The organism is Pseudomonas sp. R11-23-07, from assembly GCF_003852295.1.
Taxonomy (GTDB): Bacteria; Pseudomonadota; Gammaproteobacteria; order Pseudomonadales; family Pseudomonadaceae; genus Aquipseudomonas.
Map to the genome: position 1 here is coordinate 1,768,768 of NZ_CP027761.1, position 57,671 is coordinate 1,826,438.

The 57,671-nt window shown below is 56.2% G+C and carries 51 protein-coding genes and 1 pseudogene (2 of these 52 only partly in view); 41 read left to right on the top strand and 11 right to left on the bottom strand.

Going from position 1 to position 57,671, the window contains the following annotated elements:
- Positions 1-628: the 3' portion of an ABC transporter ATP-binding protein gene (locus C4J84_RS08070; protein WP_124370074.1), read on the top strand. The gene continues 392 nt to the left of window position 1, outside the view; the window shows 628 of its 1,020 coding nt (coding positions 393-1,020); its start codon lies beyond the left edge, outside the window; it ends in the stop codon at positions 626-628.
- On the top strand, positions 610-2,124 hold the full coding sequence (locus C4J84_RS08075) for an ABC transporter substrate-binding protein (RefSeq protein WP_124435160.1): 1,515 nt from the start codon (positions 610-612) through the stop codon (positions 2,122-2,124). The genes C4J84_RS08070 and C4J84_RS08075 overlap by 19 nt, the downstream gene beginning before the upstream one ends.
- Positions 2,125-2,262: 138 nt before the next feature.
- Here C4J84_RS08075 and C4J84_RS08080 read toward each other — a convergent pair whose 3' ends face one another.
- From C4J84_RS08080 to C4J84_RS08095, 4 genes are all read right to left on the bottom strand, one after another.
- Complete coding sequence (locus C4J84_RS08080; protein ID WP_124366321.1) at positions 2,263-3,003, bottom strand: YciK family oxidoreductase; 741 nt, start codon at positions 3,001-3,003, stop codon at positions 2,263-2,265.
- Between the two features lie 183 nt (positions 3,004-3,186).
- Positions 3,187-3,858 carry an N-acetylmuramic acid 6-phosphate phosphatase MupP gene (gene mupP / locus C4J84_RS08085; protein WP_124406634.1) on the bottom strand — a complete coding sequence of 224 codons (672 nt, stop codon included), beginning with the start codon at positions 3,856-3,858 and terminating at the stop codon, positions 3,187-3,189.
- A 4-nt stretch (positions 3,859-3,862) separates the two neighbouring features.
- Entirely contained in the window at positions 3,863-4,561 is a 699-nt protein-coding gene (gene ubiG / locus C4J84_RS08090; RefSeq protein WP_124361853.1) for a bifunctional 2-polyprenyl-6-hydroxyphenol methylase/3-demethylubiquinol 3-O-methyltransferase UbiG, read from the bottom strand.
- 29 nt (positions 4,562-4,590) lie between these two features.
- The gene (locus C4J84_RS08095; RefSeq protein WP_124409343.1) at positions 4,591-5,922 is read right to left on the bottom strand and encodes a TRZ/ATZ family hydrolase; all 1,332 of its coding nucleotides are present in this window, start codon (positions 5,920-5,922) and stop codon (positions 4,591-4,593) included.
- Between the two features lie 109 nt (positions 5,923-6,031).
- Here C4J84_RS08095 and mtnA point away from each other — a divergent pair, with 109 nt between their 5' ends.
- The 28 genes and pseudogenes from mtnA to C4J84_RS08230 all read left to right on the top strand — a co-directional run bounded on the left by mtnA (position 6,032) and on the right by C4J84_RS08230 (position 37,598).
- Positions 6,032-7,102 carry an S-methyl-5-thioribose-1-phosphate isomerase gene (mtnA, locus tag C4J84_RS08100; protein WP_124435161.1) on the top strand — a complete coding sequence of 357 codons (1,071 nt, stop codon included), beginning with the start codon at positions 6,032-6,034 and terminating at the stop codon, positions 7,100-7,102.
- 424 nt (positions 7,103-7,526) lie between these two features.
- A complete protein-coding gene (gene gyrA / locus C4J84_RS08105) occupies positions 7,527-10,181 on the top strand; it encodes a DNA gyrase subunit A (protein WP_124370078.1) in 2,655 nt (884 codons plus the stop codon).
- A gap of 231 nt (positions 10,182-10,412) precedes the next feature.
- Positions 10,413-11,498 (top strand): 3-phosphoserine/phosphohydroxythreonine transaminase, encoded by a 1,086-nt coding sequence (serC, locus tag C4J84_RS08110; protein ID WP_124429059.1) that lies wholly within the window; start codon positions 10,413-10,415, stop codon positions 11,496-11,498.
- Positions 11,498-12,592 carry a prephenate dehydratase gene (gene pheA / locus C4J84_RS08115; RefSeq protein ID WP_094952927.1) on the top strand — a complete coding sequence of 365 codons (1,095 nt, stop codon included), beginning with the start codon at positions 11,498-11,500 and terminating at the stop codon, positions 12,590-12,592. The genes serC and pheA overlap by 1 nt, the downstream gene beginning before the upstream one ends.
- A 9-nt stretch (positions 12,593-12,601) precedes the next feature.
- Positions 12,602-13,714 (top strand): histidinol-phosphate transaminase, encoded by a 1,113-nt coding sequence (hisC, locus tag C4J84_RS08120; RefSeq protein WP_124435162.1) that lies wholly within the window; start codon positions 12,602-12,604, stop codon positions 13,712-13,714.
- Between the two features lie 28 nt (positions 13,715-13,742).
- Positions 13,743-15,953: a bifunctional prephenate dehydrogenase/3-phosphoshikimate 1-carboxyvinyltransferase gene (locus C4J84_RS08125; RefSeq protein WP_256681414.1), complete on the top strand. Its 2,211-nt coding sequence runs from the start codon at positions 13,743-13,745 to the stop codon at positions 15,951-15,953.
- Positions 15,950-16,639: a (d)CMP kinase gene (gene cmk, locus C4J84_RS08130; RefSeq protein ID WP_124403470.1), complete on the top strand. Its 690-nt coding sequence runs from the start codon at positions 15,950-15,952 to the stop codon at positions 16,637-16,639. The genes C4J84_RS08125 and cmk overlap by 4 nt, the downstream gene beginning before the upstream one ends.
- Before the next feature lie 119 nt (positions 16,640-16,758).
- Complete coding sequence (gene rpsA / locus C4J84_RS08135) at positions 16,759-18,444, top strand: 30S ribosomal protein S1 (protein WP_124361860.1); 1,686 nt, start codon at positions 16,759-16,761, stop codon at positions 18,442-18,444.
- Positions 18,445-18,602: 158 nt separating this feature from the next.
- A complete protein-coding gene (locus C4J84_RS08140) occupies positions 18,603-18,887 on the top strand; it encodes a hypothetical protein (protein ID WP_124370082.1) in 285 nt (94 codons plus the stop codon).
- Positions 18,888-19,019: 132 nt separating this feature from the next.
- Complete coding sequence (ihfB, locus tag C4J84_RS08145) at positions 19,020-19,316, top strand: integration host factor subunit beta (protein WP_003189779.1); 297 nt, start codon at positions 19,020-19,022, stop codon at positions 19,314-19,316.
- A 24-nt stretch (positions 19,317-19,340) separates the two neighbouring features.
- Complete coding sequence (locus C4J84_RS08150) at positions 19,341-19,577, top strand: lipopolysaccharide assembly protein LapA domain-containing protein (protein ID WP_124429062.1); 237 nt, start codon at positions 19,341-19,343, stop codon at positions 19,575-19,577.
- A 421-nt stretch (positions 19,578-19,998) separates the two neighbouring features.
- Positions 19,999-21,351 carry a Wzz/FepE/Etk N-terminal domain-containing protein gene (locus tag C4J84_RS08155; RefSeq protein ID WP_124370084.1) on the top strand — a complete coding sequence of 451 codons (1,353 nt, stop codon included), beginning with the start codon at positions 19,999-20,001 and terminating at the stop codon, positions 21,349-21,351.
- A 594-nt stretch (positions 21,352-21,945) separates the two neighbouring features.
- Complete coding sequence (gene rfbA, locus C4J84_RS08160; RefSeq protein WP_124370085.1) at positions 21,946-22,836, top strand: glucose-1-phosphate thymidylyltransferase RfbA; 891 nt, start codon at positions 21,946-21,948, stop codon at positions 22,834-22,836.
- Positions 22,836-23,393: pseudogene (gene rfbC / locus C4J84_RS26395) on the top strand (dTDP-4-dehydrorhamnose 3,5-epimerase); the annotation flags it as partial. The gene rfbA and the pseudogene rfbC, both read left to right, overlap by 1 nt.
- Positions 23,394-23,414: 21 nt before the next feature.
- A complete protein-coding gene (locus C4J84_RS26400; protein WP_256657494.1) occupies positions 23,415-23,813 on the top strand; it encodes an FdtA/QdtA family cupin domain-containing protein in 399 nt (132 codons plus the stop codon).
- Positions 23,814-23,956: 143 nt separating this feature from the next.
- On the top strand, positions 23,957-25,087 hold the full coding sequence (locus tag C4J84_RS08170; protein WP_124370087.1) for a DegT/DnrJ/EryC1/StrS aminotransferase family protein: 1,131 nt from the start codon (positions 23,957-23,959) through the stop codon (positions 25,085-25,087).
- 1 nt (position 25,088) lies between these two features.
- Complete coding sequence (locus C4J84_RS08175) at positions 25,089-26,348, top strand: O-antigen translocase (protein ID WP_124370088.1); 1,260 nt, start codon at positions 25,089-25,091, stop codon at positions 26,346-26,348.
- Between the two features lie 12 nt (positions 26,349-26,360).
- Positions 26,361-27,809 (top strand): hypothetical protein, encoded by a 1,449-nt coding sequence (locus C4J84_RS08180; protein WP_124370089.1) that lies wholly within the window; start codon positions 26,361-26,363, stop codon positions 27,807-27,809.
- Positions 27,806-29,041, top strand: a complete 1,236-nt coding sequence (locus C4J84_RS08185; RefSeq protein WP_124435164.1) for a hypothetical protein — start codon at positions 27,806-27,808, stop codon at positions 29,039-29,041. Before C4J84_RS08180 ends, C4J84_RS08185 begins: the two co-directional genes overlap by 4 nt.
- The gene (locus C4J84_RS08190) at positions 29,016-29,891 is read left to right on the top strand and encodes a hypothetical protein (protein ID WP_124370091.1); all 876 of its coding nucleotides are present in this window, start codon (positions 29,016-29,018) and stop codon (positions 29,889-29,891) included. The genes C4J84_RS08185 and C4J84_RS08190 overlap by 26 nt, the downstream gene beginning before the upstream one ends.
- On the top strand, positions 29,891-30,580 hold the full coding sequence (locus tag C4J84_RS08195; RefSeq protein WP_124370092.1) for a DapH/DapD/GlmU-related protein: 690 nt from the start codon (positions 29,891-29,893) through the stop codon (positions 30,578-30,580). Before C4J84_RS08190 ends, C4J84_RS08195 begins: the two co-directional genes overlap by 1 nt.
- Before the next feature lie 11 nt (positions 30,581-30,591).
- Positions 30,592-31,326, top strand: a complete 735-nt coding sequence (locus C4J84_RS08200) for a hypothetical protein (protein ID WP_124435165.1) — start codon at positions 30,592-30,594, stop codon at positions 31,324-31,326.
- A gap of 26 nt (positions 31,327-31,352) precedes the next feature.
- Positions 31,353-31,685 (top strand): glycosyltransferase, encoded by a 333-nt coding sequence (locus C4J84_RS26685; RefSeq protein ID WP_372238201.1) that lies wholly within the window; start codon positions 31,353-31,355, stop codon positions 31,683-31,685.
- Complete coding sequence (locus tag C4J84_RS08210) at positions 31,675-32,781, top strand: DUF1972 domain-containing protein (RefSeq protein WP_124370094.1); 1,107 nt, start codon at positions 31,675-31,677, stop codon at positions 32,779-32,781. The genes C4J84_RS26685 and C4J84_RS08210 overlap by 11 nt, the downstream gene beginning before the upstream one ends.
- 2 nt (positions 32,782-32,783) lie before the next feature.
- Complete coding sequence (locus tag C4J84_RS08215; protein WP_124370095.1) at positions 32,784-33,794, top strand: NAD-dependent epimerase/dehydratase family protein; 1,011 nt, start codon at positions 32,784-32,786, stop codon at positions 33,792-33,794.
- On the top strand, positions 33,730-34,893 hold the full coding sequence (locus tag C4J84_RS08220) for an acyltransferase (protein WP_124370096.1): 1,164 nt from the start codon (positions 33,730-33,732) through the stop codon (positions 34,891-34,893). The genes C4J84_RS08215 and C4J84_RS08220 overlap by 65 nt, the downstream gene beginning before the upstream one ends.
- Positions 34,894-34,921: 28 nt before the next feature.
- The gene (locus C4J84_RS08225) at positions 34,922-35,482 is read left to right on the top strand and encodes a sugar transferase (RefSeq protein WP_124370097.1); all 561 of its coding nucleotides are present in this window, start codon (positions 34,922-34,924) and stop codon (positions 35,480-35,482) included.
- A gap of 118 nt (positions 35,483-35,600) precedes the next feature.
- Entirely contained in the window at positions 35,601-37,598 is a 1,998-nt protein-coding gene (locus C4J84_RS08230) for a nucleoside-diphosphate sugar epimerase/dehydratase (RefSeq protein WP_164487520.1), read from the top strand.
- Positions 37,599-37,708: 110 nt separating this feature from the next.
- Here the strand turns inward: C4J84_RS08230 and C4J84_RS08235 are convergent, their stop codons facing one another.
- The gene (locus C4J84_RS08235; RefSeq protein WP_124372405.1) at positions 37,709-38,197 is read right to left on the bottom strand and encodes an acyltransferase; all 489 of its coding nucleotides are present in this window, start codon (positions 38,195-38,197) and stop codon (positions 37,709-37,711) included.
- 363 nt (positions 38,198-38,560) lie between these two features.
- Here C4J84_RS08235 and C4J84_RS08240 point away from each other — a divergent pair, with 363 nt between their 5' ends.
- The gene (locus C4J84_RS08240; RefSeq protein WP_124370098.1) at positions 38,561-38,893 is read left to right on the top strand and encodes a ComEA family DNA-binding protein; all 333 of its coding nucleotides are present in this window, start codon (positions 38,561-38,563) and stop codon (positions 38,891-38,893) included.
- A 129-nt stretch (positions 38,894-39,022) separates the two neighbouring features.
- Entirely contained in the window at positions 39,023-39,871 is an 849-nt protein-coding gene (locus tag C4J84_RS08245; protein WP_124435167.1) for a DUF1989 domain-containing protein, read from the top strand.
- Between the two features lie 7 nt (positions 39,872-39,878).
- Here C4J84_RS08245 and C4J84_RS08250 read toward each other — a convergent pair whose 3' ends face one another.
- Entirely contained in the window at positions 39,879-40,046 is a 168-nt protein-coding gene (locus tag C4J84_RS08250; RefSeq protein WP_124361874.1) for a DUF2897 family protein, read from the bottom strand.
- A gap of 111 nt (positions 40,047-40,157) precedes the next feature.
- The gene (gene eat, locus C4J84_RS08255; protein ID WP_124366347.1) at positions 40,158-41,522 is read right to left on the bottom strand and encodes an ethanolamine permease; all 1,365 of its coding nucleotides are present in this window, start codon (positions 41,520-41,522) and stop codon (positions 40,158-40,160) included.
- A gap of 383 nt (positions 41,523-41,905) precedes the next feature.
- On the opposite strand from eat, the gene kdpF reads away from it, so the two are divergent.
- The 6 genes from kdpF (at position 41,906) to C4J84_RS08285 (ending at position 50,142) form a co-directional block, all read left to right on the top strand.
- The gene (kdpF, locus tag C4J84_RS08260; RefSeq protein ID WP_003218754.1) at positions 41,906-41,995 is read left to right on the top strand and encodes a K(+)-transporting ATPase subunit F; all 90 of its coding nucleotides are present in this window, start codon (positions 41,906-41,908) and stop codon (positions 41,993-41,995) included.
- A gap of 9 nt (positions 41,996-42,004) precedes the next feature.
- Complete coding sequence (kdpA, locus tag C4J84_RS08265; protein WP_124366348.1) at positions 42,005-43,699, top strand: potassium-transporting ATPase subunit KdpA; 1,695 nt, start codon at positions 42,005-42,007, stop codon at positions 43,697-43,699.
- A gap of 9 nt (positions 43,700-43,708) precedes the next feature.
- The gene (kdpB, locus tag C4J84_RS08270; protein WP_124370100.1) at positions 43,709-45,772 is read left to right on the top strand and encodes a potassium-transporting ATPase subunit KdpB; all 2,064 of its coding nucleotides are present in this window, start codon (positions 43,709-43,711) and stop codon (positions 45,770-45,772) included.
- Between the two features lie 40 nt (positions 45,773-45,812).
- A complete protein-coding gene (gene kdpC, locus C4J84_RS08275) occupies positions 45,813-46,358 on the top strand; it encodes a potassium-transporting ATPase subunit KdpC (protein WP_124370101.1) in 546 nt (181 codons plus the stop codon).
- 250 nt (positions 46,359-46,608) lie between these two features.
- Positions 46,609-49,260: a sensor histidine kinase KdpD gene (locus C4J84_RS08280; protein ID WP_124370102.1), complete on the top strand. Its 2,652-nt coding sequence runs from the start codon at positions 46,609-46,611 to the stop codon at positions 49,258-49,260.
- Between the two features lie 192 nt (positions 49,261-49,452).
- On the top strand, positions 49,453-50,142 hold the full coding sequence (locus C4J84_RS08285; RefSeq protein ID WP_124370103.1) for a response regulator: 690 nt from the start codon (positions 49,453-49,455) through the stop codon (positions 50,140-50,142).
- Positions 50,143-50,785: 643 nt separating this feature from the next.
- Here C4J84_RS08285 and C4J84_RS08290 read toward each other — a convergent pair.
- Positions 50,786-51,823 (bottom strand): patatin-like phospholipase family protein, encoded by a 1,038-nt coding sequence (locus C4J84_RS08290; protein ID WP_124361881.1) that lies wholly within the window; start codon positions 51,821-51,823, stop codon positions 50,786-50,788.
- Between the two features lie 217 nt (positions 51,824-52,040).
- Between C4J84_RS08290 and C4J84_RS08295 the strand changes: the two genes are divergently transcribed.
- The 3 genes from C4J84_RS08295 to C4J84_RS08305 all read left to right on the top strand — a co-directional run bounded on the left by C4J84_RS08295 (position 52,041) and on the right by C4J84_RS08305 (position 54,014).
- Positions 52,041-52,319 (top strand): hypothetical protein, encoded by a 279-nt coding sequence (locus C4J84_RS08295; RefSeq protein WP_003238638.1) that lies wholly within the window; start codon positions 52,041-52,043, stop codon positions 52,317-52,319.
- Positions 52,320-52,364: 45 nt separating this feature from the next.
- Complete coding sequence (locus C4J84_RS08300; RefSeq protein ID WP_124370104.1) at positions 52,365-53,126, top strand: CHAD domain-containing protein; 762 nt, start codon at positions 52,365-52,367, stop codon at positions 53,124-53,126.
- 90 nt (positions 53,127-53,216) lie between these two features.
- The gene (locus tag C4J84_RS08305; protein ID WP_124370105.1) at positions 53,217-54,014 is read left to right on the top strand and encodes an acyl-CoA thioesterase II; all 798 of its coding nucleotides are present in this window, start codon (positions 53,217-53,219) and stop codon (positions 54,012-54,014) included.
- 3 nt (positions 54,015-54,017) lie between these two features.
- Here C4J84_RS08305 and C4J84_RS08310 read toward each other — a convergent pair whose 3' ends face one another.
- From C4J84_RS08310 to C4J84_RS08320, 3 genes are all read right to left on the bottom strand, one after another.
- A complete protein-coding gene (locus tag C4J84_RS08310; protein ID WP_124361884.1) occupies positions 54,018-54,380 on the bottom strand; it encodes an Mpo1-like protein in 363 nt (120 codons plus the stop codon).
- Between the two features lie 181 nt (positions 54,381-54,561).
- Positions 54,562-54,969 carry an Imm50 family immunity protein gene (locus C4J84_RS08315; RefSeq protein ID WP_124370106.1) on the bottom strand — a complete coding sequence of 136 codons (408 nt, stop codon included), beginning with the start codon at positions 54,967-54,969 and terminating at the stop codon, positions 54,562-54,564.
- A gap of 2 nt (positions 54,970-54,971) precedes the next feature.
- Positions 54,972-57,671 carry the 3' portion of an RHS repeat-associated core domain-containing protein gene (locus tag C4J84_RS08320; protein WP_124370107.1) on the bottom strand. Its footprint extends 2,010 nt past the window's final position, so 2,700 of the gene's 4,710 nt are visible here — the last part of the coding sequence; its start codon lies off the right edge, out of view; its stop codon occupies positions 54,972-54,974.

The following is a 57,671-nucleotide window of genomic DNA, read 5'->3' on the forward strand; positions in this document are numbered from 1 at the left end:
CGCCCGGGTCGATGAGCTGCTCGAACTGGTCGGCCTGCGGCCTGAATTGGCGTCGCGCAAGCCGGGCTCCCTCAGCGGCGGCCAGTGCCAGCGCGTGGGAATCGCACGGGCGCTGGCGGTGGAGCCGCGCTTGATCATCGCCGACGAATGCGTGGCGGCGCTGGACGTGTCGATCCAGGGCCAGATCATTAACTTGCTGCTGCAATTGCAACAGCGCATGAACCTGGCGATCCTGTTTATCGCCCATGACCTGGCCATCGTGCGGCGCCTGTGCGACCGCGTGGCGGTGATGTACCTGGGCAAGATCGTCGAGGAAGGGCCGGTGGAAGCTGTATTCACTGCACCGCGTCACCCCTATACGGCGGCGTTGATCGAGGCGATTCCACAGATTGACCCGCATCGTCCATTACCGGCGCAGCCGCTGCCCGGCGAACCACCCAGCCCACTGAACCTGCCCACCGGTTGCGCGTTTCACCCGCGTTGCCGGTATGCCCGCGCCATGTGTTCCGTGGTGTTGCCGCCCACCCATTCGCTGCACGAGCATCGATACAGTTGCGTGCTTGAACACCCTTTGACCCTTCCTGCCCATCATGAACAAGGAGTTATGACATGCAATCGCGCCATCTGAAATTGCTCGCTGCCGCCACGCTGACCGCCTGGTCCCTGACTGCCGGCCTGGCCCAGGCCGCCGGCGTGTTGACCATCGGCTGCCGTGAAGACAGCACCACCTTTGACCCGATCAAAAGCGCGCAGAACCGCGATACCTGGGTGTTCGCCAACGTCTACGACACCCTGGTGCGCGTGGATAACCTGGGCACCAAAATGGAGCCGGGCCTGGCGCAAAGCTGGGAGATTTCCAAGGACGGCCTGACCTACACTTTTAAACTGCGCGAGGCGAAGTTTTCGGACGGATCGCCGATCACCGCCAGCGATGCGGCGTTCAGCCTGTTGCGCATCCGCGATAACAAGGCGTCGCTGTGGAGTGACCCGTTCAGCCTGATCGACACCGCCAAGGCCAGCGATCCGAAGACGCTGGTGGTCACCCTGAAAACCCCGGCGGTGGCGTTTCTCTCGCAATTGGCCTCGCCAACGGTGTCGATCCTGTCGGAAAAAGCCATGACGGCGATGGGCGAAGACGCCTACTCGGAAAACCCGGTGACCTCCGGCGCGTTCACTGTGGACGAATGGCGTAAAGGCGACCGCGTGATCCTGAAGAAGAACCCGAACTTTTGGCAGGCCAGTAAGGTCAGCCTGGACGGCGTGGAATGGGTGTCGGTCACCGACGACAACACACGCATGCGCATGGTGCAGAACAACGAGCTGGACACGGCGATCTTCGTACCCTTCTCCCGCGTCGAGGAGCTGAAGAAAGACCCGAACGTGGTGATCCACGCCGACCCGTCCACCCGCGAAGATCACCTGCTGATCAACCACGCGCACGGCCTGCTGGCCAAGCCGCAGGTGCGTGAAGCGCTGGACATGGCCATCGACAAACAATCGTTGGTAAAGACCGCCACTTACGGTCAAGGCACCGTGGCGTATTCCTACATCCCCAAAGGCTCGCTGTATCACTACGCCAATAACCTGCAGCGCCCATATGACCCGACTGCGGCCAAAAAGCTGCTGGCAGAGGCAGGCGCCAAGGACTTGAAGCTCAACTACGTGGTCAACGCCGGCAATGAAGCTGACGAGCAGATCGCGGTGATCATCAAGGACCAACTGGCCAAGGTCGGCGTCACCGCCAACCTGCAGAAAGTCGACCCGACCCAGAGCTGGCAGATGCTGGTGGACGGTGAGTACGATATTTCGGTGATGTACTGGACCAACGACATCCTCGACCCGGACCAGAAGACCACCTTCGTGCTGGGCCACGACACCAACCAGAACTACATGACCCGCTACCAGAACGACAAGGTCAAGGCGCTGGTGGCACAAGCGCGCATCGAGGCCGACCCGGCCAAGCGTGAGCAGATGTATGTGCAATTGCAGAAACTGGCGAAGCAGGATGTGAACTGGATCGATCTGTATTACAGCCCGTATATCAACATCTCACGCAAGAATGTGAGCAACTTCCTGCAGAACCCGTTGGGGCGCTTTACCCTTGAGGAAGTGGTGAAAAACTGACAAGCGCTGCAATACCAATGTGGGAGGGGGCTTGCTCCCGATAGCGGCGGATCAGCCAATTAATCTGTTGGCTGACACTCCGCTATCGGGAGCAAGCCCCCTCCCACATTTTGTTCCACTTATGTCTTGTGTTAGTGGCTACTGCGCATCAAACGCCTGCCCATTGATGCCCGCACTGTCCGGCCCCATCAAATACAGGTACACCGGCATGATCTCTTCCGGCGCTGGCCTTTCCATCGGGTTTTCCCCTGGGTACGCCTGGGCCCGCATGCTGGTGCGCGTACCGCCCGGGTTGATGCTGTTGGCGCGCACGGCGGCCACATCCTCCAGCTCATCGGCCAGGGTTTGCATCAAGCCTTCAGTGGCAAACTTCGACACACCGTAGGCGCCCCAATACGCCCGGCCCTTGCGCCCGACGCTGCTGGAGGTGAACACCACCGACGCATCCTGGGACAGTTTGAGCAGCGGCAGCAAGGTGCTGGTCAGCATGAACATCGCGTTGACGTTCACGTGCATCACCCGCATGAAATTCTCGCCGGACAACTGTTCGATCGGTGTGCGTGGGCCGATGATCGAGGCGTTGTGCAGCAGGCCGTCGAGGCGGCCGAATTCCCTTTCGATCATCGCCGCCAGCTCATCGTATTGATGGGGCAGGGCGGTCTCCAGGTTGAACGGGATCACCACCGGCTGCGGCTGGCCCGCCGCTTCGATCTCGTCATACACCTGGGCCAGGTTGGCTTCGGTCTTGCCCAGCAGCAGCACGGTGGCGCCGTGGGCCGCGTAGGTTTTCGCCGCGGCGGCGCCGATCCCACGGCCGGCACCGGTGACCAGGATGATGCGGCCTTTGAGCAGTTCCGGAGGTGCAGCGTAATCAAACATAAATAGCCTCGACAAAATTCAGTATGTGGCCAAAATCCAAACAGTAAACAAATCCAAATGTGGGAGGGGGCTTGCTCCCGATTGCGGTGGGTCAGTCACAAATACAGTGACTGACACCCTGCTATCGGGAGCAAGCCCCCTCCCACATTTTGGATCTTCATCGGTCAGCAGCATCGCGAACAATCAGCAACTGCACAGCGCGTTATCCAGCACCTTGCGCAGTTCCAGCGGGTGGTCCACCACCACATCCGCGCCCCAGTGACGCGGGTTGTCGTCCGGGTGGATATAGCCGTAGGTCACCGCCGCCGTACGCGTACCAGCGTCGCGGCCGGATTCGATATCACGCAAATCATCGCCCACGAACAACACGCTGGCCGGGTCCAGGTTCAGCAGCTTGCACGCCAGGAGCATCGGTTCCGGGTCCGGCTTGCTGTTTTTCACGTGGTCCGGGCAGATCAGCACGGCCGAGCGTTCGGCCAGGCCCAGTCGCTGCATGATCGGCTCGGCAAAGCGCACCGGCTTGTTAGTGACCACGCCCCAGATCAGCTTGGCCTTCTCGATGTCTTCCAGCAGTTCGGCCATACCGTCGAACAGTTTGCTGTGCACCGCGCAGTCCTTGAGGTAGCGCTCGAGGAATTCCTGGCGCAGGTCTTCAAAGCCTGGCGACTCCGGGTCCATCGAGAAGGTCACGGCGACCATGGCCCGCGCGCCACCGGAGATTTCATCGCGGATGTGCTGCGGATTGACCGGTGCCAGGCCGCGCTCGGCACGCATGGCCTGGCAGATGGCGATAAAGTCCGGCGCGGTGTCCAGCAGGGTACCGTCCATGTCGAAGAGAACCGCTCGCAACTTCACAGGCTTACTCCTCGCGCAGGGTCTGGATCATGTAGTTGACGTCAACGTCGCTGGCCAGCTTGTAGTGCTTGGTCAGTGGGTTGTAGGTCAGGCCGATGATGTCTTTTACGCTGAGGCCGGCCTGACGGCTCCAGGCCCCCAGCTCGGACGGGCGGATGAATTTCTTGAAGTCATGGGTGCCGCGCGGCAGCAGCTTCATGATGTATTCGGCGCCGATGATCGCGAACAGATAAGCCTTGGGATTGCGGTTGATGGTGGAAAAAAACACCTGGCCGCCAGGCTTGACCATGCGGAAACAGGCGCGGATCACCGAAGACGGGTCCGGCACGTGCTCGAGCATTTCCAGGCAGGTGACCACGTCGAACTGCTCAGGCATTTCCTCGGCCAGGGCTTCGGCGGTGATCTGGCGGTACTCCACGCTCACGCCGGATTCCAGCTGGTGCAGCTGGGCCACGGCCAGCGGCGCTTCGCCCATGTCGATGCCCATCACGGTAGCGCCACGCTGGGCCATGGCTTCACTGAGGATGCCACCGCCACAACCCACATCCAGCACCTTCTTGCCGGCCAGGTTGACGCGTTCGTCAATCCAGTTGACCCGCAGTGGGTTGATGTCATGCAGGGGCTTGAACTCGCTCTCACGGTCCCACCAGCGGTGGGCCAGGGCTTCGAATTTGGCGATTTCGGCGTGGTCGACGTTGCTCATGGTGAATCCTCTGAATCTGATAAATCGGTTTATTCGCTGTGCCCGCTGATGCGCTGGCCCCAGGCAATGGCCGTGGCGGTCAACTGTGCTTCATCCATGCGGGTCAATCGTCGGTCGTCGAGCAACTGCTTGCCGGCGACCCAAAGGTGTTTCACGCAATCGCGACCGGTAGCGTAGATAAGCTGTGAGACCGGATCGTAGATCGGTTGTTGCGCCAGCCCCGAAAGGTCGAAGGCGACGATATCTGCGGCCTTGCCGACTTCCAGCGAGCCGATCTGGCCGTCCAGGCCCATCGCCCGCGCGCCATTGAGGGTCGCCATGCGCAGTGCGCGGTGGGCGTCCAGCGCGGTCGCCGAACCAGCGACAGCCTTGGCCAGCATGGCGGCGGTGCGGGTTTCGCCCAACAGATCGAGGTCGTTGTTGCTGGCGGCGCCGTCAGTGCCTATAGCCACATTGACGCCAGCCTGCCACAGGCGTTCAACCGGACAGAAGCCGCTGGCCAGTTTCAGGTTCGATTCCGGGCAATGAATGACGCTGGTGTTGCTTTCTACCAGCAAAGCCAGGTCATCCTCGCTGATTTGGGTCATGTGAACGGCCTGGAAGCGCGGGCCCAGCAAGCCGAGGCGACCCAGGCGCGCCAATGGCCGCTCGCCGGTCTGTTCCACGGCCTGCTGCACTTCGAAGGCGGTTTCGTGCACATGCATATGAATTGCGGCGTCCAGTTCTTCGGCGATCACCCGGATTTTCTCCAGGTTGTCATCGTTGACGGTGTAAGGCGCGTGGGGGCCGAACGTGATCTTGATGCGGGGGTGGTGCTTGAGGTCGCCGAACAGCTCGATACCCTGGCGCATTGCCTCATCGGCGCTGCTGGCGCCGGGGATCGGGAAATCCAGGATCGGAATGGCGATCTGTGCGCGCATGCCGCTGTTGTGCACGCAGTCGCTGGCGACCTTGGGGTAGAAGTACATATCCGAGAAACAGGTGATGCCGCCCTTGAGCTGCTCGGCGATGGCCAGGTTGGTGCCATCGCGGACGAAGGCTTCATCGACCCACTTGGCCTCGGCGGGCCAGATGTGTTTTTCCAGCCAGGTCATCAACGGCAGGTCATCGGCCAGGCCGCGAAACAGGCTCATCGCCGCATGCCCGTGGGCGTTGATCAGGCCCGGGCTGAGCAGCATGCCGGGCAGCTCGCGCACCTCGCTGGCCTCAAGCTTGAGCGCCGCCGCCCGCGGCCCGATAAACACGATGCAGCCGTCACGGATACCCAGGCCATGCTCCTTGAGCACCACGCCAGCGGGTTCGACGGGGACCAGCCAGGTCGGCAGGAGCAATAAGTCGAGCGGGGCGGCAGTGGGCGTCATCGCAGGCTTCTTCCTGGGCAGCTATAAAAGAAGGGCGAAGTATACCCGAGCGTCCTGGCTGGCGGATCGCTATAATCGGCGGCTTTTGTTCATGAGTACGGGGTAAGGGATGCGCGACCGACTGTTGGCTGCAGAGAAGGTGAAGGCCATCGATTGGCGTGATGGCGTGCTGCACCTGCTCGATCAGCGTGCGCTGCCGGCTCGGGAATGCTGGGTGGCCTGCTCGACCGCCAGCGAAGTGGCCGCCGCCATTCGCTCGATGGTGGTGCGCGGCGCGTCTGCCATCGGCATCAGCGCAGCCTACGGGCTGGTCATGGCTGCTCGCGAGCGCATGGCCGAAGGCGGCGACTGGCAGGCGGCATGGGAAGAAGACTACGCACTGCTGGCCGATACCCGACCCACCGCATCGAACCTGTTCTGGGCGCTGAAGTGCATGCGCGACCGCCTCGACCGCCTCAAGCAGCACGCCGACCCATTGGCCGTGCTGGAAGCCGAAGCCATCGCCATCCATGAAAGTGACCGAGAGGCCAATGTCGTCATGGCCCAATTGGGTATGGAGCGGATTCGCAAGCACCAGGGCAATGCCCAGGCGATCCTCACCCATGGCAATGCCGGCGCATTGGCTTCGGGCGGTGTCGGCACGGCCCTCGGGGTGATTCGCGCGGCGTTCCTGGAGGGGCTGGTCGAGCAGGTCTATGCCAACGAAACCCGTCCATGGCTGCAAGGCTCGCGCCTGACGGCGTGGGAGTTGGCGGGCGCGGGTATCCCGGTGACGGTCAATGCCGACTCCGCCGGGGCGCATATCCTCAAAACCAAAGGCGTGACCTGGGTGGTGGTTGGCGCTGACTGCATCGCGGCCAATGGCGATGTGATCAGTAAGATCGGCACCTATCAGTTGGCCGTGTGCGCCATGCACCACGGCGTGCGCTTTATGGTGGTGGCGTCGAGCTCGACCCTCGACCTGATGATGGCCACTGGCGATGATGTGGCCCTGGAAGAGCGTGATGTGGCTGAGTTGCTGGAGGTGAATGGCCAGCGGCTGGAGGTCCAGGCCTTCAACCCGGTTTTCGATGTCACCCCGGCCGACCTGATTGATGTGATCGTCACCGAGAAAGGGGTGGTGGAGCGGCCGGATGCGGCGAAGCTGGCCAGGTTGATGTGCCGTAAGCGGCTGCATTGAGGGTTGTGTTGTTGGTGAAATTGCTATCGGGGGCAAGCCCCCTCCCACACTTGAGTTGTGAATACATTCAAAATGTGGGAGGGGGCTTGCCCCCGATTGGCTCTCAAAGTCAATAAAACCCTCGGATCCGCCCCCAAAAAACAGCGCCACCCCACCTCTGAGCCTCTCTCGTCCTCCTCAAGCCTGTCATTCAACAAATTACTAGCCTCCATGCGCATCAGGGGGATAGGTGCGTGGCGGCGATTGTGATAACATCCGGCGGTTTCCAGGGCCGCCCCGAGGGGTTGCCCATAACGTGCAGATCCGTGTCATAACTCGTTGATTTGTCGTAAGTCGTTGTCAGGCACCGTGCCGGCAGCGGCGAGCTTCGTTCGGCCCATCTGGACGTGACGAAGTTTCACCCGAAAAAGGAATCAGGCTTCTCATGGGCGAACTGGCCAAAGAAATCCTCCCGGTCAATATCGAAGACGAGCTGAAACAGTCCTACCTCGACTACGCGATGAGCGTAATTGTCGGTCGGGCACTGCCTGATGCGCGCGACGGCTTGAAGCCCGTGCACCGGCGTGTGCTGTTCGCGATGAGCGAGCTGGGTAACGACTGGAACAAGCCGTACAAGAAATCTGCCCGTGTTGTCGGTGACGTGATCGGTAAGTATCACCCTCACGGCGACACTGCGGTGTACGACACCATCGTTCGGATGGCCCAGCCGTTTTCCCTGCGCTACCTGCTGGTAGACGGCCAGGGCAACTTCGGTTCGGTCGACGGCGACAACGCCGCAGCCATGCGATACACCGAAGTGCGCATGACCAAGCTGGCGCACGAGCTGCTGGCCGACCTGCATAAAGAAACCGTGGACTGGGTGCCGAACTACGACGGCACCGAAATGATCCCGGCCGTGATGCCCACCCGTATTCCCAACCTGCTGGTCAACGGTTCCAGCGGTATCGCCGTGGGCATGGCGACCAACATCCCGCCGCACAACCTCGGTGAAGTGATCGACGGTTGCCTGGCCCTCATCGACAACCCCGAGCTGACCATCGATGAGCTGATGCAATACATCCCCGGCCCGGACTTCCCGACCGCCGCGATCATCAATGGTCGCGCCGGCATCATCGAAGCCTACCGCACCGGTCGCGGCCGCATTTACATGCGTGCCCGCTCGATGATCGAAGACATCGACAAGGTCGGTGGCCGCCAGCAGATCGTCATCACCGAACTTCCGTACCAGCTGAACAAGGCGCGCCTGATCGAAAAGATCGCCGAGCTGGTTAAAGAGAAGAAGCTCGAAGGCATCACCGAGCTGCGCGACGAGTCCGACAAAGACGGTATGCGCGTGGTAATCGAGCTGCGTCGTGGCGAAGTGCCTGAGGTGATCCTCAACAACCTCTACGCCCAGACCCAGCTGCAAAGCGTGTTTGGTATCAACGTGGTTGCGCTGATCGATGGCCGCCCGCGCATCCTGAACCTCAAGGACCTGCTGGAAGCCTTCGTGCGTCACCGTCGCGAAGTGGTCACCCGCCGTACCGTGTTCGAACTGCGCAAGGCCCGCGAGCGCGGCCACATCCTGGAAGGCCAGGCGGTTGCGCTGTCGAACATCGACCCGGTGATCGCCCTGATCAAGGCCTCGCCAACCCCGTCGGAAGCCAAGGAAGCGCTGATCAGCACGCCGTGGGAATCCAGCGCCGTGGTCGCGATGGTTGAACGTGCCGGCGCCGACTCGTGCCGTCCGGAAACCCTGGACCCGCAATACGGCCTGCGCGAAGGCAAGTACTTCCTGTCGCCGGAACAGGCCCAGGCCATCCTGGAACTGCGCTTGCACCGCCTGACCGGCCTGGAGCACGAGAAGCTGCTGGCCGAGTACCAGGAGATCCTCAACCAGATCGGCGAGTTGATCCGCATCCTCAACAGCGCCGTGCGCCTGATGGAAGTGATCCGCGAAGAACTCGAAGTGATCCGCGCCGAATACGGCGACGTGCGCCGTACCGAAATCCTTGATGCGCGCCTCGACCTGACCCTGGGTGACATGATCCCGGAAGAAGAGCGCGTGGTGACCATCTCCCACGGCGGCTATGCCAAGACTCAGCCATTGGCGGCCTACCAGGCCCAGCGTCGTGGCGGTAAAGGTAAATCGGCTACCGGCGTGAAGGATGAGGACTACATCGCTCACCTGCTGGTTGCCAACAGCCACACCACGCTGCTGCTGTTCTCCAGCAAGGGCAAGGTGTACTGGCTGAAAACCTACGAAATCCCTGAAGCCTCCCGCGCTGCCCGTGGTCGCCCACTGGTCAACCTGCTGCCGCTGGACAGTGATGAGTACATCACCACCATGCTGCCGGTCGATGAATACACCGAGGGTCACTTCATCTTCATGGCCACCGCCAAAGGCACCGTGAAGAAGACCCCGCTGGAATCCTTCAGCCGTCAACGCAGCGTGGGCCTGATCGCCCTGGAGCTGGATGAAGGCGACGTGCTGATTTCGGCGGCCATCACCGACGGCGAGCGCGAAGTCATGCTGTTCTCCGACGGCGGCAAGGTCACGCGCTTCAAGGAATCCGACGTTCGCGCCATGGGCCGTACTGCCCGTGGTGTGCGCGGCATGCGCCTGCCGGAAGGGCAGAAGCTGATTTCCATGCTGATCCCGGAAGAAGGCAGCCAGATCCTTACCGCGTCCGAGCGTGGCTACGGCAAGCGCACCGCCATCAGCGAGTTCCCGGAGTACAAGCGTGGCGGCCAGGGCGTGATCGCCATGGTCAGCAACGACCGCAACGGTCGTCTGGTCGGCGCGGTGCAGGTGCTCGACGGCGAGGAAATCATGCTGATTTCCGACCAGGGCACCCTGGTACGTACCCGCGTGGCAGAAGTCTCGAGCCTGGGCCGTAACACCCAGGGCGTGACCTTGATCAAGCTGGCCAAGGACGAAAAACTGGTCGGCCTGGAACGTGTGCAGGAGCCTTCGGAAGTTGAAGATGACGAGCTCGAAGGGGAAGGTTTTGAGGGCGAGGTGATCGCAACCGGCGATGACAACGTCGACGAGCCAACCCTCGATGCAGCCGCAGACGAAGAAGAACCGCAGGAATAAGCGGACACACAGGGGGCGGATGAAGATTCGCCCCCTTGTTGTTTGTCCGGATGGAAATATCGACAGCGATGAAAATCCAACTGTGGGAGGGGGCTTGCTCCCGATTGCGGAGTGTCACCGGCACATAAGCTGACTGACCCACCGCTTTCGCGAGCAAGCCCGCTCCCACACGGGATCCGGTGTCGGCTGATATGTTTGCGTGACTACCACCAGACCAGAGTGAGATTGGATGTGAGCAAGAGAGCCTATAACTTCTGTGCCGGTCCCGCGGCGCTTCCTGAAGCAGTCCTGCAGCGCGCGCAGGCTGAACTCCTCGACTGGCATGGAAAAGGCCTCTCCGTGATGGAAATGAGCCATCGCAGCGATGAGTTCGTGTCCATCGCCACCAAGGCCGAGCAGGATCTGCGCGACTTGCTGAACATCCCCTCCCACTACAAAGTGCTGTTCCTGCAAGGCGGCGCGAGCCAGCAGTTCGCCCAGATCCCGCTGAACCTGCTGCCGGAAGACGGCACGGCGGACTATATCGACACCGGTATCTGGGGGCAGAAGGCCATTGAAGAGGCCTCCCGCTACGGTCATGTCAACGTGGCAGGCACCGCCAAGCCATATGACTACTTCGCCATTCCGGGTCAGAACGAATGGAAACTGTCGAAGGACGCGGCCTACGTGCACTACGTCGCCAACGAAACCATCGGTGGCCTGGAATTCGACTGGGTGCCGCAGGTGGGCGACGTTCCACTGGTGTGCGACATGTCTTCGGACATCCTCTCGCGCCCGATCGATGTGTCCAAGTACGGCATGATCTACGCCGGCGCGCAGAAAAACATCGGCCCGAGCGGCATCCTGGTCAACATCATCCGTGAAGACCTGCTGGGTCGCGCCCGCTCGCTGTGCCCGACCATGCTCAACTACAAGGTCGCGGCCGATAACGGCTCGATGTACAACACTCCGCCGGCGTTCGCCTGGTACCTGTCCGGCCTGGTGTTTGAATGGCTCAAGGAGCAGGGCGGCGTGGCGGCCATGGGTAAGCTCAACGAAGTGAAGAAGCGCACCCTGTACGACTTCATCGACGCCAGCGGCCTGTACAGCAACCCGATCAACCTCAGCGACCGCTCGTGGATGAACGTGCCGTTCCGCCTGGCTGACGACCGCCTGGACAAGCCATTCCTGGCCGGCGCCGAAGCGCGTGGCCTGTTGAACCTCAAGGGCCACCGTTCGGTCGGCGGCATGCGCGCCTCCATCTATAACGCTGTCGACATCCACGCGATCAACGCGCTGGTTGCCTACATGGCAGAGTTTGAAAAGGAACACGGCTAATGTCTGAGCAAGAACTCAAGGCCCTGCGTGTACGCATCGACAGCCTGGACGAGAAAGTCCTCGAGCTGATCAGTGAGCGCGCACGCTGCGCCCAGGAAGTGGCGCGGGTGAAAATGGCGTCCCTGGCAGAAGGCGAAGTGCCGGTGTTCTACCGGCCCGAGCGAGAAGCCCAGGTGCTCAAACGCGTGATGGAACGCAACCAAGGCCCGCTGGGCAACGAAGAAATGGCGCGGTTGTTCCGTGAAATCATGTCTTCATGCCTGGCCCTGGAGCAGCCGCTGAAAGTGGCGTACCTCGGTCCGGAAGGCACCTTCACCCAGGCGGCAGCCATGAAGCATTTCGGCCATGCCGTGATCAGCAAGCCGATGGCGGCGATCGACGAAGTGTTCCGCGAAGTGGCAGCCGGTGCGGTGAATTTTGGCGTGGTGCCGGTGGAAAACTCCACCGAAGGCGCGGTCAACCACACGCTGGACAGCTTCCTGGAACACGACATGGTGATCTGCGGTGAGGTCGAGCTGCGCATCCACCATCACCTGTTGGTGGGCGAGAACACCAAGACCGACAGCATCAGCCGGATCTATTCCCACGCCCAGTCCCTGGCGCAGTGCCGCAAGTGGCTGGATGCGCATTACCCGAATGTCGAGCGCGTGGCGGTCTCCAGCAATGCCGAGGCGGCCAAGCGGGTCAAGGGCGAGTGGAACTCGGCGGCGATTGCCGGCGATATGGCGGCGGGCCTGTATGGCTTGACGCGCCTGGCCGAGAAAATCGAGGACCGCCCGGACAACTCCACGCGTTTCCTGATGATCGGCAGCCAGGAAGTGCCGCCCACGGGCGATGACAAGACGTCGATCATCGTTTCCATGAGCAACAAGCCCGGCGCGCTGCATGAGCTGCTGGTGCCGTTCCATGACAACGGCATCGACCTGACGCGCATCGAGACGCGTCCTTCGCGCAGCGGTAAATGGACCTACGTGTTCTTCATCGACTTCATCGGGCATCACCGCGACCCACTGGTCAAAGGCGTGCTGGAGAAAATCAGCCAGGAGGCCGTGGCACTCAAGGTGCTGGGCTCTTACCCGAAAGCGGTTTTGTGAGGCTTTAACATGAGTGGCAACTTCCTCGCCCTGGCGCAGCCGGGCGTGCAACAACTGTCGCCTTACGTTCCGGGCAAGCCTGTGGACGAGCTGGCGCGTGAGTTGAATCTGGACCCGTCCAGGATCGTCAAGCTGGCGAGTAACGAAAACCCGCTGGGCCCGAGCCCCAAGGTGCTGGCGGCGATTCGTGAAGAGCTGGCTGAGCTGACCCGTTACCCCGACGGCAATGGCTTTGCCCTCAAGTCGCTGCTGGCGCAAAAATGCCGGGTCGAGCTGAATCAGGTGACCCTGGGCAACGGTTCCAACGACATCCTCGAGCTGGTCGGTCGCGCCTATCTGGCGCCGGGCCTGAATGCGGTGTTCAGTGAGCATGCCTTTGCGGTCTACCCGATCGTGACCCAGGCCGTAGGCGCGGATGCCCGCGTTATCCCGGCAAAAGAGTGGGGCCATGACCTGCCGGCGATGCTGGAGGCCATCGACGCCCAGACCCGCGTGGTGTTCATTGCCAACCCGAACAACCCCACCGGTACCTGGTTCGACGTACAGGCGCTGGACGACTTCCTGCAAGGCGTGCCCGAGCACGTGCTGGTGGTGCTGGACGAGGCTTACATCGAGTACGCCGAAGGCAGCGACCTGCCGGATGGCCTGGACTTCCTGGCGTCCTACCCGAACCTGCTGGTGTCACGCACGTTCTCCAAGGCCTATGGCCTGGCCTCGCTGCGGGTCGGCTACGGCTTGTCCACGGCGGTGGTTGCCGATGTACTGAACCGCGTGCGCCAGCCGTTCAACGTCAACAGTCTCGCCCTGGCGGCGGCCTGTGCGGCGATCAAGGATGCCGACTATCTGGCAGAAAGCCGTCGCCTCAACGAAAGCGGCATGCAGCAATTGCAGGCAGGTTTCCGCGAGCTGGGCCTGGGTTGGATTGCGTCCAAGGGCAACTTCATCTGTGTCGACCTCGGCCAGGTAGCCGCCCCGGTCTTCCAGGGGTTGCTGCGCGAAGGCGTGATCGTGCGCCCGGTGGCCAATTACGGCATGCCGAATCACCTGCGTGTCACCATCGGTTTGCCGGCTGAGAACAGCCGCTTCCTGGAGGCGTTGGCCAAGGTTCTGGCCCGTGGTTGATGTCACTGCATTGCAACCTGCTGTGCCTATGATCGGTCGCTTGGTGGTGGTTGGTCTTGGGTTGATCGGGGGTTCCTTCGCCAAAGGCCTGCGTGAGAGCGGCCTGTGCGGCGAAGTGGTCGGCGTGGACCTGGACCCGCAATCGCGCCAGTTGGCGGTAGAACTGGGGGTGGTAGACCGTTGTGAGGCGGACCTGGCCGTCGCGTGCCATGGCGCCGACGTGATCCAGCTGGCGGTGCCGATCCTGGCCATGGAAAAGCTCTTGGAGATTTTGGCCAGCCTGGACCTGGGCAGCGCGATTCTCACGGATGTCGGCAGTGCCAAGGGCAATGTGGTGCGCGCGGCGCAACTGGCGTTTGGTGAAATGCCGCCGCGCTTCGTGCCGGGCCATCCGATTGCCGGTTCCGAGCAGAGCGGGGTGGAAGCGTCTAATGCACAGCTGTTTCGTCGGCACAAAGTGATCCTGACCCCGCTTGCGCAGACCGATCCTGCGGCCTTGGCCGTGGTGGATCGTCTGTGGCGCGAGCTGGGGGCGGACGTGGAGCATATGCAGGTTGAACGCCACGACGAAGTGCTCGCTGCTACCAGTCATCTGCCCCATCTGCTGGCGTTTGGCCTGGTGGATTCGTTGGCCAAGCGCAACGAAAATCTGGAGATTTTCCGCTACGCCGCCGGAGGTTTTCGCGACTTCACGCGGATTGCCGGCAGCGATCCGGTGATGTGGCACGACATCTTCCTCGCCAATCGCGAAGCGGTGTTGCGCACCCTGGACACCTTCCGCAGCGACCTGGATGCTTTGCGCGATGCGGTGGATGCGGGCGATGGTCACCAATTACTGGGCGTGTTCACCCGTGCGCGAGTGGCGCGTGAGCACTTCAGCAAGATCCTGGCGCGCCGGGCTTACATGGAAACCGCCGTGGACGCCGACGAGCTGACGTTTATCGCCAGCCCCGGTGGCCGCTTGAGCGGGCGCATCCGAGTGCCGGGTGACAAGTCGATTTCCCATCGGTCGATCATGCTGGGCTCATTGGCCGACGGCGTGACCGAAGTTGAAGGTTTCCTGGAGGGCGAGGATGCCCTGGCGACGTTGCAGGCGTTTCGCGACATGGGTGTGGTGATTGAAGGGCCGCACCATGGGCGGGTGACGATTCATGGCGTGGGTTTGCACGGCTTGAAACCGGCGCCAGGGCCGATTTACCTGGGTAACTCCGGAACATCCATGCGCCTGTTGTCCGGGTTGCTGGCGGCGCAGAGCTTCGACAGCGTGCTGACGGGCGATGCGTCGCTGTCCAAGCGCCCGATGAGTCGGGTGGCTGAGCCATTGCGGGAAATGGGCGCAGTGATCGAGACCGGGCCGCAAGGGCGTCCGCCGCTGACCATCCGCGGCGGTCAGGCGTTGAAAGGCTTGAATTATGTACTGCCGATGGCCAGCGCCCAGGTGAAATCCTGCCTGTTGTTGGCCGGGCTGTATGCCGAAGGTAAAACCTGCGTGACCGAGCCTGCGCCGACCCGCGACCACACCGAGCGCATGTTGCGCGGTTTTGGCTATCCGGTGGGCGTGGAGGGCGCGACGGCGTCGGTTGAATCCGGGCATGCGTTGACCGCGACCCATATAGAAGTGCCGGGAGACATTTCCTCGTCGGCATTTTTCCTGGTCGCGGCCACGATTGCCCAGGGTTCCGAGTTGTTGCTGGAGCATGTCGGTATCAACCCGACCCGCACCGGGGTGATCGATATCCTGCGCCTGATGGGTGCGGACATCACCTTGGAAAACCCGCGTGAGGTGGGCGGTGAGCCGGTTGCCGACCTGCGTGTGCGCGCGGCTGTGCTCAAAGGTATCGAGATTCCCGAAGCGCTGGTGCCGCTGGCGATCGACGAGTTTCCCGTGCTGTTCGTTGCCGCCGCCTGCGCGCAGGGGCGAACCGTACTGCGCGGCGCCGAGGAGTTGCGGGTGAAGGAGTCCGACCGTATCCAGGTCATGGCCGACGGTCTGTTGGCGCTGGGTGTGAAGTGTGAACCGACGCCTGATGGGATTATCATCGACGGCGGCCCGATAGGCGGTGGCGACGTGCATGCCCATGGCGATCATCGGATTGCCATGGCGTTCAGCGTGGCGTCCTTGCGAGCGGCGGCGCCGATTCGTATCCGTGACTGCGCCAACGTAGCTACATCTTTTCCGAATTTTCTTACACTGTGTGCCCACGTCGGCATGCGTGTTGCCCAAGAGGCTCAATTGTGAATATCAAAGCACCGGTGATTACCATCGACGGGCCAAGCGGCTCGGGCAAAGGCACGATCGCCGGCATCCTGGCCAAGCGCCTGGGCTGGTGCCTGCTGGATTCCGGCGCGCTGTATCGCCTGCTGGCGTTCGCTGCGCGCAACCATGGTGTCGACCTGACCAACGAAGAGTTGCTGACGAAAATCGCCGCTCATCTGGACGTGCAGTTCATCGCGGCGACCGACGGTCAATTGCAGCGCATCATTCTGGAAGGTGATGAAGTCAGTGACGTGATTCGCACCGAGAGTATCGGCGCTGGCGCGTCCCAGGTGGCGGCTCTGCCGGCGGTTCGCGAGGCTTTGCTGCAGCGCCAGCGCGCGTTTCAGGAACCGCCGGGCCTGGTGGCCGACGGCCGCGACATGGGCACGGTGGTGTTTCCCGAGGCGCCGTTGAAGATTTTCCTGACCGCCAGCGCCGAGGAGCGTGCCCGCCGCCGCTACTTGCAGTTGAAGGGCAAAGTCGATGGTGTTAGTCTGTCGAGTCTGCTAGATGAGATCCGTGCACGCGATGAGCGTGATACCCAGCGTGCGGTAGCCCCGCTCAAGCCGGCGGCTGACGCCATACAGCTGGATTCCACGGAGTTGTCCATCGAGCAGGTGCTGGAACGCATCATGAGCGAGATCGCCATTCGCGATATCGTCGGGTGACCAAGAAGGTTGCAGGGGACCAGTCATAGTCCTGCGGCGCTTCTTTTAATTGAAACTGACCCACACCGTCTGGGGTGTGGAGATGGGCGTATTCTTCGCCCTTATCAACAGGAATTAAAATGAGCGAAAGCTTTGCGGAACTCTTTGAAGAAAGCCTAAAAACCCTGAACCTTCAGGCAGGCTCCATCATCACCGGTGTTATCGTTGATATCGATTACCAAGCTCGCTGGGTAACCGTTCACGCTGGTCTGAAGTCTGAAGCTCTGATCCCGCTGGAACAGTTCTACAACGATGCTGGTGATCTGACAATCAATGTCGGTGACGAAGTTCACGTTGCTCTGGACTCGGTTGAAGACGGTTTCGGTGAAACCAAGCTGTCCCGTGAAAAAGCCAAGCGCGCTGAATGCTGGATTGTTCTCGAAGCAGCCTTCGCAGCTGAAGAAGTGGTCAAGGGCGTTATCAACGGTAAGGTTAAAGGCGGCTTCACTGTCGACGTTAACGGCATCCGTGCGTTCCTGCCAGGTTCTTTGGTCGACGTTCGTCCAGTGCGCGACACCACGCACCTGGAAGGCAAAGAACTCGAATTCAAGGTCATCAAACTCGACCAGAAGCGCAACAACGTTGTCGTTTCCCGTCGCAGCGTGCTGGAAGCAGAGAACTCCGCCGAGCGTGAAGCTCTGCTGGAATCCCTGCAGGAAGGCCAACAAGTCAAAGGTATCGTCAAGAACCTCACCGATTACGGCGCATTCGTCGATCTGGGTGGCGTCGATGGCCTGCTACACATTACCGACATGGCTTGGAAGCGTATCAAGCATCCTTCCGAAATCGTCAACGTTGGCGACGAGATCGATGTCAAGGTTCTGAAATACGATCGCGAACGCAACCGTGTTTCCCTGGGCCTGAAGCAACTGGGTGAAGATCCATGGGTCGCTATCAAAGCCCGTTACCCAGAAGGCACTCGCGTTACTGCACGCGTTACCAACCTGACTGACTACGGCTGCTTCGCTGAGCTGGAAGAAGGCGTTGAAGGCCTGGTACACGTTTCCGAAATGGACTGGACCAACAAGAACATCCACCCTTCGAAAGTCGTACAAGTCGGCGACGAAGTGGAAGTTATGGTTCTGGACATCGACGAAGAGCGTCGTCGTATCTCCCTGGGCATCAAGCAGTGCAAATCTAACCCATGGGAAGATTTCTCTGGCCAGTTCAACAAGGGCGATAAAATCTCCGGCACCATCAAGTCGATCACCGATTTCGGTATCTTCATTGGTCTGGACGGCGGCATCGACGGCCTGGTTCACCTGTCCGACATCTCCTGGAACGAAGTTGGCGAAGAAGCTGTTCGTCGTTTCAAGAAGGGCGACGAGCTGGACACCGTTATCCTGTCGGTTGACCCAGAGCGCGAGCGCATCTCCCTGGGTATCAAGCAACTGGAAAGCGATCCGTTCTCCGAGTACGTTCAAGAGAACGACAAAGGCGCCATCGTTAAAGGTACAGTGAAAGAAGTTGACGCCAAAGGCGCCATCATCACTCTGGCCGACGATATCGAAGCGACTCTGAAAGCCTCCGAAATCAGCCGTGACCGCGTTGAAGACGCGCGCAACGTTCTGAAAGAAGGCCAGGAAGTAGAAGCCAAGATCATCAGCGTTGACCGCAAGAGCCGCGTAATCCAACTTTCCATCAAGTCCAAAGACGAAGTGGAAGAGAAAGAAGCTATCCAGAGCCTGAAAGAAGCTCCGGCAGCTGCAACTGGCGAGACCACCATGGCCTCCCTGCTGCGCGAAGCAATGGCTAAGCAGAACTAAGTTCTGTAAAGCTGTAGGAAAAGGGCGACTTCGGTCGCCCTTTTTTGTGCCTGAAATTTGATGAATCAACACCGCCGAACCAAGGCATTCAGCCTGCGGTCAGAACTGGCTATAGTCTTTTAAAGATATTCCGTGTTACTGATTCGATAAGGGTTTGAATGAACAGGATTCTCGTAGTGCTTGCATTAGTCATACTGGCCGGCTGCTCCAGCACCAGCGCCAGGACCCATGCCAAGCGCGGCGTCAGCGGTATTGAGATCGACTGCTCTGGTCTGGGCAATAAATGGGAGAAGTGCGAAAAACGCGCTGCTCGTGAATGCAAAATGCAGGGCTACAAAGTCCTCACCCGTTCCAGTGATGCGGCGGATGAAGAGGGCGACTATCCGTTTGGTTGGAATCCCGCCGGCGCAGTAACGCGCACCATGTTGGTAATCTGCAATTGAGGTTTCCATGTGCTCATCGCGAGCGTTTATTTAAGCGGCAGATAAGTTGATATACGGGCTGTTCAAATTCATCAAGTCATGCTAAAACCTTCGAAGCGCTTTTCCTAGCTGCTTGAAAAAGAAGGGAAAAATATGACGAAGTCGGAGTTGATCGAACGAATTGTCACCCATCAAGGGCTGCTCTCATCCAAGGATGTGGAGCTGGCTATCAAGACCATGCTTGAACAAATGTCCCAATGCCTTGCCACCGGAGATCGCATCGAAATCCGCGGCTTCGGCAGCTTCTCCCTCCACTACCGCGCCCCGCGCGTAGGCCGCAACCCAAAGACCGGCCAATCCGTCAGCCTCGACGGCAAATTCGTACCCCACTTCAAACCGGGCAAGGAATTGCGCGATCGGGTGAACGAAGAAGAGGAAGAGGGCGTCTGAGTGTTTTTGGAGTAGGAGATGGTTATGCGTGGGGTTAAGCGCGTTGTTTCAGTGTTAGCGGTGCTGGTTGCTGCGCTGGTGGTGTTGGCGTTTGTGCTCGAGAATCAGCAGGGTGTTGTGCTGTTGTTCCTGGGGTGGAGTACTGCGCAGATGCCGGTGGCGGTGTTTGTAGTGGTGGGGTTGATTGTGGGGATGTTGATTGGGCCGTTGCTCGGTGTTTTTGTGCGTGGCCGGCGTGTTAGGACTGCGACGAGAGAGTAGGAGATCGGGTGCATTTCCACAGCTTCAGAGAGTATTTTATGCGACCGTCTGTCAGATAAAATTTACTCTGTAGCGCCTTTTTTACATTGCTGGATCACATCGATTAGCCACCCTGTTAAGGCTAGGCCCAGCATTTCCGACTGAGTGCTGTCTTACCTATTCAAATCTGCTGACGTCTGACTCCTGTGGCGCCAAAAAATGAGCTATTTTATTGGCTGATTAGGACTTTTCTTACAGACGTGTCAAGTCTTGTAATATGCCAAAGAGATGGCAAAATGGAATCTGTTCTCGATAACGGTCATTTTGTGCGCTCAAAATCTGGCAGAGACGCTGGGTTTTGGCGGTCATCCAATTAGAATAAAAACACGCAAATTGTCTGCATAACGAGCCCGCAGTTTCTCTTTGAAGGCAGGTTTTTGTTGTGAGTAGTAGCTTCCGCGCCCCCTCTACGCCCCCGTACGGTGAAATTGGCATTACCGCAGTTTTTCAGGCCGTGTGGCAGCAGAAAGCCCTTGTTTTATTTGTTACCGTTGGGGTGGCATTGGCTGCGGCGGCCTATGCTTTCACTGCAACTCCTGAATACCAAGTAAGTAGTGTTTTACGTCCGGCTGCTATTAATGAGCTGGATGCATTGAATCGTTCTGAAGTCTATCAATTATCACCAGCGGATGCGCTCGTCAAAGTAGGTGCATCCTTAGAGTCCTATGAAACTCGACTCAATTTTTTCAGGGCTAATCAGGCATTGTTTAAGCCTTTCGAGCGTCCTGGACGTACGCTTGAACAAAGCTTTGACGCCTTTAATCGTGACTCTCTCAAGTTGGTCCTTCCCGATCCGAAAAAATCAGACTCTCTGAGCGCGTACATAGGCTTAGGGCTCAATTATCCAAAGGGTATTGATGGCGTCAGCGTGCTTAATAAATTCGTTGAGTACGCAATTGATGCTGAGCGTGAACAGATTGCTGCTGATCTCAGAGTAATTGTTAAAAATCGTCTAACAGAGCTGGAAGGCAAAATTGAAGCTGCTCGGTCAAGCTACCAGACTAACAAGGACGCGCGAATCGCGACGCTTCTGGAGGCTGATAATCTCAAGCGAGCGCAGCTGCAGGACGAGCTAAAAGCGCTGCGTCAGCAAATCAAAACTGCTCGCCAAGACCGCATTGCGCAATTGGGCGAGGCAATCGCGATTGCAAAATCTCTCGGAATTGAGAAACCGACGACACCTTCCGCACTGGGTGAAAAAAGTGCCGGTTCCCGTGAAAATAGCAGCGTGATGCGAACAGAGGTTAACAATCAGCAGATACCGCTTTATTTTATGGGCGTAGAAGCGTTATCGGCTGAACGTACGGCGCTGTTGCAGCGCAAGTCTGATGATTTTACTGAAGGCCGAATTGCCCAAATCGCTCGTGAATTGCAGTTGTTGCAGAGTAACCGTGAGATTGAGGTATTGAAACAGCGCCAGAATGAAGATCTCTTTCTTTCAGGGGTTGAGCCCCTGAGAGCCGAGGTTGTGCGCCTGAAAAACCTAGGTAATCTCGACATCAGCAACATGAAGCTGGTAACGATAGATCGCAAAGCGCTTGAGCCATTAAGCCCCGTAAATCCTAAAAAAATCTTGATATTGGCCGTCGGCGTTTTAGCGGGAGGGATGCTGGGCGTTCTAGCTGCATTGATCAGGCATCTTGTCCTCCTAGGTCGACGCGCCAAGGAGCAAGAGGTTACTGCGCTGCTTTCTAACGCCGCAGGCAAGTCGTTGCACGAGAAGGCGACGCTGTAATCCTGTTCTCCAGCGCATCCAGCAGGCCGTGATCGTGCATGGATCATGGCTCATTATTGATCCCGGGTTTTGAGGTTGCCGGGCATCTCTTCAAATATCAACTTGAAGCTCTAAACCCTGGGTGGAGTGGGGCGCCGGTTTTCTTCGTTATGTCGCTATGCGCGGCGCTTGTCGCCCTTGATGTGATTTTTGAGTTCACAGCATTTTGAGGTGAAATTTCGCCACGAAATGGCTTATTGATATCGCTGTGTGCAGCCTCGAATCCGTTGAAGTCTTTTCACGGTTCGTTTTTGAATTGGAGGGTGAGGGCTGTATCATCATCTCCTTTGTAGCTCCCTGGAATGCTGGGTCAGTGCAGAGAGGCAAGGCTTTTATCCAAAGGGCTGCCCGGACAGGAAATAGACACTCGCCTTGGCTAGGTATCAGGCTCAACCGAAGCCGCCACTGCGACGAATATGGGAGACGTGCAGTGGTCCAACGCCCTCTCGAGATGTCAGCGACAGATTTTGGATGAGTAGGCGTTTTGCCGGTATTAATCAAGTAAACCTCTGTCCGAATGGTGGGGGATGTGAACGTTAAGGACGTGTTTTAGATATGACAATGTTGAAGCGTAAGGGGATCATTCTTGCCGGGGGCACGGGTACCCGCCTCTACCCATTGACGCTGGGGGTGTCTAAACAAATGCTCCCCATCTACGACAAGCCGATGATCTTCTACCCGCTATCGGTGCTGATGCTGGCAGGTATTCGTGAAATTTTGATTATCTCTACCCCTGATGACTTGCCAGGATTTAAGAAATTACTGGGTAGCGGCAGCCAATACGGCGTGCAATTGAGCTATGCGGAACAGCCGACCCCCGATGGCTTGGCGCAGGCATTCATCATCGGTGAGGAGTTTATTGGCAAAGACCCTATATGCCTGATCCTGGGCGACAACATTTTCTATGGTCAGCACTTTTCCGACAATCTACGATCTGCCATGTCGCAGGCGTCCGGTGCAACTGTGTTTGGTTATCACGTGTCGGATCCAGAACGCTTTGGTGTGGTTGAGTTTGACCATACTGGGCGTGTGCTCAGTATCGAAGAGAAACCCGTCAAACCAAAGTCAAACTATGCCGTCACCGGGCTGTACTTTTATGACAACCAAGTCGTGGAAATTGCAAAAAGCATCCGCCCTTCTTCACGTGGTGAGCTTGAAATTACCGATGTAAACCGTGCTTATCTTGAGCAGCAAAGCTTGAGTGTCGAAATGTTGGGCCGAGGCTTTGCTTGGTTGGACACAGGAACCCATGAGTCGCTGCTAGAGGCGAGCCAGTTTGTACATACCATTGAGCATAGGCAGGGCTTGAAAGTGGCTTGCCTCGAAGAAATCGCTTTTCATGCAGGCTGGATTACACCCGAACAGCTGGCCGTACAAGTGCAGCACTTGAGTAAAACAGGCTATGGGCAATACCTGCGCAATATTTTGATAGAGCATAAGAGCTAATGAAGTTTATAGAGACCCAGTTGGCCGGCGTGGTCATTATTGAACCCAGAGTGTTCACGGATGAGCGTGGATGGTTTATGGAAAGTTTCAATGAGCCGTTGTTTCATAAGCAACTCGCTGCGTTAGGTCACCCGATTCCGCGCCCGTTTGTGCAGGACAATCATTCCTACTCAAAAAAGCATGTGTTGAGGGGGCTTCATTTTCAGGATGATCCCCATGCCCAGGGCAAGCTTGTGCGAGTTACCGCAGGCAGCGCCTATGATGTGGCGGTTGATATAAGGAAGGGCTCGGAAACATTTGGTCAATGGGTGGGCGTCGAGCTGTCAGCAAGCAATGGCCGGATGCTTTGGATTCCAGAAGGCTTTGCTCATGGTTTCTTAGCCTTGGAAGACAACACTGAGTTCCTCTACAAGACCACGGATACCTACTCCAAGGCCTGCGAGCAATCGATTAACTGGAGCGATCCCGACATTGGTATCCAATGGCCAGTAACAGAAGGGTTGATTATCAGCCAGAAAGATAACGACGCTCCGTTACTCTCTGATGTGATTTCCTTTGTTTCAGCGCTGACAGGCAATGTGACGTCGAGTGAGCTGCAAGTAATTGGAGATGATCGTGGCAGCCTGATTGCCTTGGAGCAAGGGCGTGATATCCCTTTCGATGTCAGGCGAGCCTATTATATTTTCAACACCAAGGCAGGCGTCAGCAGGGGCTCGCATGCACATTTCAGATTGGAACAGTACATTATCTGTTTATCGGGTAAGTGCCGAATCTTGATCGACGATGGTCTGAAGCAGGAATCAATATGGCTGGACGCCCCGAACAAGGCCATTCACATTAAGAAGCTAATTTGGCGCGAGATGCACGATTTTAGCGAAGATTGCGTCCTTCTGGTATTCGCAAGCAATCATTATGATGAGGGCGACTACCTGCGAAACTACGATGATTTCATCCGTGCGGTTAAACGATACACTTGATTTAGCAGCGCGTGCTGCGATCCAGTATCAGCGAGCGGGCATTTCAGCGCGGTCTGATCGCGGCCCACAGCTTTGCATCGGGTGCAGCAATGGCTGTGCCTGTAAGCACCTAATAACGAAGCACCGACGTCAGGTATTTTTTGATGATTCCATTTCTCGATCTAAAATCATTGAACAAAGCTCATCGTGAAGAGCTCATAGAAGCTGCGACACATGTCATTGATTCAGGTTGGTATATTCAGGGCGAATGCCTTAAACGCTTTGAGGAGGAGTTCTCAGCCTACACAGGCGCGCTTCACACCGTGGGCGTGGCGAACGGTCTGGATGCATTGACCTTGACCATACGCGCCTGGAAAGAGCTGGGAAAGCTCAAGGATCACGATGAAGTAATAGTTCCAGCCAATACTTACATCGCGACGTTACTGGCCGTTACCGAAAATGACCTGACACCGGTTTTGGTTGAGCCTGACCCAGACACCTATAATTTGTGCCCTAAGAACATCGAGCGTGCGTTGACTGACAAGACTCGGTTGATCATGCCTGTTCACCTCTATGGGCAGTTGGCTGATATGCCTGCAATTCATGCAATCGCAAAGCGCGAACATTTGCTCGTCCTGGAAGACTCTGCTCAAGCTCACGGCGCACAGGCGGCGGGTAAGAGTGCGGGTAATTGGGGAGATGCATCCGGCTTCAGTTTTTACCCAGGCAAGAACCTCGGGGCGCTTGGAGATGCAGGTGCGATTACCTCCAGTGATGCCGAATTGGTCAATATGATTCAGGCTTTACGAAACTATGGATCCCATGAGAAGTACAAGAACCTCGTGCAGGGCGTGAACAGCCGACTGGACGAAATTCAAGCCGCTATGTTGAGCGTAAAGCTGAAATATCTGCAGGCGCAGACCGATGCTCGTCGACGCGTGGCCGCTATTTACATGGCAGGAATAAAGAATCCTTTAATTAAGTTGCCATTGGATTCCAGCGTTGATGTGATGAATTATACCTCCCACGTGTGGCATCTTTTTGTCGTACGATCCGAGATGCGGGAGGCGCTACAGCGCCACCTAGCGGAATCCGGTGTTCAAACGCTAATTCATTACCCCATCCCGCCTCATCAACAACAAGCTTATTCACAGTCCGACTTTTACAATAAGTCGTTCCCTATTACCGAATGTATCCACCGGGAAGTCTTGAGCTTGCCAATCAGTCCAGTGATGAGCGACGTAGAGGCTCGGCGTGTCGTTGAAGCTTGCAATAGCTTTTCTGTAGACGCCTGACATGACGCTGCTTCGAACAAGCTTCCTTAACGGCATTGCGGTCATTATCAAGATGCTCACTTTGTTGGGTATCAACAAAATGCTGGCCATTTATGTGGGCCCGTCTGGTTATGCCGCGTTAGGCCAGTTTCAGAACGCTGTACAAATGGTTACGACGTTTTCGACAGGCGCCATTAGCAATGGGGTGACCAAATACACTGCTGAATATAAAGACGACGAGGAGGCCCAGCGCCGGGTGTGGCGCACCGCGGGCACGATTGCATTTGTAGGGTCAGTCGTAACATCTGTCTTGATTGTTTGCTTCAGCAAACCATTGGCCATGTGGTGTTTTAATGACGAGTCTTTTTACAGCGTATTTATCTGGTGCGCTGCTACGGTAGTATTTTTCTCGTTCAACACCTTGCTACTCGCGATTCTCAATGGCAGAAAAGAAATCAACCGATATATCTTGGCCAATATCGGGGGGAGCGTCCTCTCCCTGTTGGTCACTATTGTCATGGTTGTGCAGTACGGGCTGTACGGCGCACTGATTTCCTTGGTGCTCTACCAGTCCATTGCCTTTTTCGTGACGTGCCTGCTTTGCTATAGAACGCCGTGGTTTCGGTTTTCTAACTTTCTGGGGCGGTTGGACAAGCAAATTGCCATAAACCTGACAAAATTTACCGCCATGGCGCTTACCACAGCCGCCTGTGTGCCGGTCAGCCATATTTTAGTTCGGAACTATCTTGGTTCGGAATTTGGCTGGGAGACGGCCGGTTATTGGGAGGCTATGTGGCGTTTAAGTACGGCGTATTTGCTGCTCGTGACAACGACGCTGGGTTTGTACTTTTTGCCGAAGTTATCAGAGTTGGTCGATCCGCAGGATATCAGGAAGGAGATCGTACAAGGGTATAAGTTAATCCTACCTGTTGCGATGTTCTGTGGTTTGATGATCTATCTCTTGAGAGATTTTATCATCGGGCTGCTATTCACAAACGCATTCAGCCCAATGAGAGACTTTTTCGCGTGGCAGATGTTGGGTGATACGCTGAAAATTGCGAGCTGGATACTCGCCTATCTGATGCTGGGCAAGGCGATGGTTAAGATGTATATCGTCACAGAAGTAGTTTTTGCGTTCAGCTTTTATGTGTTGACGATAGTATTGACGAAGGTCGGTGGGCCAATTGGTGTGACGTGGGCTCATGCCGTAAATTACGGTTTTTATTTGGTTGTCATGTACTTTCTTATTTATAGAAAGCTAAATCAACATAATGCAGTCTGAGGTTTTTTGCCCATGAGCCGCTTGTTATCCTCGATTCGCGATTTAATTTTAACGCAACAAGATATCAGTAAGAGTATCGAGTTGGCTGAAATCTACGGGGCTATACTCTGGGCGGCTGATAAGGGCGTTTACGATGATCCCGAGTTGGAGGATATATTAACTGAGCGGTGCATGACCGAGGTCCAACAGGGCGAAGCCCCTGTAGCTTTGAAGGACTGCATTCATCTGATATCTGAGCCCTTTTTGATCGGAGGTCATACCCGGTTGATGGAGCAGCTCTCTACAATGCATTCGGAAAAGCCGGACCTCCTGGTGATCCGCCAAAGTGATGAAAGGGCGGTCGAGCGTACGCGTAGTTTTTTTAATGAGTGCACGGTCGTACAACCCGGGACAGCGCTGCAAAAAATAGTTGAAATTATAGAGTGTTTGAAATCATATAAGAGGGTGGTTTTACATATCCATCCTGACGACATGGTCACCATCATTGCTTGTCGTATTATAAAAAAAATGACAGGTGCTAAGATTTTCTTTGTAAACCACGCTGATCATGTATTCACCTATGGCAGCACGGTGGCGGATGTGTACTTCGAAATCAGTACATTTGGCATGCATCGGGATAAGAAGAAGAGCATATCAGGGGAAAAATCCTTTCTGGGTATCCCGCTGAGTACACAGCTAGTCCCGAAAAAGCATCGTCTGCCTGGAAAGAATGATGCATTGCATTTCTTCAGTGCAGCGTCGCCGTTTAAGTTTAAACCCGTAAAAGGGTATGATCCACGGCCCACAATTCACAGGATTTTGTCGGAGTTCAAAAACTCTACATTCTGGATAGTTGGAGCTAATCCTTATACAAATATTTGGTGGTGGCCACTAAAACTCAAGTATTGGCGTCGTTTTAAGATTTTGTCGTCCGTGCCGTATGCAAGTTATTTAAAGCTTTTGGAGAAAGCTGACTTTTACGTCGATAGCTATCCGACACCCGGGGGGACTGCATTTGCCGAACAACTTGTCAGTGGTCGTCGCTGTGTGGGGCTCCGTGCGCCGGTACAAGGCTATTCGCCTGCAGATAATCTTAAAAGTAAGAGTGTAGATGATTTAATTGAGAGCATTCTTCAATCTGATAACAATGAATTAGTAATCGAATCAGTTTACGCAGTAAATGGCTATGACGCGGTAAAGTCGCGCTACCTGGCATGCCTGTATGACAATATATTATGTGCGAATGAAATGGAACAGCATGTAGCGTGGACAGGCGATATCGCCGTTTATGAGCAAGCAGGGAAAATAACGTCAGCTGTTCCACCTGCGGTGATCGCTAAGTTGATCGGCTACGATAAACGTTTTCTATTTGCTGTATTGCGAGAGTTGAGCGTCATGCAGAGGACGAAGATGCTAATTAAGCTAGCGCTTTTGAGGCTCAAAAGGTTAGCAGGAAAAGGCGCAGGGTCGGATAAGGTATGAGAGCGCTAGGGCTGCGTTTCTTTATTATTCTGCTCATGCTCTCGGATTACATTATCTTAACGTTCCACGCGCCGTCTGTTTTTGGGGCTTGGCGTGAAGGGATGGTATTGCTCTATATCCTGCTGACAGTGTTGCTCGTGGTGTTTGAGGCCGGAACGCTCCGTTCGATACCGCGGAAGTATAACGAGCAGTTACTGGTGTTCGCATTTTTTATCGCTTTTTATTTGATGTGCGGAGAGCTTTCTGATAGCTCATTTCGGATGTTTCGCTCTTTTGCGATGCCTGTTCTTTTCGCATTGATGGTAAATGCGGTATGCCGGGAGTTAAAACTTGAAGTAAAGCTTCGTGTAATATTTTCCACCTTAGTGATGATGACTTTTATTTCTGGTTGTTACGCCATTTATCAATATCTCACCATCAGTGATGCAGAACAATTTTGGTATTGGCCTTTACTGGCAGAAAAAGGTTTTGAATTAGAGGCGTACAACTCCATGAGGGAAGGCAACGCCCGGATGTCAGGATTCTTTACCGGTACCCTCGAATTCAACGCATTTGTTTTAAATACTGCACTATTCGCAGTTTGTCTGCTCGTGCAGGCTGTCAGGAAGCGGAAATATAATTTGAGCTTCCTAGCTTATCTTCTGGCGACTTTGTTTTCGGCGGTGCTGATTTGTTATGGTTCCGTTCGTACGGCTGTTATCGGAATGATATCTGCCGTGTTCTTTCTAGCGGTGTTGCAACTGTTCAAGCGCAGAATATTCATTAGCGTGTTGGGCTATAGCTATTTTCTGTTTTTTACCTGCTCGATATTTCTCTATCTTGCGTTAGGATACACCGAAGATTTGTCCGCACTTGATCGGATAAGGCAATGGTATGTGGTACTCGAATCGCTTAGCTCCATGCCTTTGGGTCTGGGGTTTGGTGCTATCGGGCCGGGCCAGGCGCATTGGTATGATTCCTTCTGGTTGAATCTCCTCGCGTCCGCTGGCTATCTAGGGCTCGCCGTCATGATCGGGCTGATCGCGTTTTACGGAAAAATCGTCACGGTCACCCAACAGCTACGTATGGGAGGAAGCGCCTTTATGGCAGGCGTTGCCGACTATCTGGTTATCAGCTACCCGTTTTTCCTGAGCAGTTTCTTCTTTCAGTCCTATACCAATAGTGTTGTTTTGTATCTTTTTACGCTGGTTATAGTAGTGGTGATGTATGACTCAAAATATCGCACAAATTAAGCTCTCGGTATTGGTTGTTCTTTATAAGCGCCATTATGAGGATTCGATTGCTATAACAACTTTGCTAGCGTGTGTTAAGAGTTTTCAAGAAAAAGGGATTAAGGTTGATGTGTTTGTGTGGAATAACACTCCACAGTGTTCGCCCTCTTTAGTTAGAGAAAACTTAACGTGGTTGGAAGGAAATAACGACGGGCTGCCTCATATTTATAATCGTGTTGCTGCGCAGGCCTTTGAAGCAGGAGCCACGCATTTTGTGATTTCGGATGATGATACTGATTACTCAGCGCCCAATTATGTTGGCGCGATTGTCAGTGCCGTTGAGTTTGAAGCAAAATCGTCGCCTGATGTATTTGGTGTAATGCTGCCGAAAATTTACTCAGGAGAGAAACTGGTCAGTCCAGGCGAGCGTTTCTGGTTTTTTGGCCGCCTGTCAACGACGGTCGACAGTGGTATGAACACCTCGCTTGATAAGTTGGCCATTAACAGTGGGGTCATATTCACAAAAGCTTGTTATGCGCGGATGGCGCCGCTTTTTGATGAGCGGCTTAAATTTTATGCCACGGATACAGCGTTCTTCGTGAGGTATGAGTCTTATTATTCGCACTTCTATGTGCTTGATACTGCACTGCAACATGACCTGTCTGAACACACATCGGACAGTCCCGAGCGTGCGGTCTTTCGTTTTCAGGAAATGATTCGTGGTTTTCGAGTGATTTTCGAACGAAAAAGTTATTTTTTTCGCGGTGTGATGGAAGGCTATTTGATAATTTCCGCATTGCGCAAGAGTATTTCTTACAAGGATTCTGGTTTTTTTCGTTCCTATATTTCGTCTTTTACAGAGAAAAAATAATGTTAATAGGATTCGTTGAATTTCTTTCTTTAAAAATCAGAAAGCGCGGTATAAAAATTGATAAGCGTATACCTGACGGTTATCTCTTTGACTTCGTTTTGTCTAGAGCTTACATGATGGTCAATGGTTTCTTAACCTTCAGGCGGCTCTCGGTCGTCTTGGTAGGCAAGCGCGTTACCGTGAAGGCTCGATCATTGATCTTTGGGGGGAAGGGACTTGTAGTCGATGATGGATGCTTTATTGATGCCTTGGCGGTCAAAGGCATTACCTTTGGGCAAGGGGTTTCTTTGAAGAAAAATGTTACTATTGAGTGCACGGGCAGCCTGAACAAATTGGGCGAAGGGCTCTCGATTGGTAATAATGTCGGTATCGGCAGTGGCAGCTTTCTGGGCTGTGCTGGCGGTATTACCATAGGCGATGACACGATTATTGGTAACTATGTATCGTTTCATTCGGAGAATCATAATTTTTCTGACCCTGCAACGCCTATTCGTCTGCAGGGAGTAAATAGTTTGGGAATCCAGATCGGTAGTAACTGCTGGATAGGCGCTAAGGTGACCGTACTGGATGGAGTTTTCGTTGAGGATGGTTGTGTAATCGCGGCTGGCGCCGTTTTGAAGGCTGGACGATACGCCGCTAACTCTATTTATGCGGGCGTCCCTGCAAAACGAATAAAAGAACGTTGCTAAAAGGATGTGTAGTGAAAAAAATTATATTTTTTCATTTGCTCAATGACTACAGCGGGAGCCCGAAGGTTCTTTCCCAGGTGATTGATGCTGTATCGAAGAAAGGATTTGACGCCGAGTTGTTTTTGGGAGGGAAAGGCGGTTCCGGCTTCCTTACGTCTGTGCCTTGTGTTCAACGGCGCTATTTTTACAAGCGTTTTGATAATAAGTTTCTGACGTTGATTAGTTATACCGTATCACAAGTTTTGTTGTTTTTTAAGTTGCTGAAGTATCGAAAATCTTCTGCGATTTTTTACGTTAATACCTTGTTGCCCTTCGGTGCGGCTCTGGCAGGCAAGTTTTTGGGGATTAAGGTTTTTTATCATATTCACGAAACGTCCGTTCGCCCACGGCCTTTGAAGGCCTTTTTGCGTTGGGTAGTTGAAAAATGTTCAAGCAGTAATATATTTGTATCGCATTTTCTCGCGCGGACCGAAGGCTTTTCCAAGGTTGAGAGCCATGTTGTTTATAATGCTATTCCGCAAGCAATGAGCCGAATCGCTGCCCGTCATGTTTATCATCCATTCACGGATGGAACGTTTTGTGTATTGATGATTTGCTCATTGAAAGCTTACAAAGGCGTCAATGAGTTTGTACATATTGCTCGCTCGTTGAGTTCGCATCCGAGCTTCAAGTTTAACTTGGTCCTTGGTGCAACGGAGATTGAAACTTCTGACTTTTTTTGGGCACTTCGATTCCCGATAATCTGACTATCATTTCGAACTGTGCTGATGTTGTGCCTTATTATCAGCAAGCGAGTATCTTACTGAGTCTTTCGAAACCGGATGAATGTGTGGAAACGTTTGGTTTGACGATTCTTGAGGGGCTTTCATTTGGGATCCCGTGCATTGTACCTCCGGTAGGCGGGCCCGTTGAGCTCGTGTCCGACGACTGCGAGGGGTATCTAATGACCTCTAATAGGGTCGAAGAAATTTCTGCAAAACTGGTAGCTCTACAAAAAGACTCGGATACCTGTTATCGCCTGTCTGCAGCAGCAAAGATAAAGTCACTTAGTTTCTCAAGTGAAAAATTTGAAAGTGGTGTGCTTGGGGTGTTTGATGGGATTTAAATTTGCAGTCATAGGTACAGTCGGTCTTCCAGCTCAGTATGGTGGGTGGGAAACGCTGTCAGAGCAACTGGTTACATATCTGGATCGTGATTACGAGATTTCGGTATATTGCAGTTCTAAATCCTATGCGTCTCAACCCAAAAAATATGGCAATGCCGATCTGATTTACATTCCGTTAAAAGCGAACGGCGTGCAAAGTATTCCTTATGACATTGTCAGCATGCTGCATGCCTATCGCAAGAATGATGTGCTGCTGATCCTGGGGGTCTCCGGCTGCATTGCGCTTCCATTCATAAAAATGCTTACAAAGAAGAAAATCGTCGTGAATATTGACGGTTATGAATGGAAGCGTGCGAAATGGTCACCTTTAGCCAAGAAGTTCTTGAAATTTTCAGAGGCTGTGGCAGTCAAGTATTCTGACGCAGTGGTGACTGATAATCAGGTTCTTCAGGATTATGTCCGCAGCGAATACGGCCGAGAAAGTACTCTTATTGCCTATGGCGGTGATCAGGCTAAGACGCGCGCACTCGTTGAGTCCGATCGCGAACGCTATCCATTTTTACGTAGCCCTTACGCGTTTTCTGTCTGTAGGATTGAGCCTGAAAATAATATTCATATTATTGTCGAAGCGTTTCACGCCAGTAAACTCGATTTGGTTATCGTTGGGAACTGGAAGCAGAGTGACTATGGAAGGGCGATCCAAGACAAGTACGCTGGTGCGGAAAACCTCCATCTGCTCGACCCTATTTACGACGGCGATGAACTAAGCCCGTTACGCAGCAATGCCACTATTTATATTCATGGCCACAGTGCGGGTGGAACCAATCCCTCTCTTGTGGAGGCGATGTGGTTGAGCTTGCCTATCATCGCGTTCGATGTTTCATTCAATCGTGCCTCTACCGAAGACAGCGCCAAATTCTTCGATTCCAGTGAGTCACTTATAGCTCATGCGTCCATGCTTTTTGCCGACGAGGCTGCGCGTGCTGCCTTGAGTGAAAAAATGCATGAAGTCGCGGTGCGTCGATATCGTTGGGAAGGTGTGTCTTCTCAATACGATAAGCTATTCAAACAACTGTTGTCCTCTGATAGGGCTTGATTATGTCCGATGGTTTGAGTAGCTCGTCCATTTCACCTCTACCGAAGATTCTTCTTACCGGCGGTACTGGTTTTGTCGGGCGCCCGCTGCTTGAGGCCCTGGTTGCTGCCAGGTATCCAGTTGTTAACGTGACACGCAGGAGCGCCGCAATTGAGCTGCCTGGCGTTCAGAGCTGCGTGATCTCGACGTTGTCTGGGGACAACAACTGGAGTGCATCATTACAGGGAGTGGAGGTGATAATCCACTCTGCTGGGCGTGCCCATATAATGAACGAAACCCACAGCAATCCGCTGCAAGCCTTTCGGGAAGTGAATGTGGACGCTACGCTCAACCTTGCCCGACAAGCTGCGCAAGCTGGCGTGAAGCGTTTTATATTTGTCAGCTCCGTTAAGGTCAATGGCGAGGAAACCGAGAGAGATCGTGCGTTCAAGCCCTCGGACGCTCCAGCACCGCTGGATGATTATGGCGTATCTAAGCTGGAAGCGGAGCAGGCGTTGATGGCGCTGGCGAAGCAAACCGCGATGAACGTGGTAATCATCAGGCCTGTCTTGGTATACGGCCCCGGTGTAAAAGCAAACTTTGAAAAAATGTTAGCTACTGTTGACAAAGGCCTGCCTCTGCCATTCCGCACGATTGATAACCGCAGGAGCCTGGTGTTCATAGACAACTTGATCGATTTGATCCGCGTGTGCATTCATCACCCTGAGGCAGCAAATCGTGTATTCCTGGTTAGTGACGGGGAAGACTTGTCCATCGGGCAGATTCTGGAAAAGCTGGCTGTGGCAATGAACAAACAGTCCCGTATATTTTCGTTTCCGCAATCCCTTTTGGGGCAGCTTGCGTCGATAGTAGGGAAGAAAGAATTTTTCCAGCGTCTGTGCGGATCGCTTCAAGTCGATATTGCAGATACGCGGGAGCTCTTAGGCTGGGCACCACCTGTCAGCACTGATGAAGCGTTTGCTATTACAGCGCGCTCTTATAAGAAAAAACGAAGTGACACCTCTCATGGTTAATTTGGCGCAGATGCTTGACACCCGGGATAATAACTTTAATTTTATCCGCATGGTGGCTGCCCTTTTTGTCCTGATTTCCCATGCATACCCGATTTCGCGTGGTGCCATTGAAGTCGAACCGCTAGTGGCGCAGCTCGGTATCTCGCTTGGCGGTTTAGGTGTATTTACCTTTTTTTGCATTTCTGGGTTTTTTATATCACTGAGTTATCAGCGGTCAAAAAGCAAGGTTGATTTCGTCGTCGCGAGATTTTTAAGACTCTACCCGGCCCTGTTGGTTGTTTTGGTGTTAAGTGCATTTGTGGTGGGCCCGTTGTTTTCGACTCTGAGCCTGCACGACTACTTTCCTTCAAGTGAGGTCTATAGTTATGTGACCGCTAATTTGAAATTGAAAAATATTCAATTTCAATTACCAGGCCTGTTTCAAGATAATCCTTATCCAGGCATCAATGGGTCACTGTGGACGCTATATTATGAGGTCTTACTCTACGCTTTGGTTTTGGTGTTAGGTGTCGTAGGTTTTTTGAAAAACGTGCGCCGGGTGTCGATATTTTTTGTTGCATATTTTTTGTTTTATTTTGCATTTAGATTCTTGGTGGAGCGGGAGCTCATTCACCCCGGATTTCAGACGCGTATGTGGGTGCAATGGAGTTTCGCGTTTGTCGTAGGCATGTTGCTTTACGCATACAGGTTCAAGATTCGGCTGGACTATCGTATTTTGACGGCGTGTTGGTTGGTTACGTTTTTCTTGTACAAGTCACCGGTTTTTGTTGAGGCTTTTGTGGGGGCCTGGAGTTACTCGGTATTCTGGGTTGCCTTCAACACGCAATGGTTTGCTCGTCAGTTTAATAGGTTGGGCGACTATTCTTATGGCCTGTATATCTATGCCTTTCCTACGCAAGAGATTTTGGCCCACCTCTGGAAGGGCATATCGCCCGTTGCTCTTATTTTGGTGGCTTTACCGATAGCGCTTATTTCCGCCGTACTTTCCTGGCACTTTATTGAGCACCCTTGTATTTTGCGTAAAAAAGCGATCGCCGGGAGACTTTCTCAATTACCCGCTAAGCTTTCGGAAATGTTTACTAAATCCTCAACTAGATAATTATGAATTTTAAGGGTGGTGCTGAAAAATGAAACGTTTCTTTGATCTTTTGCTGAGCCTCTTTGCGCTGCTCATACTATTAATTCCGATTGTGCTTGTTACCATTGCGGTAAAATTGACGTCAAAAGGTCCGGCACTGTATTGGTCTGACCGTGTGGGTGTGAATAATACCGTGTTCAAAATGCCAAAGTTCCGCTCAATGCGCACGGGTACCCCCGCGGTGGCCACGCATCTGCTTCAGGACCCGGCTAAATATCTTACGCCGATTGGAAATTTCCTAAGAAAGTCCAGTCTGGATGAGTTGCCTCAGCTGTGGAGCATCATTGCTGGAGATATGAGCTTTGTCGGGCCCAGGCCAGCGCTTTTTAACCAGGCAGACCTTATTGCATTGCGTACTGAGCAAGGCGTGCACCTTATACGGCCAGGCCTTACAGGCTGGGCGCAGGTAAACGGGCGGGACGAGTTGCCGATACCTGTTAAGGTTGGCTATGATGCCTATTACGCGAAAAATATGAGTTTATTTTTTGATCTGAAAATCCTGTTTTTGACAGCTTTGAAGGTACTCAAACGAGATGGCGTATCCCATTGACGCGGTGGAGACGTCAATGAATAGCTTGTTCCGGCAGGCGGCATACAATGTTTTTTGTTCTGCGTTTATTGCGCGGTCGACAAGAATTTTGATCTAACGCAAGGACCGTAGGTGAATCATGATTAACCGGTTGCGCACTTGGCTATTGAAATTGCCTCGTCACCAAAAACGACTGATACAGGTAGTTGCGGACGTTGTTTTGGTATTCTTGGCGCTGTGGATGGCGTTTGTTGTTCGCCTCGGCATCGACGAGATGATAAACCCTGTCAAAATGCATCTGTGGTTGTTTTTAGCCGCGCCGGTGGTCGCTATTCCGCTTTTCATTCGCTTTGGTATGTACCGTGCTGTCATGCGCTATTTTGGCAATGACGCGCTTGTAGCGATTATCAAAGCGGTGAGTCTTTCATCATTGATTCTGGGTGTAGTCGTATATTGGTATAGCAACCATCAAAACGTCGTGCCTCGGTCAATTATCTTCAACTATTGGTGGTTGAGCTTGATCATGGTGGGCGGTTTACGCTTGACTATGCGCCAATATTTTTTGGGTGACTGGTTTGCCGCTGCTCAGCATGTGCCCTTTACCAGCCGTGAAGATGGTCTTCCGCGGGTGGCAATTTATGGTGCCGGCGCTGCTGGTAATCAATTGGTTGCAGCGCTGCGAATGGGGCGCGTCATGCGCCCAGTGGCGTTTATTGATGACGACACCACGATCTCGGATCGTGTCATTTCCGGGCTTCAAGTCTATAAGCCCAAACATATTCAGCGGATGATCGATGAAACGGGAGCTCAGGAAATTCTCTTGGCCATTCCGTCCTCGAGCCGTGGGCGGCGTCGTGAGATTCTCGGCTTTCTGGAAGGCTTCCCACTCCATGTTCGCAGCGTTCCCGGTTTCATGGACCTCGCCAGTGGCCGGGTCAAGGTTGATGATATTCAAGAGGTCGATATTGCCGACCTGCTGGGTCGTGATTCGGTGCCTGCACAAGATGAGCTACTCGAGCACTGTATTAAGGGGCAGAGCGTTCTTGTGACGGGAGCGGGCGGGTCAATCGGTTCTGAATTGTGTCGTCAGATCTTGGAGCTCAGACCTACGACCCTGCTGTTGTTCGAGCACGGTGAGTTCAATCTTTACAGCATTTTTTCCGAACTGGAGCAGCACATTACTCGTAATTCGTTGCCGGTCAAGTTGCTGCCTATATTGGGGTCGGTGCGTGATCAAGCCAAGCTGCTTGATATAATGAAAACTTGGCGTATTGATACGGTTTACCATGCCGCAGCTTATAAACACGTACCCATTGTTGAACACAATATCGCAGAAGGCGTGTTGAATAATGTTATTGGCACGCTGAATACCGCCCAGGCTGCACTTCAGGCAGGCGTGTCGAATTTTGTTCTGATCTCGACAGATAAGGCTGTGCGACCAACTAATGTAATGGGCAGTACCAAGCGCCTTGCTGAGTTGACGCTTCAAGCCTTGAGCCGTGAGCTTGCACCCGTGCTGTTTGGTGATAAGTCGAATGTCTCCCGAGTGAACAAAACTCGCTTCACCATGGTGAGGTTCGGTAATGTATTGGGCTCTTCCGGCTCAGTGATTCCGTTGTTTCACAAACAGATTAAGTCGGGTGGGCCCATAACGGTTACGCACCCGAAAATTACCCGCTATTTCATGACCATTCCCGAAGCGGCTCAACTGGTCATACAAGCTGGTTCCATGGGGCTTGGTGGCGATGTGTTCGTATTGGATATGGGCGAACCTGTCAAGATTGTTGAGTTGGCTGAAAAGATGATTCACCTATCCGGCTTGAGCGTTCGCTCAGACAAAAATCCTCACGGAGACATCGCCATCGAGTTCTCCGGTTTAAGACCGGGAGAAAAACTGTATGAAGAGTTGTTGATTGGTGACAACGTCGTTGCGACACAACATCCGATGATCATGAGTGCTAATGAGGATCATCTGCCGTGGGAGGCGCTCAAGGTTAAATTGTCTGAGTTGCTCACGGCTGTCGAACAGGATGACTATAATCGGGTGCGCCAATTATTGCGTGACACCGTTAGCGGCTATACACCGGACGGTGAAATTGTCGATTGGATTTATCAGCAACGTCGTCTTGAACCCTGAATCAAAAACGATACATAACAGCGCTTATGCAAGAGATCTTCTAAGGTGTTTTTTGAAGCTAAATAATTAGCCGGTCTTTGACCGGCTTTTTTGCATAGCTAAGTAAGTCTCTATACGTTTTTTTTGGTTTGAATGCGCACGATTTTGGCAGGGTTACCTACGACGGTTGCGTTCGCTGGTACTGACCGAGTAACTACCGCCCCTGCGCCTACCATTGCATTTTCGCCAATCTCTAACCCAGGCAAAATAGTGCAGTTGGCACCTAACGATGCGCCTCTGCATACAACAGTGCGGTCGAAACTTTCAGGATAGACTTTGCTTCTGGGATAAATATCATTGGTGAAGGTAACATTTGGTCCAATAAACACGTCGTCAGAAATAGTGATGCCGTCCCAGATTTGCACACCGCATTTGATCGTGACGCGGTCCCCAATGGTCACATCATTTTCGATGAACACATGGTCGCAGACATTGCAGTCCGCTCCAATTTTTGCGTTAGGCAAAATATGTGTGAATGCCCAGATTCTGGAGCCTTTGCCAACGTCTGTTGATTCGCACAATGCATGAGAGTGCACGAAGTAGTCTTTAGGATCGCTCATTTTTTCTCCACCTGCTTTTGACTCAAAGCGTAATAGTCTCTTGGAAAGGAAATCGATTTCCATTTTTTTCGATGTCTTTTTGTTTGGTGCACCGCTAGTGCTTACGCAGCACCGAGATTACCCACATGCTGATCCATGAGATTTTCGGCGCGGTTACGCTGCCGATAGGTCACCTCTGAAGCGGTCCTTTTCTGCGAAAGGCCTTGCTGAGGCTCGGCAGTAAATGGTTTCTTGGCATCTTAGAAAACAGTCAAACACACGCTGTTACTCACCCATTTTTGACACCCTCCAATCATCGCCTAAGTTAGAAAAGCAGCTTCGGAAAAGCTGCTTTTCTCTTACCGATGTCATGGAGCGTCACCAATGCATAACACCTACCTTTCCTCCCTCATCTTCGCCTTCCTCACCAGCCTCTCCGTCGCCGCCACCGCGGCCCCATCCGCCAAACCTGAAGCGCCAACCCCCATCTCCGCACAAATGACCAAAACCGAGCAGTCGGCCAAGGTCAACCTCAATGCCGCCGACGCTGAAACCCTGCGACGCGATTTGTTCGGTATTGGGGCCTCCAAGGCGAAAGCGATCGTCGCCTTTCGCGAAAGCAATGGGCCCTTCACCTCGGTGGATGAGTTGTTGGAAGTAAAGGGCATCGGCAAGGCTTTGCTGGAGAAGAATCGCGACAGGCTGGTTATCAACTAAACGACGTCACCCAGGGGCCGATCAATGATCGGCCTTTTATCATGTGTTTTTAGCCCAGCCCTGGCATGAAATGTGGTTACCTCAAGATCATCGATTGTTCAACAGTCACCCTTAATGGAGGTTCGCCCCATGTACAAAGACTATCCAGCCGCTTACCAGGTCAGCAAAGGCTCGGCGTTACAGGTGGATGCGACCTTCTATGAACGTATCCGTGATCGCAAGGATCAGCGCACTCTGATCGAACAGTTCGAGGTGCCGATCCGCACGGGCAGGGCGTGGAAAGTGCCGGCCGGGCATGTGTTCCGGGTGACCACGCCTGTAGGCCCCCAGGTGGGCGACTTCAATGTGTGGAATGCCAACGACCCGCGCGAACGCTTGTGGGCGGCGCGCACTCGGCAACTTCAAGGCGCCCACGTCAGCACTCACGACCGCTTGTGGTCGAACCTTCCATTTCTACGACCGCTAGTCACTATTACGGATGACAGTCTCGCAAGCTACGGCATCGATGAGCACGGCGGGCGCCTGCACGATTTGCTCGGCACACGCTGCGACCCCTATGTAAACCGTATGCTCACTGGCGAGGACTTTCATCACCACTGCCACTCAAACCTGACCCGTGCAGTATTGCCCCACGGTCTGACGGAATTCGATGTGCACGACGTGCTGAATATTTTCCAGTGCACTGGCCTTAATCACGACGACATGTATTTCATGAAAGCCTGCCCGGCGCAGAAGGGCGATTACCTGGAGTTTTTCGCGGAGATTGATTTGCTGTGTGCGCTATCGACATGCCCAGGTGGGGATTTGTCGTTGCCGATGTGGGGGCCGGACGCGCAGGACCCGCTGACGGTGTGTCGTCCGTTGGGGGTTGAAATCTACAGGCTGGAGGACGAATTGCTGAGTGGCTGGAGTCAGCCGGAGCGTGCTGCCTATAAGGGGCAGCACGGCTTGCATATCGCTAAAGCTGATTGGGAGTAACTCAAGTTCAGCGATCCTGCGCATCCTTGGCGTCCGCTTGCGCATTGCGCTCGGCCACGCGTTTACGTTGTTCGTCGGTGAGTTCCACTTTGTTGGCGCTGTCACGCAGCATCATCAACCCACCGACGATCGACCCGATCGCAATTACCATAATCAACCACGCGTACCACGGCATAAGGCTCTCCTTGAGGCAGATAGCCGGGGGAGAATTTTCCCACGGTAATAACTGCTTTGAGTTATGGGCTTTCTGAGTAGTTCATTGTAGGCCCGTTCTGCCTCGTAAACCCTATAACCCGGTCAACATCGCATCTGCTGGCGCATCGGCGCGGTCTTGGGCGGTCAGTTGGAAGTAGATGAAGCCCACGGCCATGAAACCGAGGAAGATCAGCCCGATCAGTGTGTTGAACCACGCCATCGCTACCAGGCACACCACTGCCAGAGCCAGCGCGATGCCCGGCACGACGGGGTAACCCGGTGCGCGGAAGGTGCGTTCCAGCAGCGGTTCGGTTTTGCGCAGTTTGAACAGGCTGAGCATGCTCATGATGTACATGACGATGGCGCCGAATACGGCCATGGTGATCATCGCGGCGGTCAGGGTCATGCCGCCCAGGTTGATCAGGCCATCACTGTAGATGGCCGCAATGCCGACCACGCCACCGGCGAGAATGGCTCGGTGGGGCGTCTGAAAACGTGACAGTTTGGCCAGGAAAGACGGCAGGTAACCGGCGCGGGCCAGGGCGAAGAATTGGCGCGAGTAGCCGAGGATGATGCCGTGGAAGCTTGCCACCAGGCCGAACAGGCCAATCCAGACCAGCATGTGCAACCAGCCGGAGCTTTCGCCTACGACGGTTTTCATCGCCTGGGGCAGTGGGTCGTTGATGTTCGACAGGGTGCGCCAGTCGCCGACGCCGCCCGCGAAGAACATCACGCCCATGGCCAGGATTACCAGGGTCAGGATGCCGCTGATGTAGGCCTTTGGAATGGTGCGCTTGGGATCTTTCGCTTCTTCGGCCGCCATGGCCGCGCCTTCGATGGCGAGGAAGAACCAGATGGCGAAGGGGATCGCTGCGAACATGCCGGCAATCGCCGGGGCACCGAAGGTGTCGGAACCGGCCCAGCCGTTCAGGGCGAAGTTGCTGAAGCTGAACGCCGGCGCAACGACGCCCATGAACACCAGCAGTTCGGCGACGGCAAGTACGCACACCACCAGTTCGAAGGTAGCGGCGAGTTTCACGCCGAGGATATTCAGGCCCATGAACACGAAGTAGGCGCCGACGGCGGCGTGTTTCGGGTCCAGCGCTGGAAACTGCACGTTGAGGTAGGCACCGATGGCCAAGGCGATGGCGGGTGGGGCGAAGACGAATTCGATCAGGGTCGCCAGGCCGGCAATCAAGCCGCCTTTTTCGCCGAAGGCGCGGCGGCTGTAGGCGAAGGGGCCGCCAGCGTGGGGAATCGCGGTGGTCAGCTCGGTGAAGCTGAAAATGAAGCAGGTGTACATCGCGGCGACCATCAGTGAGGTCACCAGGAAACCCAGCGTGCCGGCCACGCCCCAGCCATAGCTCCAGCCGAAGTACTCGCCGGAAATCACCAGCCCGACGGCGATGCCCCAGAGATGGAGGGTGCCCAAGGTGGGTTTGAGGTGTGTGTTCATTGTGTGGTGCTCCCTGAACGGTTTGGAATGATTCAAGGTGTTGCAGTGGACATGCCACTTCCCAAAGTGGTGTCGTAAAGCGCTTCCACTGTCGCCTGGGAGATGGTTTGGCGTTTGAATAGTGGCGACGTCGCACCAGATAAGTGCGAGGGGGTCTTGATTGGCGCCATCGGGAGCAAGCCCCCTCCCACAGGTTGATCGGCGCTCGGCATGACAACTCGACAGCACCCGCCCAGGCGCCGAAATCCCCGTGTAAACCCCGCATAAAGCCACTCTTTACGCCATCTTTACGCCCCACGCCCCGCCTCGCTCTCGTTCCTTTACACCGCTCCTGCGGACAATTGCCCCACACGCGGCACTCGCCGTTAAACGGAGAAACTTCCATGAGCGTTCTGGACGGGGTGTCACTGCTGTTGGCTGTGGCGCTGTTCATTTATCTGCTGGTTGCGCTGTTACGCGCGGATCGGAACTAGGAGCAGGCTATGCACAGTTATGACTATTGGCTGATCATCGCCTTCTTCGCCGTGGTACTGGTGCCGGCACCGTTTCTGGGGCGGTTCTATTACAAGGTGATGGAAGGCCAGCGCACGTGGCTGACGCCGGTGCTGGGGCCTGTGGAGAAAGCCTGTTATCGCCTTTCGGGTGTGGACGATCAACAGGAGCAAAGCTGGCAGAAATACATGCTGGCCTTGCTCGCGTTCAATCTCGCGGGCTTTTTGCTGCTGTTCGCAATCCTGTTGTTTCAGAACTATCTCCCACTCAACCCGCAGAAATTGCCGGGCCAGGAATGGACGCTGGCCTTCAACACCGCGGTCAGTTTCATGACCAACACCAACTGGCAGAACTACAGCGGTGAAGCGTCCCTGAGCTACCTCAGCCAGATGGTCGGCCTCACTGTGCAGAACTTCGTCAGTGCCGCCACCGGCCTGGCAGTCCTGGTCGCGCTTTGCCGTGGGATCGGTCGCAAATCCTCCAAGACCTTGGGTAACTTCTGGGTCGACATGACCCGCGCCACCCTCTACGGCTTGCTGCCGTTATGCCTGGTGCTGGCGTTGTTTCTGGTATGGCAGGGCGTACCACAGACCTTCGCCCATTACGTTGATGCCGTGACGATGCAAGGCGTGGATCAGGTCATCCCCCTCGGCCCGGCGGCCAGCCAGATTGCGATCAAGCAATTGGGCACCAATGGCGGCGGTTTCTTTGGAGTGAACTCGGCGCATCCGTTCGAAGACCCGACAGCCTGGGCCAACCTCTTCGAAGTGGCCTCGATCATTCTGATCCCGGTGGCCTTGGTGTTTACCTTCGGCCATTACGTCAAAGACCTGCGTCAGAGCCGCGCCATTCTCGCCTGCATGCTGGCCTTGTTCCTGATCGGCGGCGCGACTTCACTGTGGGCCGAATACCAGCCCAACCCAACCTTGAACAACCCGGCCGTTGAGCAAACCGCGCCGCTGGAAGGCAAGGAAACACGGTTCGGCACCACCGGCACGGTGCTCTGGTCGGTGACCACCACCGCAGCGTCCAACGGCTCGGTCAATGGCATGCAGGACAGCCTCAGCCCCCTGAGCGGGATGGTGGCACTGGTCAACATGATGGTCGGCGAAGTGATCTTCGGCGGGGTCGGTGCCGGTATGTACGGCATGTTGCTCAACGTGTTGATTGCGGTGTTCCTCGCCGGCCTGATGATAGGCCGCACCCCGGAATACCTGGGCAAGAAACTCCAGGCCAAGGAAGTGCAACTGCTGGTGGTGACCCTGCTGGTGATGCCGGTGGGTGTGCTCGTACTGGGTGCCATTGCCGCCAGCCTGCCAGGCCCGGCCGGCGCCATCAGCAACCCTGGCCCCCACGGCTTCAGCCAGTTGCTCTACGCCTACACCTCGGCCAGTGCCAACAACGGCTCGGCGTTTGGTGGGTTCAGCGGCAACACCGTGTTTCACAACCTGATGCTTGGCCTGGGCATGTTGATCGGCCGTTTCGGCTACATCCTCCCGGTACTGGCCCTGGCCGGTAGCCTGGCGATGAAGAAGACCGCACCGATTGGTCAGAACAGTTTCCCGACCCACGGCCCGTTGTTCGTGACCTTGTTGACCGTGACCATTTTGCTGGTGGGCGGCCTGACTTTCCTGCCGACGCTGGCGCTGGGCCCTATTGCTGAACACCTGAGCATGGGCTTCTAACCAAGGGATATGAAAATGAATATGCCTGTAAAAAATGCGGCCCCGGTCAAACCCCAGGAACCTGCCAACACCGCGATCTCGGCCCTGTGGCGCGGGGCGCTGGTCCAGGCGTTCGTCAAGCTGGACCCACGCCAACTGCAACGCTCGCCGGTAATGTTGGTGGTCGAGCTGACCGCCATCCTCACCACCGTGCTGTGCTTTGTGCCCGACGCCGCCGTGCCGACCTTCGTGGCCGTGCAAATCGCGGTGTGGCTGTGGTTCACCGTGTTGTTCGCCAATTTCGCAGAAGCCTTGGCCGAAGGCCGTGGCAAGGCCCGCGCCGACAGCCTCAAGGCCGGCAGTGAAGGCTTGAGCGCTCGTCGCAAGGAGTCCGACGGTAGTTTCAAGGTGGTACCGGCCACCAGCCTGCGCAAAGGTGATGTGGTGCGCGTCGCCGCAGGTGAAATGATTCCTGGCGACGGTGAGGTGATCGAAGGTATCGCTGCCGTCAACGAAGCGGCGATTACCGGCGAATCCGCTCCGGTGATCCGCGAATCCGGCGGCGACCGCTCGGCCGTCACCGGCAACACCCGCCTGGTGTCGGACTGGCTGCTGATCCGCATCACCGCCAACCCCGGTGAGTCCACCCTGGACCGCATGATCGCCTTGGTGGAAGGCGCCAAACGCCAGAAAACGCCCAACGAAGTCGCGCTGGATATCCTGCTGATCGGCCTCACCCTGATCTTCCTGCTGGTGGTGGTGACCCTGCAGCCGTTCGCTCACTTCGCCAATGGCAGCCTGCCCTTGGTGTTCCTGGTCGCACTGCTGGTGACGCTGATTCCTACAACCATTGGCGGCTTGTTGTCGGCCATCGGTATCGCGGGCATGGACCGCCTTGTGCGGCTCAACGTGATCGCCAAGTCTGGCCGCGCGGTGGAAGCGGCAGGGGACGTGCATGTGTTGCTGCTGGACAAGACCGGCACCATCACTTTCGGTAACCGTCGTTGCTCGGCAGTGGTTGCGGCGCCCGGTGTCAGTGGTCGGGAAGTGGCGGAAGGTGCACTGTTCGCCTCCCTGGCGGATGACACCGCCGAAGGCAAGTCCATCGTCGAATACCTGCGCGCCTTGCACCCCCAGGCAGAGCCGACGCCGGACGAACTGACTGCGGTCCCCTTCAGCGCCGAAACCCGTTTGTCCGGTGTCGACTATCAGGGCCGCGTATTCCGCAAGGGCGCGGTGGATTCGCTGCTGGCGTTTATCGGCCAGCAGCGCAGCGACCTTTTACCTGCACTGTCGCGGGAAATCGACAAGATCGCCCAAAGCGGCGGCACGCCGTTGCTGGTGTGCGCCGATGGCAAATTGCTTGGTGCGATCCATCTGAAAGACGTGGTCAAGCCTGGCATCCGTGAGCGTTTCGCCGAGCTGCGCAAGCTGGGGATTCGTACCGTGATGGTCACCGGCGACAACCCGTTGACGGCCGCCGCGATTGCCGCTGAAGCCGGCGTGGATGACGTGCTGGCTGAAGCCACGCCTGAGAAAAAACTCGCCCGTATTCGCCATGAGCAGAACGACGGCCGTCTGGTCGCCATGTGCGGCGACGGTGCCAACGACGCGCCAGCGCTGGCCCAGGCCGACGTCGGCATGGCGATGAACGATGGCACCCAGGCCGCACGCGAAGCCGCGAACATGGTCGACCTCGACAGTGATCCGACCAAGCTGCTGGACGTGGTGCAGATCGGCAAGGAGTTGCTGGTGACCCGGGGCGCGCTGACCACCTTTTCCATCGCCAACGACGTGGCCAAGTACTTCGCGATCCTGCCGGCGCTGTTCGCCTCGATCTACCCGCAATTGGGCGTGCTCAACGTCATGCACCTGCAGAGCCCGCAGAGCGCAATTCTGTCGGCAATTGTGTTCAACGCGCTGATCATCGTGGTGCTGATCCCGCTGGCCCTGCGCGGTGTGCGCGTGCAGGCGGCGAGTGCGGCGGCCTTGTTGCGACGCAACCTGCTGATCTACGGCCTGGGTGGGCTGCTGGTGCCGTTTGTGGGCATCAAGGCGATCGACATGCTGCTGACGGCGCTGCACCTGGTGTAACCCTGCGGTCTTTTGTGGCCGATTTATTGAGGATTTGACGATGACTAATACAATCCGCCCGGCCCTGAGCCTGCTGGTACTCATGACCCTGATCACCGGCGTGGCTTATCCGCTGGTGGTGACTGGCGTCGCTCAGGTTGCCTTCCCGGATCAGGCCAATGGCAGCCTGGTGCGCGATGCCGGCGGCAAGGTGCGCGGTTCCAGCCTGATCGCCCAGGAATTCAGCGGTGACGGCTGGTTCCATCCGCGCCCCTCGGCCGGGGCGTTCGCGACGGTCTCCAGCAGTGCCAGCAACCTTGGCCCGAGCAATCCCGCGCTGGCCACGCGCATCTTCGATGACGCGAATAAACAACAGGTGCCCGGCCAGGGGCCCGTACCGTTGGCCTCGCTGACGACCTCCGGCAGCGGACTTGATCCACACTTGCCACCCGCGGCAATTGCCTATCAACTGGCGCGAGTGGCGGCAGCACGGAATGTGCCGGTGTCGACCTTGCAGCGGATGTTGGATGAACACACCGAAAGCCCGTTGGTGGGGCCGCCGGTAGTCAACGTACTGGCACTGAACATGGCCCTGGAAAAACTCTGAACCCCTGTGGGAGAGGGCTTTCCCTAATGCCAGTCAGTTAAGCGGCTTCACTGTAGGAGCGAGCTTGCTCGCGAAAAACGCCCAGACAACGCGTTCATTCTGGATGAACGAGAGGGCCTTGAGTTCTTCGCGAGCAAGCTCGCTCCTACAGGGAACCACTTTTGCTTAACTGACTGACATTAGGACTTGCCCCCTCCCACAGTTGATCGTCATTGAGCCTGATTACCTGAACACCTAAGGAAACCCTTGCATGAGCGACTCCGGCCGCGCCGATGCCTTGTTAGCCGATCTACCCCGCAACGGCCGTGGCCGGCTCAAGGTTTTCCTCGGCGCCGCGCCCGGCGTGGGCAAGACCTACGCCATGCTCCAGGCGGCCCATGCTCAACTGCGCCAGGGCGTCCCGTTGATTGCCGGGGTGGTCGAGACCCACGGCCGCGCCGAGACGGAATCCTTGCTCAGCGGCCTGCTGCAACAACCGCTGTTGCGCAGTGAATACCGTGGCGTGATGCTCGAAGAAATGGACCTCGACGGCCTGCTTGCGGCCAAGCCCAAGCTGGTGCTGGTCGACGAACTGGCCCATAGCAACGCCCCCGGCAGCCGGCATGAAAAGCGCTGGCAGGACATTCAGGAATTGCTCGCTGCCGGCATTAACGTATTCACCACCGTCAACGTCCAGCACCTGGAAAGCCTCAATGACCAGGTGCGGGGCATTACCGGTGTGCAGGTGCGTGAAACCCTGCCGGACTGGGTGCTGCAAGAGGCCGACGAGTTGCTGCTGATCGACTTGCCGTCCCGCGAATTGCTGGAGCGCCTGCGTGACGGCAAGGTGTATGTGCCGGAACAGGCGCGGGCGGCCATCGATGCGTTTTTCACCCAGACCAACTTGATGGCCCTGCGCGAACTGGCCATGCAGACCGCGGCCGCCCACGTCGACGACGACCTGGCCCAAGGGTATCGCCAACTCGGCCAAGCTGCGCCGGCGGTGCGTGGTCGTTTGCTGGTGGGGGTCGATGGCGACGCACAGGCCGAACGCCTGGTGCGCCATGCCAGCCGGGTCGCGCAGCGGCGGCATTTACCCTGGAGCCTGGTGCATATCGACAACGGCCACGCGCGGGATGAACAGTCACGGCTGCGCCTGCAAAATGCCCAGCAACTGGCGGAGCGTCTGGGCGGCGAGGTGGTGTTGCTGCGGGCGGGGGAGGTGGCCAGGACGTTGATCCAGCATGCCGCCGAGCGCCGCGCCAGCCTGGTACTGGTCGGGCAGTCGCGCATGCGCTGGCGGCGACGGCTGTTCGGCGGCGGCCTCGCCGCACGCTTGTTGCGCAATGCGCGGGGCCTGGAAATCAACGTGCTCGACAGCGACGATATGCCTGCTCCGCCGCGCTTGCCGGATGCGCGTGGACTGCGCTGGTTCGACTACGCCTTGGCCGTGGTGGCAACCGTGGTTGCGGCCGGCTTGGCCTGGGGCGTGTCCAGCGTGTTGCCGTTGCCGAATATCTCACTGGTGTTTCTTGCGGCGGTGCTGCTGGTGGCGGTGCGCAGCAGTCTGGGGCCTTCGCTGGTGTGCGCGGCGTTGTCGTTCATGACCTATGACTTTCTGTTTATTCCGCCGAATTTCTCCTTTGCCATCCAGCGTGAAGAGGATGTGCTGACCCTGTTGTTCTTCCTGTTGATGGCAGCGCTCACCGGCAACCTGGCTGCGCGCCAGCGTCGCCAGTTGCAGGCGTTGCGCGATACCCAAGAAGAAACCAGCGAGCTGCTCGACCTGTCGCGCAAGCTCACTGCAGCCACGGATCGCCAGGCCGTTATCAGTGCGGCGGCTCACCACCTGCAAGGTTGGAATGATTTGGATGTATGCCTGGTCAATCGCGACGGCGAGGGCGGCTGGACAATCGAGACCGGTGGCCCGTTGACCCTTACCGAAGCCGAACGCGCTGCCGCCGATTGGGCCTGGCAGCACGATCAGCCGGCGGGTGTGGGCACCGGCACCTTGCCGTTTGGACGTTGGTGGTGGTGGCCGTTGTCGGGCGAAGAGGGGCCCTTGGGTTTGCTCGGTGTCAGTGCCAAGCCGGGCTTGGAGTTGAGCGGGCAACGCCGCCGCCTGCTCACCGCCTTGAGCCAGCCGCTGGCCCAGGCGCTGGCGCGGGCGCAGTTGGGACAGGAGTTGGAGTCGGCGCGTTTGCACGGCGAAACCGAACAACTGCGCAGCGCCTTGCTCGCTTCCGTATCCCACGATTTGCGCACACCGTTGACCTCCATGCGCGGCAGTATCGACAGCCTGCTGGCGCTGGGCGAAGCGATCCCTTTGGAGGATCGTCGCGAATTGCTCGAAGGCACCCGCGATGAAGCCGAGCGCCTCGACCGCTATATCCAGAACCTGTTGGACATGACTCGCTTGGGCCACGGCGCGCTGAAGCTGGCGCGCGATTGGGTCTCGCCCGGCGATATCGTCGGCAGCGCCCTCGGGCGTTTGCGCGCGGTGCTGGCACCGTTGCAAGTGAGTACCCATGTGCCGCCGGAGCTGCCGTTGCTCTACGTGCACGCTGCGTTGATCGAGCAGGCGTTGGTCAATGTAATGGAGAACGCCGCACGTTTTTCGCCGCCCCAGGGCCGTTTGCAGTTGAGCGCCGGTGTCGCGGACAACCAGTTGTTTTTCGCCGTGGCCGATGAAGGGCCGGGGATTCCCGAGGATGAACGTGCGAAGATCTTCGACATGTTCTACACCGCTGCCCGTGGTGATCGGGGCGGGCAGGGCACCGGCCTTGGCCTGGCGATCTGCCAGGGCATGGTCGGCGCACATGGGGGGCATATCAGCGTGGCGGATGGCATTGAGGGGCGCGGCACCTGCATCACCCTGTTTCTGCCGCTACAATCTCAGCCGGGCTTGGACACTGACCTTTGAAAACGTATGCCTACTGTGGCGAGGGAGCTTGCTCCCGCTGGGCTGCGCAGCAGCCCCAAAACCATTCGGTCGCGACGCATCACCCGCCTGACTAGTTTGGGAGCGCTTCGCACTCCAGCGGGAGCAAGCTCCCTCGCCACAACAGGTTCGTTTCTACAATGGTTTGTTTTTAATGGATTTTAATTGGACACCATGAGCCAGACCGCGACGATTCTAGTCATTGATGACGAACCGCAGATCCGCAAATTCCTGCGCATCAGCCTGGCCTCCCAGGGCTATAAGGTGATCGAGGCCGGCACCGGCAACGAAGGCCTGGCCCAAGCGGCATTGAGCAAGCCGGATCTGCTGGTGCTGGACCTGGGCTTGCCCGACATGGACGGCCAGCAAGTGCTGCGCGAGTTTCGCGAGTGGTCGACGGTGCCGGTGCTGGTGCTGTCGGTACGGGCCAGCGAGAGCCAAAAGGTCGATGCCCTCGACGGCGGCGCCAATGACTACGTAACCAAGCCTTTCGGCATCCAGGAATTTCTCGCCCGTGTGCGTGCGCTGTTGCGCCAGGCACCGACGGGCGAGTCTCAGGAAGCCGCCCTTAGTTTCGGCCCGCTGACGGTAGACCTGGCCTACCGCCGCGTTCTGCTGGACGGTGCCGAGGTGGCGTTGACCCGCAAGGAATACGCGGTGCTGGCGCAACTGGCGCGGCATCCAGGGCGGGTGATTACCCAGCAACAATTGCTCAAGGATATCTGGGGGCCGACCCACACCGAAGACAGCCACTATCTGCGCATTGTGGTGGGGCATTTGCGGCAGAAGCTGGCGGATGACCCGACGCAGCCGAGGTTTATCGTGACTGAGGCGGGGGTGGGGTATCGATTGCTGAATACTTAGGGTGGATAGAGTTTCGCTGCCTCAACTAGCGTCATCGCGGGCAAGCCCACTCCCACATTCGACCGCATGCTCATGTTGAACTCAGTCTAATTGTGGGAGTGGGCTTGCCCGCGATGGGCATTGGTATCTACACAACTTTGGCACGGCCCTGAACCTGTGACGGCTCAAGAGCCGAAGCCTCTCTAACTGATGCCCCGCGACCTAAATGTGGGAGGGGGCTTGCCCCCGATGGCGGCCTGACAGCCGACCAGGATGCTGGATCAGGGCGAGTACATATCCGTTGCTGCGGTAACGGCGGCTTAGGGTTCCGCCCTTACGGCGTCTCACTTTTGAAAAGCGCAAAAGTAAGCAAAACGCTCTTGCCCCACCACTCGGCACCTCGCCTAGGCTCGGTGTGCCCGTAATCCGACAGTGATTTGGGGGGCCGCCGCCACGCGCCATCCATGGCGCGGGGCGGCTAAACCGGCATCCCTGCCGGTTTACCCCCCAAATCACTGTCGAATTCCGGCCAGCGTGGTTTAACGGGGCGCCTAGATCAAGAGCAAGATCAAGAGCGGCTCGCTTCGCATCGTGGTTACTTAGGCTGCTACAAAGTTATGTAGATACCTATGCCGCGATGAGGCCACCAGCAGCGCCTACAATCTCAAGACTGCTCACTCTCATACCGATCCAACGTATCACTGGCAATTTCCCGCCCCAACGCGATCAACTCCGGCGCCTTGTAGAACTCGAAAAAACGGCACACCCGCTTGGGCACGTTGATCAGCACATCCGGTGGGTAGCCGGCGATTTTGTACTGTGCCAATGACGTCTGCATCACCTCGAAACTCTGGTTGATCAGGTCCAGCAGCGATGCAGGCCCGACGTTATCGATAATGAACGAGCCTGTGGCCGACTTCGGCGTGCCGGGTTTTTCCGGCGCGGCGGCGGGTTGCTGGGATTCGGGCTCGGCCGACTCCAGCCATGGGTTGATCTCGGCGGCCTGGGCCTGCAACGCTTCCTGCTCGAGCTTCATCAACTGCTCGGCCTGTTTGCGTCGAAACGGCAGGTGCGAACCCAATGATTTTGCCAGGCTGTTAAAGCGGCTCTTGAATGCCGGCGGGCGCTGGATCACCGGCAAGTGATAATGTTTCTGGTTGGTGGCGTTGAGGTTGACCGCGATGATCAAGTCGCAATGGCTCGACACCACCGGCACGATGGGCAACGGGTTGAGTAAGCCGCCATCCACCAGCATGCGGTTGCCCTGCATCACCGGCGTGAACAGGCTGGGGATCGCGGCCGAGGCGCGCATGGCCTGGTGCAGGCAGCCTTCCTGGAACCAGATTTCCTGCTGGTTGGTGAGGTCGGTAGCCACGGCGGTGTAGGGGATGCGCAGCTCTTCGATATTGATTTCGCCGACGATCTTGCGGATCTGCCCGAACACCTTTTCACCGCGAATCGCGCCCAGGCGAAAACTCACATCCACCAGGCGCAACACGTCGAGGTAATCGAGGCTTTCGATCCAGTTTCGGTACTCGTCCAGCTTGCCGGCGGCATAGATCCCGCCGACCACGGCACCCATCGAGCAGCCGGCAATACAGGCGATGTCATAGCCGCGCCGTTCGATCTCTTCGATCACCCCGATATGGGCGTAGCCCCTGGCTCCGCCGGAGCCCAGCACTAAGGCAACACGTTTCTTCATGACCAGATCCTTCGTGAAACAGGTGCCCACAATGCACCCATCAAGGGGGCCGCTACAATCCTCGGTAAGCCTTGGCAATATTTTTCCAGAATCGCGTCTAGGCTCGGGTATGCTCTGGCAATGGGTACTACTGATTTCAGGCTAAGGACAAGGCACTTTTCCCTGTAGGCAACGTCTACAGGCTACGACAGATTTTGTATATTTTGAGGTGTCATCGATGAAAGCCTGGATGTGTGTTCCCGTGATCCTGTTGGCCTTGGCTGGCTGTGCCGGGAAAACCGCGTATCGCGACAGCTGCGGGTCGCAGTTGGATGCCGCCTGGAAAGAACTGGACCTGGCCAAGGCCGAGGGCTTCGCGGGCACCGTCAGCTACTCCAAGGCTTTGTCGTTGTTGACCGGGGCCAAGACCCAACAGCAATTCGAAGCGTTCGAAGGGTGCTCCAACAAGGCCGAGAAAGCGCGCTTCTATATCCGTGAGTCACGCGCCGGGCGTTGATTCGCTAGCCGCGAGTAGGCTGTTTCATCACACAGGGAGGGCAGGATGTCAGCGCTGGTCAATCAGTTGGTCGCTCAGGTCATTGGCCTGGAAGTAGGGTTACTGAGCTGTCAGGCGCGTCTTGCCGCCGTCACCGATGATGAAGCCTTGCATGATCTGCGCACTACCGTGCGCCGCTTGCGCAGCCTGTTGCGCCCCTTGCGCGGGTTACCGGGTGTCGAACAGCTTGAATCGGCCGCCCGCGCGGTCGGCCAGTTGACCACACCGTTGCGTGACCGTGAGGTGCTGGCTGCGTACTTGCAACAGCTGGGTCACCATGAGGCGGCTGAGCGGCGTCTGCGCCTGCAGCCTGAGGCTTATCGCCAAGTGGCGCAGAGCCTGCAGCTGGCGCACCTGCTGCAGATCCTCGATGCGTTTCCACGGTTTATCCGCGCTTCCCAACGGCAGAAATTGCTCAAGGGCCTGCGCTCGCGCATCCGGAAACGCCTGACCAAGCAATGGAACGCACTCGACCACGCGCTGAAAGACCCCGAGCATGATCGCCACCGTTTACGCTTGCTGATCAAGCGCGTGCGCTACGCTGCCGAGGCGTATCCCGAGCTGGATAAATTGCCCGCCAAGGCCCTGTCCGGTCTGAAAAAAGCCCAGGGCGCCCTGGGTGACTGGCACGACTGCTGGCAGTGGTTGATGCTGGCCGAGCATCAGGCCGATCTTGAGCCCTTCGTCGCCACCTGGCGTCAAACCATGGCCAAGGCCGAGCGGCAGGCGGACCGGGTTCTGGATAAGCTCAGCGCCGATTGTTTCTGAACCGGTCCGGTTTTTGGCCGGAATAGGTGCTGTATCTGGCGGGCTTGGTGGTTAAGATTCCCTCATCGATTTTCTTGATGTGAGGTCGCCATGCGCTTTAGTGATTTGCTCGACGCTGCCCGTCAAAACCCACAGGATGTCACCATTCCTGCCGAATGGGCCCAAGGCCGCGCCACCTTTGGTGGCCTGGTCGCCGCGTTGCAATACGAAGCGTTGCGCGCCCAGGTGCCGGCGGAGCGGCCGCTGCGCTCCCTGGCGATCACTTTCGTTGGCCCGGTCGCGCCGGATGTACCCGCTAGCTATCAGGTTGAAGTGCTGCGCGAAGGCAAGGCTGTCAGCCAATTGCTGGGCCGTGTGGTCCAGAACGGTGAAGTGGCGACCTTGGTCCAGGCCAGTTTCGGTGCGCCCCGCACCTCGGAAATTGACGTCGCGAGCGAGCCGCCACCCGTGTTCAAACATTGGGATGAATGCCAGGAGCTGCCCTATATCAAGGGCGTCACCCCTGAATTCATGCGGCATCTGGCAATGCGCTGGAGCGTCGGCGGCCTGCCGTTTACCGGCAATAAATCCCGCGACATGGGCGGTTGGGTACGGTTGTGTGGGGACGTGAAAGAAGAGCCCCTGACCGAGGCGCACATCCTCGCACTGGTCGACGCCTGGCCGCCGGCGTTACTTCCGCATTTGAAGAAACCGGCGCCGGGCAGCACCCTGACCTGGACCATCGAATTCATCCAGCCCCTGCAGCACTTGACCACCCTCGACTGGTGCCAATACCACGTCAACATCGAACACGCCCGGGACGGCTACGGCCATGCCGCCGCCGCGCTCTGGAGCCCGACCGGCGAGTTGATCGCCCTCAGTCGCCAGACCGTGGTGGTCTTCGCCTGACCCTCAATGCCGGTGACGCTGGCGCCACGCCCGCCACCAGCCGCCGCTGAGCACAAAGCGCGGAAACGTCACGAACTGCTCGACCACCAGGCGCTGCACCGCGTCGTTACGATCACTGAACGGCTCGCTCGCCTGGGCTTCCAGGCTGTGGCCATGACGCTGCAGCGCCAGGCCCGCCAAAATGCCGATCACGCCTACGGCAAAACTCACCAGGCTCAGGCTGAACACACCGGAAACGATCAACAGAAAGCCGATGATGAACAGCGGAACGGCAATCAGGTGCAAAGCCAGATTGGTCGGGTGCTGATGGTTTTGTGGGTAATTACGCCATTGCCAGGCGGGGAGATTGGGGTGACGTTTGCCCATGGTGGTGAATCCTCTGTCCGTTTAAACAACTTGGAGGGAGTTTAGGTGGGAGAGGATAGGGCGGCGAATTAGGGTTGGCTATGGAGTCCATAGAGCCACCTTTATGTAAAATAACTTTTCAGGTGACTCAACGGGGTGCCGCGATTTGAGATTGTTTTCAATTTGGGATGGTTATGTTGGGTTATTTGAAGTAGTAGTCGTCCGGTCCGTTGATGTAAACACTAGGGCCTTTAAGTGAAATAAATTTTGCGTTGAATGTTATGGAGGCGCTGTCGCTGATGGCTTCAAATGTAAAATGATTGCTGGCTCTTTTGATGCGTGCAGTAAATACCTCATGGGCAGGAATATTTAAGATTTTCAGGTTGTCAATGTCATTGCAAGTTAGGCCAACTCTACACATGTTATATCCTTTATTTCTCCATTTTTCTGGCAGGTCGTCTGGGAATTCAGGTATGTCAAAACCCATGTCTATTGATGGTTGATCATTTTCTATAGTTATAGAAAACAGAGCTATTTTTCCAATTTCAACTGGAGAGCTGAAAAGTTTACTAAAAAATATGCTTCCATCTAATTCGTTCCAGTGCTTCATACTTATTTCCTGAATGAATAATGTTTCTTTGCTCCTTCAAGATAGCCTTTTCGAGGCTTTTCGATCGGGCGTAAGTTGAAGTGTGACGAATGGTCCCCAACACCATCTACTCTGCCGAATTTATGTCCTGCTGAGTGGTCTTGGATAAGAACCTTAGAGCCATTTGATCTTGTAAATTGATAAACCTTTGTTTCGATGGATCTCCCTGCATCATCCAGAACTGTTTTTCCGTTTTTGTCCGTCATTTTTTCAGTGACGTATTGTTTAGTTTTCCCTGTGTCTAGGTCTACTACCATGTCTGGGTTTTGAACCATCGGTATCCCGGCGTCTCTCTTCGCTTGTCTGAAGGCACCTTTGCGTGAAACATCGGGTGCGTCGGGTTCATTTGGAGTTTTACAGGCTGAATGATGCCTGCCTTTAGGCGGGCAGTTAGCGCTCAGCCCTAACGGGTCCACCCATCCAGTAGGATTGGGCACGTACTGGTATGCATTGATCCCACCCGCCAGCTTCACCGGATCAGGCGTCAGGTAACGACCAATGTCCGGATTGTAGTAGCGATGGCGGTTGTAGTGCAGGCCGCTTTCCGGGTCAAAGTATTGGCCTTGGAAACGAAGCGGGTTGTCGACTTTGCCTACGTCGAGACGGCTGATTTCTCCGTAGGCGCGGTAGTGGGCGGACCAGACGATTTCGCCTTCGGGCGTGGTGAGTTCTTGCGGTGTGCCGAGGTGGTCGAGTTGGTAGTGGTAGGGCTTGGTTTCTTGTGGGCCGAAGCCTTCCAGCAGTGCTAATGGGCGGAAGCTGTCGGGTTCGTAGAGGTAGCTGCGATGACGATCTGCATGGTGTTCGGCGATCAGCTTGTCGCCTTGCCAGAAGAACTCTGTGGTGATTCCATCCACGGTTTTGCTGATGCGCCGCCCAAACGGATCGTAGCGATAACTGGCGGTTTGGCCGTTGGGCTTGGTGATGCCGATCAGCCGGTGCTGACAGTCGTAGCGGTACTCGGTAACGAGTGAATGACCCTTGCCACGTCGCTCGCGTATCAGGTTGCCGAAGGCGTCATAGTCGTAATGGTGATCGCCTTGGATCATCAGCCGATTACCCGCAACGATGTCCGGGCCCGGCCTGTCTTGCATGAGCAGGTTGCCGGCAGGGTTGTGGCCGAAACGTTCTTGTATGTCTTGCGAGTGATCGGCGCGGGTCAGGCGGTGGAGTGGGTCGTAGTGGTAAAGGTGTTCGCCTTTGCGGGTGTCGTGCAGGCGGGTGAGGTTGCCGGTTTTGTCGTAGTCGTAGTGGCGTTGGTAGAGGTGGTTTTCCTGCTGCGTGACGGCGTGGGTATGTAGCCGGTTTTGGTCGTCGTAGTGGTAGTGGCTGAGGAGTTGGCCTTGTTGGCGCTGGTGTTCGCGGCCTGCTTTGAACAGGTGGGAAGTCAGCAGCGCACCGTTCAGTTCGACGGTGGCGAGATGCCCGCCTTTGTCGTGGTTGAAGGTGAGGCGGTTGTTGTCCGGCAGGCGCAGGTTTTTTAACTGGCCGCAGGCGTCGTAGCCATAGCGCAACGTGCCCCAGCCTTGGTGTTCGGCGGTGAGGCGGTTTTGGCGGTCGTATTCGTAGGCCAGAAACCAGTGGCCGTCGTCGACGCTGAGGAGGTTGCCTTGGCGGTCGTAGGCATAGTCGACAACGCTGCCGTCGGGCAGGGTTTTTCTTACGAGGCGGCCGGCATGGTCGCGCTGGTATTGAGTGACAAGCTGACTGCCATCGTCGCCGTATTCGGTTTTCTCCAACAGGTTGCCGTTGAGGTCGTAGGCATACGCAGTGCGTTGGCCGTCGAAGCCGGTTTCCTGTTGGATCAGGCCGTTGGGGTGGTAGTCGAGTTGGTAGGTTTCGCCGACTTCGTTTTCGATGGCGGTGAGCAGTAAGCGAGCGTTGTCGTAGCGGTACTTGACCTGGGTACCGTCGGCATTGATGCGGCGGCTGATCAGGTGCAGGCCGTCGGCGTATTCGTAGCGGGTGACGTGGCCGAGTTCGTCGCGCTCGGCGATGATTTTTCCGTAGGGGTTGTAGCTGAATTCTCGTGTGGCACCGTCCGGCAGTACCAAGCGAGCTAACCGGCCTACGGCGTCCCATTGATACTGGGTCAGCGCGCCCTGTTCATCCTCAAGCGCAACCTGCCGGCCCAGGTCGTCATAGCGATAGCGCTTGATCCCGCCATTGGGCAATTGCTCTTCAACAAGCTGCCCGCGCTCATTCCACACCAAGCGATGGCAGCTGTTGTCGGGGTACCAAACCCCGGTCAGTTGTCCCTGTTTGTCGTAGCTGTAGTCGGTCGCGTTGCCATCCGGATCGATCTGGCGAATGACATCTCCCTGGTCATTACGCTCGTATTTCCAGACCGCCTCACCACGTCTTACAACCCGTACGAAACCGTTGTCATGCTCGTAGGATGTTGGCTCGTCATCCCCCGGAAACAGCGCGACCAAGCGTCCGGCTTCGTCGTATTGATAGGCCGTCACCGCACCCAGCGGGTCCTGCTCGACGGTCAGACGGCCCTTGTCATCGTAGGATTTGAAATGCTGGGCGCCGTCGGGATCGATGCGCTGTACCAATCGCGCCCGCTGGTCATGTACGTAAACTTCCTGGCTGCCGTCGGCGTTGTGCACGGTGACTCGACCGTCATCGCCCCAGGCATACCGTGTGTCCATCTGCGA

Coding starts and splice junctions, on each gene's coding strand:
- C4J84_RS08075 (WP_124435160.1), top strand. CDS start 610: ATGCAATCGCGCCATCTGAAATTGCTCGCTGCCGCCACGCTGACCGCC.
- C4J84_RS08080 (WP_124366321.1), bottom strand. CDS start 3,003: ATGTTTGATTACGCTGCACCTCCGGAACTGCTCAAAGGCCGCATCATC.
- ubiG (WP_124361853.1), bottom strand. CDS start 4,561: ATGAGCAACGTCGACCACGCCGAAATCGCCAAATTCGAAGCCCTGGCC.
- C4J84_RS08095 (WP_124409343.1), bottom strand. CDS start 5,922: ATGACGCCCACTGCCGCCCCGCTCGACTTATTGCTCCTGCCGACCTGG.
- mtnA (WP_124435161.1), top strand. CDS start 6,032: ATGCGCGACCGACTGTTGGCTGCAGAGAAGGTGAAGGCCATCGATTGG.
- gyrA (WP_124370078.1), top strand. CDS start 7,527: ATGGGCGAACTGGCCAAAGAAATCCTCCCGGTCAATATCGAAGACGAG.
- pheA (WP_094952927.1), top strand. CDS start 11,498: ATGTCTGAGCAAGAACTCAAGGCCCTGCGTGTACGCATCGACAGCCTG.
- hisC (WP_124435162.1), top strand. CDS start 12,602: ATGAGTGGCAACTTCCTCGCCCTGGCGCAGCCGGGCGTGCAACAACTG.
- C4J84_RS08125 (WP_256681414.1), top strand. CDS start 13,743: ATGATCGGTCGCTTGGTGGTGGTTGGTCTTGGGTTGATCGGGGGTTCC.
- rpsA (WP_124361860.1), top strand. CDS start 16,759: ATGAGCGAAAGCTTTGCGGAACTCTTTGAAGAAAGCCTAAAAACCCTG.
- C4J84_RS08140 (WP_124370082.1), top strand. CDS start 18,603: ATGAACAGGATTCTCGTAGTGCTTGCATTAGTCATACTGGCCGGCTGC.
- ihfB (WP_003189779.1), top strand. CDS start 19,020: ATGACGAAGTCGGAGTTGATCGAACGAATTGTCACCCATCAAGGGCTG.
- C4J84_RS08150 (WP_124429062.1), top strand. CDS start 19,341: ATGCGTGGGGTTAAGCGCGTTGTTTCAGTGTTAGCGGTGCTGGTTGCT.
- rfbA (WP_124370085.1), top strand. CDS start 21,946: ATGACAATGTTGAAGCGTAAGGGGATCATTCTTGCCGGGGGCACGGGT.
- C4J84_RS08170 (WP_124370087.1), top strand. CDS start 23,957: ATGATTCCATTTCTCGATCTAAAATCATTGAACAAAGCTCATCGTGAA.
- C4J84_RS08175 (WP_124370088.1), top strand. CDS start 25,089: ATGACGCTGCTTCGAACAAGCTTCCTTAACGGCATTGCGGTCATTATC.
- C4J84_RS08180 (WP_124370089.1), top strand. CDS start 26,361: ATGAGCCGCTTGTTATCCTCGATTCGCGATTTAATTTTAACGCAACAA.
- C4J84_RS08185 (WP_124435164.1), top strand. CDS start 27,806: ATGAGAGCGCTAGGGCTGCGTTTCTTTATTATTCTGCTCATGCTCTCG.
- C4J84_RS08190 (WP_124370091.1), top strand. CDS start 29,016: ATGACTCAAAATATCGCACAAATTAAGCTCTCGGTATTGGTTGTTCTT.
- C4J84_RS08195 (WP_124370092.1), top strand. CDS start 29,891: ATGTTAATAGGATTCGTTGAATTTCTTTCTTTAAAAATCAGAAAGCGC.
- C4J84_RS08210 (WP_124370094.1), top strand. CDS start 31,675: ATGGGATTTAAATTTGCAGTCATAGGTACAGTCGGTCTTCCAGCTCAG.
- C4J84_RS08215 (WP_124370095.1), top strand. CDS start 32,784: ATGTCCGATGGTTTGAGTAGCTCGTCCATTTCACCTCTACCGAAGATT.
- C4J84_RS08220 (WP_124370096.1), top strand. CDS start 33,730: ATGAAGCGTTTGCTATTACAGCGCGCTCTTATAAGAAAAAACGAAGTG.
- C4J84_RS08225 (WP_124370097.1), top strand. CDS start 34,922: ATGAAACGTTTCTTTGATCTTTTGCTGAGCCTCTTTGCGCTGCTCATA.
- C4J84_RS08230 (WP_164487520.1), top strand. CDS start 35,601: ATGATTAACCGGTTGCGCACTTGGCTATTGAAATTGCCTCGTCACCAA.
- C4J84_RS08235 (WP_124372405.1), bottom strand. CDS start 38,197: ATGAGCGATCCTAAAGACTACTTCGTGCACTCTCATGCATTGTGCGAA.
- C4J84_RS08240 (WP_124370098.1), top strand. CDS start 38,561: ATGCATAACACCTACCTTTCCTCCCTCATCTTCGCCTTCCTCACCAGC.
- C4J84_RS08245 (WP_124435167.1), top strand. CDS start 39,023: ATGTACAAAGACTATCCAGCCGCTTACCAGGTCAGCAAAGGCTCGGCG.
- C4J84_RS08250 (WP_124361874.1), bottom strand. CDS start 40,046: ATGCCGTGGTACGCGTGGTTGATTATGGTAATTGCGATCGGGTCGATC.
- eat (WP_124366347.1), bottom strand. CDS start 41,522: ATGAACACACACCTCAAACCCACCTTGGGCACCCTCCATCTCTGGGGC.
- kdpF (WP_003218754.1), top strand. CDS start 41,906: ATGAGCGTTCTGGACGGGGTGTCACTGCTGTTGGCTGTGGCGCTGTTC.
- kdpA (WP_124366348.1), top strand. CDS start 42,005: ATGCACAGTTATGACTATTGGCTGATCATCGCCTTCTTCGCCGTGGTA.
- kdpB (WP_124370100.1), top strand. CDS start 43,709: ATGAAAATGAATATGCCTGTAAAAAATGCGGCCCCGGTCAAACCCCAG.
- kdpC (WP_124370101.1), top strand. CDS start 45,813: ATGACTAATACAATCCGCCCGGCCCTGAGCCTGCTGGTACTCATGACC.
- C4J84_RS08280 (WP_124370102.1), top strand. CDS start 46,609: ATGAGCGACTCCGGCCGCGCCGATGCCTTGTTAGCCGATCTACCCCGC.
- C4J84_RS08285 (WP_124370103.1), top strand. CDS start 49,453: ATGAGCCAGACCGCGACGATTCTAGTCATTGATGACGAACCGCAGATC.
- C4J84_RS08290 (WP_124361881.1), bottom strand. CDS start 51,823: ATGAAGAAACGTGTTGCCTTAGTGCTGGGCTCCGGCGGAGCCAGGGGC.
- C4J84_RS08295 (WP_003238638.1), top strand. CDS start 52,041: ATGAAAGCCTGGATGTGTGTTCCCGTGATCCTGTTGGCCTTGGCTGGC.
- C4J84_RS08300 (WP_124370104.1), top strand. CDS start 52,365: ATGTCAGCGCTGGTCAATCAGTTGGTCGCTCAGGTCATTGGCCTGGAA.
- C4J84_RS08305 (WP_124370105.1), top strand. CDS start 53,217: ATGCGCTTTAGTGATTTGCTCGACGCTGCCCGTCAAAACCCACAGGAT.
- C4J84_RS08310 (WP_124361884.1), bottom strand. CDS start 54,380: ATGGGCAAACGTCACCCCAATCTCCCCGCCTGGCAATGGCGTAATTAC.
- C4J84_RS08315 (WP_124370106.1), bottom strand. CDS start 54,969: ATGAAGCACTGGAACGAATTAGATGGAAGCATATTTTTTAGTAAACTT.